The 56,820-nt window shown below is 57.8% G+C and carries 54 protein-coding genes (1 of these 54 only partly in view); 14 read left to right on the top strand and 40 right to left on the bottom strand.

Going from position 1 to position 56,820, the window contains the following annotated elements; genetic code table 11:
* Window positions 1-150: the 3' end of a division/outer membrane stress-associated lipid-binding lipoprotein gene (gene dolP / locus FS690_RS09910; protein ID WP_039380536.1), read on the top strand. It extends 423 nt beyond the left edge of the window; only the last 150 of its 573 coding nucleotides appear in the window; the start codon falls outside the window, past its left edge; its stop codon occupies window positions 148-150.
* 40 nt (window positions 151-190) lie between these two features.
* Here the strand turns inward: dolP and FS690_RS09905 are convergent, their stop codons facing one another.
* The gene (locus tag FS690_RS09905; protein ID WP_094111023.1) at window positions 191-892 is read right to left on the bottom strand and encodes a pirin family protein; all 702 of its coding nucleotides are present in this window, start codon (window positions 890-892) and stop codon (window positions 191-193) included.
* A gap of 129 nt (window positions 893-1,021) precedes the next feature.
* On the opposite strand from FS690_RS09905, the gene FS690_RS09900 reads away from it, so the two are divergent.
* Window positions 1,022-1,927: a LysR family transcriptional regulator gene (locus FS690_RS09900; RefSeq protein ID WP_039380543.1), complete on the top strand. Its 906-nt coding sequence runs from the start codon at window positions 1,022-1,024 to the stop codon at window positions 1,925-1,927.
* Here FS690_RS09900 and FS690_RS09895 read toward each other — a convergent pair whose 3' ends face one another.
* The 11 genes from FS690_RS09895 to pmbA all read right to left on the bottom strand — a co-directional run bounded on the left by FS690_RS09895 (window position 1,928) and on the right by pmbA (window position 11,645).
* Complete coding sequence (locus FS690_RS09895; protein WP_145339523.1) at window positions 1,928-3,838, bottom strand: transcription antiterminator; 1,911 nt, start codon at window positions 3,836-3,838, stop codon at window positions 1,928-1,930. It lies immediately after the preceding gene.
* Between the two features lie 21 nt (window positions 3,839-3,859).
* Complete coding sequence (locus FS690_RS09890) at window positions 3,860-4,600, bottom strand: KDGP aldolase family protein (RefSeq protein ID WP_104085390.1); 741 nt, start codon at window positions 4,598-4,600, stop codon at window positions 3,860-3,862.
* On the bottom strand, window positions 4,597-5,718 hold the full coding sequence (locus tag FS690_RS09885) for a DgaE family pyridoxal phosphate-dependent ammonia lyase (RefSeq protein ID WP_039380551.1): 1,122 nt from the start codon (window positions 5,716-5,718) through the stop codon (window positions 4,597-4,599). The genes FS690_RS09890 and FS690_RS09885 overlap by 4 nt, the downstream gene beginning before the upstream one ends.
* Window positions 5,702-6,835 (bottom strand): amidohydrolase/deacetylase family metallohydrolase, encoded by a 1,134-nt coding sequence (locus tag FS690_RS09880; protein WP_145339521.1) that lies wholly within the window; start codon window positions 6,833-6,835, stop codon window positions 5,702-5,704. The genes FS690_RS09885 and FS690_RS09880 overlap by 17 nt, the downstream gene beginning before the upstream one ends.
* A 237-nt stretch (window positions 6,836-7,072) precedes the next feature.
* Complete coding sequence (locus tag FS690_RS09875) at window positions 7,073-7,720, bottom strand: DUF4310 family protein (RefSeq protein ID WP_039380556.1); 648 nt, start codon at window positions 7,718-7,720, stop codon at window positions 7,073-7,075.
* Between the two features lie 10 nt (window positions 7,721-7,730).
* Window positions 7,731-8,507 carry a DUF4311 domain-containing protein gene (locus FS690_RS09870; protein ID WP_071669187.1) on the bottom strand — a complete coding sequence of 259 codons (777 nt, stop codon included), beginning with the start codon at window positions 8,505-8,507 and terminating at the stop codon, window positions 7,731-7,733.
* Window positions 8,508-8,584: 77 nt separating this feature from the next.
* Complete coding sequence (locus tag FS690_RS09865) at window positions 8,585-8,884, bottom strand: DUF4312 family protein (protein WP_071669186.1); 300 nt, start codon at window positions 8,882-8,884, stop codon at window positions 8,585-8,587.
* A 3-nt stretch (window positions 8,885-8,887) separates the two neighbouring features.
* The gene (locus FS690_RS09860) at window positions 8,888-9,244 is read right to left on the bottom strand and encodes an SFCGS family glycine-rich protein (RefSeq protein WP_039380562.1); all 357 of its coding nucleotides are present in this window, start codon (window positions 9,242-9,244) and stop codon (window positions 8,888-8,890) included.
* A 17-nt stretch (window positions 9,245-9,261) separates the two neighbouring features.
* A complete protein-coding gene (locus FS690_RS09855) occupies window positions 9,262-9,591 on the bottom strand; it encodes a glycine dehydrogenase (RefSeq protein ID WP_145339519.1) in 330 nt (109 codons plus the stop codon).
* A gap of 254 nt (window positions 9,592-9,845) precedes the next feature.
* Window positions 9,846-10,232, bottom strand: a complete 387-nt coding sequence (gene cybC, locus FS690_RS09850; protein ID WP_071669184.1) for a cytochrome b562 — start codon at window positions 10,230-10,232, stop codon at window positions 9,846-9,848.
* A 72-nt stretch (window positions 10,233-10,304) separates the two neighbouring features.
* Window positions 10,305-11,645, bottom strand: a complete 1,341-nt coding sequence (gene pmbA, locus FS690_RS09845) for a metalloprotease PmbA (protein WP_094111026.1) — start codon at window positions 11,643-11,645, stop codon at window positions 10,305-10,307.
* A 115-nt stretch (window positions 11,646-11,760) separates the two neighbouring features.
* Here pmbA and yjgA point away from each other — a divergent pair, with 115 nt between their 5' ends.
* Window positions 11,761-12,303 carry a ribosome biogenesis factor YjgA gene (gene yjgA, locus FS690_RS09840; protein WP_065648113.1) on the top strand — a complete coding sequence of 181 codons (543 nt, stop codon included), beginning with the start codon at window positions 11,761-11,763 and terminating at the stop codon, window positions 12,301-12,303.
* 55 nt (window positions 12,304-12,358) lie between these two features.
* Here the strand turns inward: yjgA and mpl are convergent, their stop codons facing one another.
* Window positions 12,359-13,714: a UDP-N-acetylmuramate:L-alanyl-gamma-D-glutamyl-meso-diaminopimelate ligase gene (gene mpl, locus FS690_RS09835; protein WP_039380571.1), complete on the bottom strand. Its 1,356-nt coding sequence runs from the start codon at window positions 13,712-13,714 to the stop codon at window positions 12,359-12,361.
* Between the two features lie 168 nt (window positions 13,715-13,882).
* Between mpl and fbp the strand changes: the two genes are divergently transcribed.
* Complete coding sequence (fbp, locus tag FS690_RS09830; RefSeq protein WP_039380574.1) at window positions 13,883-14,890, top strand: class 1 fructose-bisphosphatase; 1,008 nt, start codon at window positions 13,883-13,885, stop codon at window positions 14,888-14,890.
* A gap of 55 nt (window positions 14,891-14,945) precedes the next feature.
* Here the strand turns inward: fbp and FS690_RS09825 are convergent, their stop codons facing one another.
* Complete coding sequence (locus FS690_RS09825; protein WP_039385652.1) at window positions 14,946-16,505, bottom strand: methyl-accepting chemotaxis protein; 1,560 nt, start codon at window positions 16,503-16,505, stop codon at window positions 14,946-14,948.
* A gap of 260 nt (window positions 16,506-16,765) precedes the next feature.
* Here FS690_RS09825 and FS690_RS09820 point away from each other — a divergent pair, with 260 nt between their 5' ends.
* The gene (locus FS690_RS09820) at window positions 16,766-17,215 is read left to right on the top strand and encodes a DUF441 domain-containing protein (protein WP_039380575.1); all 450 of its coding nucleotides are present in this window, start codon (window positions 16,766-16,768) and stop codon (window positions 17,213-17,215) included.
* A 101-nt stretch (window positions 17,216-17,316) separates the two neighbouring features.
* Window positions 17,317-17,847: an inorganic diphosphatase gene (gene ppa / locus FS690_RS09815; protein ID WP_039380576.1), complete on the top strand. Its 531-nt coding sequence runs from the start codon at window positions 17,317-17,319 to the stop codon at window positions 17,845-17,847.
* 72 nt (window positions 17,848-17,919) lie between these two features.
* On the opposite strand, the gene FS690_RS09810 is transcribed toward ppa, so the two are convergent.
* The 3 genes from FS690_RS09810 to FS690_RS09800 are packed head-to-tail and all read right to left on the bottom strand — an operon-like array spanning window position 17,920 to window position 23,782.
* The gene (locus FS690_RS09810) at window positions 17,920-18,273 is read right to left on the bottom strand and encodes a gamma-glutamylcyclotransferase (RefSeq protein ID WP_039380578.1); all 354 of its coding nucleotides are present in this window, start codon (window positions 18,271-18,273) and stop codon (window positions 17,920-17,922) included.
* 2 nt (window positions 18,274-18,275) lie between these two features.
* Window positions 18,276-22,046, bottom strand: coding sequence for a translocation/assembly module TamB domain-containing protein (locus tag FS690_RS09805; protein ID WP_145339517.1), 3,771 nt, complete (start codon window positions 22,044-22,046; stop codon window positions 18,276-18,278).
* Window positions 22,043-23,782 (bottom strand): autotransporter assembly complex family protein, encoded by a 1,740-nt coding sequence (locus tag FS690_RS09800; protein WP_039380582.1) that lies wholly within the window; start codon window positions 23,780-23,782, stop codon window positions 22,043-22,045. Before FS690_RS09800 ends, FS690_RS09805 begins: the two co-directional genes overlap by 4 nt.
* A 451-nt stretch (window positions 23,783-24,233) precedes the next feature.
* On the opposite strand from FS690_RS09800, the gene FS690_RS09795 reads away from it, so the two are divergent.
* A complete protein-coding gene (locus tag FS690_RS09795) occupies window positions 24,234-25,571 on the top strand; it encodes a hemolysin family protein (protein ID WP_039380584.1) in 1,338 nt (445 codons plus the stop codon).
* A 98-nt stretch (window positions 25,572-25,669) separates the two neighbouring features.
* On the opposite strand, the gene FS690_RS09790 is transcribed toward FS690_RS09795, so the two are convergent.
* Window positions 25,670-25,876 carry a DUF1107 domain-containing protein gene (locus FS690_RS09790; RefSeq protein ID WP_039380586.1) on the bottom strand — a complete coding sequence of 69 codons (207 nt, stop codon included), beginning with the start codon at window positions 25,874-25,876 and terminating at the stop codon, window positions 25,670-25,672.
* 311 nt (window positions 25,877-26,187) lie between these two features.
* Between FS690_RS09790 and FS690_RS09785 the strand changes: the two genes are divergently transcribed.
* Window positions 26,188-26,745: a YtfJ family protein gene (locus FS690_RS09785; protein ID WP_039380588.1), complete on the top strand. Its 558-nt coding sequence runs from the start codon at window positions 26,188-26,190 to the stop codon at window positions 26,743-26,745.
* Window positions 26,746-26,774: 29 nt separating this feature from the next.
* Here the strand turns inward: FS690_RS09785 and cysQ are convergent, their stop codons facing one another.
* Window positions 26,775-27,521 carry a 3'(2'),5'-bisphosphate nucleotidase CysQ gene (gene cysQ / locus FS690_RS09780; protein ID WP_145339515.1) on the bottom strand — a complete coding sequence of 249 codons (747 nt, stop codon included), beginning with the start codon at window positions 27,519-27,521 and terminating at the stop codon, window positions 26,775-26,777.
* Between the two features lie 294 nt (window positions 27,522-27,815).
* On the opposite strand from cysQ, the gene FS690_RS09775 reads away from it, so the two are divergent.
* A complete protein-coding gene (locus FS690_RS09775; RefSeq protein ID WP_370512304.1) occupies window positions 27,816-29,747 on the top strand; it encodes a bifunctional 2',3'-cyclic-nucleotide 2'-phosphodiesterase/3'-nucleotidase in 1,932 nt (643 codons plus the stop codon).
* A gap of 478 nt (window positions 29,748-30,225) precedes the next feature.
* Here FS690_RS09775 and fklB read toward each other — a convergent pair whose 3' ends face one another.
* A complete protein-coding gene (fklB, locus tag FS690_RS09770) occupies window positions 30,226-30,846 on the bottom strand; it encodes an FKBP-type peptidyl-prolyl cis-trans isomerase (protein WP_104085384.1) in 621 nt (206 codons plus the stop codon).
* 185 nt (window positions 30,847-31,031) lie between these two features.
* On the opposite strand from fklB, the gene FS690_RS09765 reads away from it, so the two are divergent.
* The gene (locus tag FS690_RS09765; protein WP_158249868.1) at window positions 31,032-31,697 is read left to right on the top strand and encodes an OapA family protein; all 666 of its coding nucleotides are present in this window, start codon (window positions 31,032-31,034) and stop codon (window positions 31,695-31,697) included.
* Window positions 31,698-31,753: 56 nt separating this feature from the next.
* Here the strand turns inward: FS690_RS09765 and rplI are convergent, their stop codons facing one another.
* From rplI to rpsF, 4 genes are read right to left on the bottom strand one after another with little or no spacing between them, the layout of a single operon-like run.
* The gene (gene rplI, locus FS690_RS09760) at window positions 31,754-32,203 is read right to left on the bottom strand and encodes a 50S ribosomal protein L9 (protein WP_065648101.1); all 450 of its coding nucleotides are present in this window, start codon (window positions 32,201-32,203) and stop codon (window positions 31,754-31,756) included.
* 39 nt (window positions 32,204-32,242) lie between these two features.
* Entirely contained in the window at window positions 32,243-32,470 is a 228-nt protein-coding gene (gene rpsR, locus FS690_RS09755; RefSeq protein WP_000135199.1) for a 30S ribosomal protein S18, read from the bottom strand.
* Between the two features lie 4 nt (window positions 32,471-32,474).
* Window positions 32,475-32,792, bottom strand: a complete 318-nt coding sequence (gene priB, locus FS690_RS09750) for a primosomal replication protein N (RefSeq protein ID WP_071669179.1) — start codon at window positions 32,790-32,792, stop codon at window positions 32,475-32,477.
* 6 nt (window positions 32,793-32,798) lie between these two features.
* Window positions 32,799-33,194, bottom strand: a complete 396-nt coding sequence (rpsF, locus tag FS690_RS09745; RefSeq protein WP_039380603.1) for a 30S ribosomal protein S6 — start codon at window positions 33,192-33,194, stop codon at window positions 32,799-32,801.
* Window positions 33,195-33,576: 382 nt separating this feature from the next.
* Here rpsF and FS690_RS09740 point away from each other — a divergent pair, with 382 nt between their 5' ends.
* Window positions 33,577-33,780, top strand: coding sequence for a hypothetical protein (locus tag FS690_RS09740; RefSeq protein WP_039380605.1), 204 nt, complete (start codon window positions 33,577-33,579; stop codon window positions 33,778-33,780).
* A 19-nt stretch (window positions 33,781-33,799) separates the two neighbouring features.
* Here FS690_RS09740 and yjfP read toward each other — a convergent pair whose 3' ends face one another.
* Window positions 33,800-34,549 carry an esterase gene (gene yjfP / locus FS690_RS09735; RefSeq protein ID WP_145339512.1) on the bottom strand — a complete coding sequence of 250 codons (750 nt, stop codon included), beginning with the start codon at window positions 34,547-34,549 and terminating at the stop codon, window positions 33,800-33,802.
* A 150-nt stretch (window positions 34,550-34,699) separates the two neighbouring features.
* Here yjfP and FS690_RS09730 point away from each other — a divergent pair, with 150 nt between their 5' ends.
* Together FS690_RS09730 and bsmA are read left to right on the top strand one after the other, a co-directional pair.
* Window positions 34,700-36,631: a methyl-accepting chemotaxis protein gene (locus FS690_RS09730; protein WP_145339510.1), complete on the top strand. Its 1,932-nt coding sequence runs from the start codon at window positions 34,700-34,702 to the stop codon at window positions 36,629-36,631.
* A 57-nt stretch (window positions 36,632-36,688) separates the two neighbouring features.
* Window positions 36,689-37,012, top strand: coding sequence for a biofilm peroxide resistance protein BsmA (bsmA, locus tag FS690_RS09725; RefSeq protein ID WP_071669176.1), 324 nt, complete (start codon window positions 36,689-36,691; stop codon window positions 37,010-37,012).
* On the opposite strand, the gene FS690_RS09720 is transcribed toward bsmA, so the two are convergent.
* The 15 genes from FS690_RS09720 to nnr form a co-directional block, all read right to left on the bottom strand.
* Window positions 36,989-38,617, bottom strand: coding sequence for an isovaleryl-CoA dehydrogenase (locus FS690_RS09720; protein ID WP_145339508.1), 1,629 nt, complete (start codon window positions 38,615-38,617; stop codon window positions 36,989-36,991). The two genes, bsmA and FS690_RS09720, sit on opposite strands and share 24 nt — an antisense overlap.
* A 135-nt stretch (window positions 38,618-38,752) precedes the next feature.
* Window positions 38,753-39,487: a 23S rRNA (guanosine(2251)-2'-O)-methyltransferase RlmB gene (gene rlmB, locus FS690_RS09715; RefSeq protein ID WP_039380618.1), complete on the bottom strand. Its 735-nt coding sequence runs from the start codon at window positions 39,485-39,487 to the stop codon at window positions 38,753-38,755.
* A 125-nt stretch (window positions 39,488-39,612) separates the two neighbouring features.
* Window positions 39,613-42,048, bottom strand: a complete 2,436-nt coding sequence (rnr, locus tag FS690_RS09710) for a ribonuclease R (protein ID WP_039380621.1) — start codon at window positions 42,046-42,048, stop codon at window positions 39,613-39,615.
* 15 nt (window positions 42,049-42,063) lie between these two features.
* Window positions 42,064-42,507: a nitric oxide-sensing transcriptional repressor NsrR gene (nsrR, locus tag FS690_RS09705; RefSeq protein WP_039380624.1), complete on the bottom strand. Its 444-nt coding sequence runs from the start codon at window positions 42,505-42,507 to the stop codon at window positions 42,064-42,066.
* A gap of 194 nt (window positions 42,508-42,701) precedes the next feature.
* The gene (locus FS690_RS09700; RefSeq protein WP_071669175.1) at window positions 42,702-44,000 is read right to left on the bottom strand and encodes an adenylosuccinate synthase; all 1,299 of its coding nucleotides are present in this window, start codon (window positions 43,998-44,000) and stop codon (window positions 42,702-42,704) included.
* Between the two features lie 165 nt (window positions 44,001-44,165).
* Window positions 44,166-44,366 carry a DUF2065 family protein gene (locus FS690_RS09695; RefSeq protein WP_039380628.1) on the bottom strand — a complete coding sequence of 67 codons (201 nt, stop codon included), beginning with the start codon at window positions 44,364-44,366 and terminating at the stop codon, window positions 44,166-44,168.
* A gap of 54 nt (window positions 44,367-44,420) precedes the next feature.
* A complete protein-coding gene (gene hflC / locus FS690_RS09690) occupies window positions 44,421-45,425 on the bottom strand; it encodes a protease modulator HflC (protein WP_039380630.1) in 1,005 nt (334 codons plus the stop codon).
* 3 nt (window positions 45,426-45,428) lie between these two features.
* Window positions 45,429-46,664, bottom strand: coding sequence for an FtsH protease activity modulator HflK (gene hflK / locus FS690_RS09685; protein WP_145339506.1), 1,236 nt, complete (start codon window positions 46,662-46,664; stop codon window positions 45,429-45,431).
* Between the two features lie 218 nt (window positions 46,665-46,882).
* Window positions 46,883-48,163 (bottom strand): ribosome rescue GTPase HflX, encoded by a 1,281-nt coding sequence (gene hflX / locus FS690_RS09680; RefSeq protein WP_104085381.1) that lies wholly within the window; start codon window positions 48,161-48,163, stop codon window positions 46,883-46,885.
* A gap of 80 nt (window positions 48,164-48,243) precedes the next feature.
* A complete protein-coding gene (gene hfq / locus FS690_RS09675) occupies window positions 48,244-48,558 on the bottom strand; it encodes an RNA chaperone Hfq (protein ID WP_039380637.1) in 315 nt (104 codons plus the stop codon).
* Window positions 48,559-48,658: 100 nt separating this feature from the next.
* On the bottom strand, window positions 48,659-49,609 hold the full coding sequence (gene miaA / locus FS690_RS09670; RefSeq protein ID WP_094112182.1) for a tRNA (adenosine(37)-N6)-dimethylallyltransferase MiaA: 951 nt from the start codon (window positions 49,607-49,609) through the stop codon (window positions 48,659-48,661).
* Entirely contained in the window at window positions 49,602-51,491 is a 1,890-nt protein-coding gene (mutL, locus tag FS690_RS09665; RefSeq protein ID WP_145339504.1) for a DNA mismatch repair endonuclease MutL, read from the bottom strand. Before mutL ends, miaA begins: the two co-directional genes overlap by 8 nt.
* A 40-nt stretch (window positions 51,492-51,531) precedes the next feature.
* The gene (gene amiB / locus FS690_RS09660) at window positions 51,532-53,193 is read right to left on the bottom strand and encodes an N-acetylmuramoyl-L-alanine amidase AmiB (protein ID WP_094111854.1); all 1,662 of its coding nucleotides are present in this window, start codon (window positions 53,191-53,193) and stop codon (window positions 51,532-51,534) included.
* On the bottom strand, window positions 53,190-53,663 hold the full coding sequence (gene tsaE / locus FS690_RS09655; RefSeq protein WP_039380649.1) for a tRNA (adenosine(37)-N6)-threonylcarbamoyltransferase complex ATPase subunit type 1 TsaE: 474 nt from the start codon (window positions 53,661-53,663) through the stop codon (window positions 53,190-53,192). The genes amiB and tsaE overlap by 4 nt, the downstream gene beginning before the upstream one ends.
* Window positions 53,664-53,669: 6 nt before the next feature.
* A complete protein-coding gene (gene nnr / locus FS690_RS09650) occupies window positions 53,670-55,184 on the bottom strand; it encodes a bifunctional ADP-dependent NAD(P)H-hydrate dehydratase/NAD(P)H-hydrate epimerase (protein ID WP_145339502.1) in 1,515 nt (504 codons plus the stop codon).
* On the opposite strand from nnr, the gene queG reads away from it, so the two are divergent.
* Window positions 55,183-56,322, top strand: coding sequence for a tRNA epoxyqueuosine(34) reductase QueG (queG, locus tag FS690_RS09645; protein WP_145339500.1), 1,140 nt, complete (start codon window positions 55,183-55,185; stop codon window positions 56,320-56,322). The two genes, nnr and queG, sit on opposite strands and share 2 nt — an antisense overlap.
* Window positions 56,323-56,820: the final 498 nt, after the last annotated feature.

Genomic DNA, 56,820 nt, shown 5'->3' with positions numbered 1-56,820 from the left:
AAATCGTCTAACGTGAAAGTGACGACGGAAAACGGGGAAGTCTTCCTGCTGGGACTGGTCACGCAGGAAGAAGCCACGGCGGCGGCAGATGTTGCCAGCCGGGTCAGCGGCGTGAAGCACGTGACAACCGCCTTTACCATTCTGAAATAATCTTCATTCTTCCTGTGAGGGCGGCGCTGGCCGCCCTTTTTTATGCCGGTAAATCGATCACCAGCGCACGCAGCGGCGTCTCTGCCTGCAGAATAAGCTGCTGCTCATCACGAATAAACGCACCGTCGCCGCACTGCAGCCGCTGCTGATTCGCGCTGCTGCTGCGCACATCCAGCGTGCCGTGAATCGACTGCAGATACGCGCGCGCGCCGCGCAGCTGCACAATCTGCTCCTCTCCCGGCGCTAACGTCACCTGATACACTCTCGCATCCTGACGCAGCTGCAAACTCTGGTCTGCCCCGTCAGGCGAGGCCAGCAGCAGCGGCGATGCGCCATTGAGCGTCATCCGCTGCTGCAGCGGGTTTTCCCGCTCCGGACAGGCGCTCAGCCAGAGCTGCAGGCGCGTCAGCGGCCGATCTTTGCTGAGGTTTATCTCGCTGTAGCTTACGCCCTGCCGCGCAGACAGCAGCATCGCCTCACCTGCCCGTACGGTCAGGCGCTGTCCCTCGCTGTCGCGATACTCCGCCTCACCCTGCAGCACCAGATTCAACACATCAACCTGCGGATAGGTGCGGGGCTGAAAAGCGGCACCCGGCGCCAGCACCTCCTGGTTCAGCACGCGCAGCGCGGCGTATCCCATCAGTTTGGGATCAAAATAGTGGCCAAAAGAGAAGCTATAGCGCGCCTGCAACCAGCCAAAATCAGCCTGGCCACATGCGGACGCGCAGCGGGTTGTCATCATGCTATACCTCCGGTGCACTGCAGGAGACGCTCACTGCAGGCTTAATCGGTTTATGGTAAAAGGCTGGACGGCGGAATGTTAGCCAGTTAATCTGCCTGGCATATTCAAATTTACTGACAGAGAATCAGTATGGCTAAAGAGCGTGCATTAACGTTAGAAGCGTTACGGGTGATGGATGCGATTGACCGGCGCGGCAGCTTTGCCGCCGCGGCAGATGAGCTGGGTCGCGTTCCCTCTGCGCTGAGCTATACCATGCAGAAGCTGGAAGAGGAGCTGGATGTGGTGCTGTTCGATCGCTCCGGTCATCGCACCAAATTCACTAACGTTGGCCGGATGCTGCTGGAGCGCGGTCGCGTCCTGCTGGAGGCCGCAGACAAGCTCACCACCGACGCAGAAGCGCTGGCGCGCGGCTGGGAAACGCAGCTGACTATCGTAGCGGAGGCACTCATCCCCACCGACCTGCTGTTTCCGCTGGTCAGCAAGCTGTCAGAAAAAGCCAACACGCAGATATCTCTGATCACTGAAGTGCTGGCGGGCGCGTGGGAACGTCTGGAGCAGGGCCGGGCGGATATCGTCATCGCACCTGACCTGCACTTCCGCGCCTCCAGCGAAATCAATACCCGCAAGCTTTACACCATTATGAGCGTCTATGTCGCCAGTCCTGACCACCCTATTCATCAGGAGGCAGAGCCGCTTTCGGAAGTCACGCGTGTGAAATATCGCGGCATTGCCGTCGCTGACACGGCGCGTGAACGTCCGGTGCTGACGGTACAGCTGCTGGATAAGCAGCAGCGTCTTACGGTCAGCAGCATGGATGACAAGCGGCGGGCGCTGCTGGCGGGACTGGGCGTTGCCACCATGCCTTATCCGATGGTAGAGAAAGATATTGCCGAGGGCCGGCTGCGCGTGGTCAGCGCTGAGTATACGCGGGAAGTGGATATTATTATGGCCTGGCGTCGCGACAGCATGGGGGAAGCCAAAGCCTGGTGCCTGCGTGAAATTCCGAAGCTGCTGGCTAAGCGCAATCAGGCCTAGTCAGGGGCGGCTCAGGCACTCTATCGCCACGGTTTTAAAATGGTCAAAGTCACGGCACTCCCGCAGGCGCGGCATGGCACGTTCGCGTAAAAAGGTGACAAACAGATCGTAGAGCGCCATCGCCTCTTCATATTCACGTTTGCTGATGGCCAGCAGAAAGATCACGCTGGCGGTCTCATCACCCCAGCTGACGCCATGCGGCGCAATCACGGTATAGACCGCGGTTTTCTGCGCCAGCAGGCCGAGCGCGTGCGGCAACGCAATGCCATCCCCGAGCAGCGTGCTGACAATCGCTTCACGCTCAACCACGGATGGATAAAAGTCTACTGCAACAAAGCCCTGCTCCTGCAGGCGATCGCACAGCAGCTGAAAGAGCGCCTGCTGCGTCAGCGGCTGATCCAGCACCATAAAATGCTGCGCGGAGAAATATTTTTCCAGCATCCACGGTCGGGTGCGATCCACCAGCACCAGTTTGCCAAGCTGCTCCAGCTGAAATCCGGTCGGAAAGGGGGACATCACCACCACCGGCCGGTTCTTTTCATGCAGCCGCACCGTAGAGATAACAAAATCCTCTTCAATCCGCTCGCGCAGCGCGTAGTCGCGCTGTGTCAGCCGGGCGGTGACCACCAGCTGCGGATATTTGCGCAGCAGCAGCGCCTCAATCATCCGCAGCGTTGAGGTTCCGCTATCGCACACCAGCAGTACGCGCGGGTGGCGCTGATAGCCAACGTCATAGTGCCGCTCCAGCCCCACGCCAATATGCAGCACCAGAAAGCCAATCTCATTTTCGCTCAGCGTATAAGGGGTATATTTGCTCCAGCTGCTGACGGCGGCCAGCGTCACATCCCACGCCAGCGGATAGTGCTGTTTGATGTTGCTCAGCAGCGGATTGGGAATATGGATCTGATAGCGCACCCGGGTGATCATCGATTTGATATGGGTAAGCAGATCGGCGCGCAGCTGCTCGTCGTGCTGCAGCTGGTAGGCATAATGCGTATTGATATAACTCAGCAGCCAGCTCACCAGCGCGTCAGCGTCATCTGCATTGATGGTGCTTGGCTCCAGCGCCTGGATCTGACGCGCGGCGATATTGACGCGCAGCCAGTTCTCTTCCGCCCGCGATAAGGCTTTGCCGGTAAGCGGTCGCAGCTGATGCACCAGCGCGTGCGCCGCCTCACGCACCTCTTCGCCTACTTCTTCTGCGCCCGGATCGCTGAGCGGAAAGCCTTCGCTGATGCGGCGTACTGCTACCGCGCAGTAGATCAGCAGGTAGCGCTCGCCCTCATCGCTGAGACGAATAGCGTAACGGCTGAGGCAGTGCTGCAGCAGCGGCTGCAGCTGCATCAGCATATCACTGCGCAGTACTTCAATACTCAGCAGCGGGCTGTCGGGCGTCTCCTGGTCGATCTGCCACAGCAGATCGGTAAGGCAGGTGCGGATAGCCGTCTCGCTGCCAAACAGCTTCATGCCGTAGCGCGGTTTAGTTTCGATATGCAGATGATAGCGCCCCAGCCACTCCCGCACCTCTGCCATATCCCCCTGCAGCGTGGCGCGACTGACAAACCACTCTTCCGAGAGATCTTCCAGCCGCAGTGACCAGGCCGCAGTAAGAAAGCGGCTGAGCAGATAGCGAACCCGCTCCTGCGAGGTGCGCGGCACCCGCAGCGGCGCGCTGCTTTGCTGCTGCAGCGAATCAAAGCGTGCCGCGTCAGCCACCTGCAGCTGATAGCCGGCGCCGCGCGCCAGCACAAACTGTGCGCCGTGCTGCTCCAGCAGCGCGTTCAGCGCCGCAATGTCGGTGCGCACCGTGCGCGTAGAGACCGAGAAACGCCGTGCCAGCTCATCCTGCGGCAGCGTTTCATGCTGCAGTGCGGCAAACAGCTGCGCCAGACGCTGATTAGGAAATCTCACAAAGCCTCACCCGTAACGAAGTTATTGCAGCAGTGCCTTGCACGTTGCCAGAAGCTGGCGCACATCGTCAATGCGCGTCTCACCGCTTGCGCTGTCGATAATTGAGCTGTAAACGTGCGGGATCACTTTACTGACGCCCGCCTCCAGCGCGATCTGCACGATCTCCGCAAAATTATGCAGATCGATACCGCCGGTGGGCTCCAGCCAGAAATCGCGCCGGGCGCACGCCTCTGCGACCGCGCGATACTCCGCCACCGCGCTCAGACCGCCCATCGGAAAAAATTTTACCGAGCTGCCGCCCATGTCCTGCAGCATGGCGATGGCGCTGTCGATCGGCACAATCGCTTCCGCCGCCTGCGAGCTTAGCGGACCGGTTGAGATCTTCACTTTCCCTGGCGTCCCGCTGGGGGAGACCAGGCCATTTACCACCGTCTGCGACTGTCCCAGCAGCGCACGGCTGGTCGCGACTCCGGTAAACACCTGATTGACATGCTGCGGCTGCAGCACCGCTGCCAGTTCGCTCACCATAGCAGACTGACGCGGATCGCCGGCCCCGAGACCGATAGAGAGCGCGTTATCAATCAGCGCGGCGTAATCGCGCATGTCAGCCAGCGCCGCGTCGTGGCTGGCATAATTTTTTGACAGCACGCCAACCAGCACATGCCCTTCTGCTGCCAGCCAGATGTCGCGTGCGTTCTGCTTTGAGCCCGCCAGTACGTTGAGACAGAGACGATCCTGATAAAAATCGGGGGTCAGCTTCATGCGTTGTTCCTTTCTGCCAGCAGCGCGTCAATACGGCTGAAGATAGTCTGCAGCTGCGCGGCAGTAACGCTGCGCACGTCGGCTTCGATAATGCTTTCGTTTGCCTTATAGCCGCGAAAATAGATAGCGATGTCGCCGTTTTTCAGCGCCTGGACGAGATCGCCGGTTGCCCAGCCGGTCAGCGCTTCATCGAAATGGATCTCTGTACGCGCAATATCGCGCCCGGCGCTGTCCCATACCACCCGCGCGGTGACGCCCGGCAGCTGGTTAAGCTGGTCGATAAATGGCGTCATGTGCTGAACCATCTCGCTGCCGCTGGTTTTTGGCTGCGACAGGTAGCGCTCAATGGCCTGCGTCAGGCCCAGGATCCCCTCTTTGCCCACTTTCATCGCACGACCGATGCCGTTGCTCTGCCGTTTTACCCATTCGACACAGCGGCTGCGCCCTACCACCAGTCCGCTGGAGGGACCCTCTATCGCCTTGGCACCGCTGTAGATCACCAGGTCAGCACCCATCTGGTAGTAGCAGCGCAGGTCTTCTTCTGCCGCCGCATCCACAATCAGCGGGATGCCATGCTGCTGCGCGACTTCTGCCGCCTGCGCCACGCTGAGGTGGCTTTTTTGCACGCAATGGTGCGATTTTACGTAGAGCAGCGCTGCCGTAGCCGGCGTGATCGCCGCTGCCAGCTGCGCGGCGGAACACTCGTTGCTGTAGCCCGCTTCCACCAGCCGGCCACCGCCCAGCGCGACCATGGTGCCGACCGGCGCGCCGTAGTTCACGTTGTGCCCTTTAGGCACGACGATCTCATGCGGAACCGTGAGCGGCGCCGCGTGCAGGTTATCCAGCAGCCAGGCGTTATCTTTCACAATGACCCCGGCCACACACTGAGCGATACCCGCCGAGGCGCAGGAGACCACGACGGCGCTTTCTGCCTGCAGCAGTCCGGCAATGTAGTCACCGGTATGGTTCACCAGATCTTTCATTTCAAAGTAGTGGTTCAGGCCATAGCTGACGCTTTCCACCACCTCCGGTGCCGGCGTCGAGACGCCCAGAATAGTCATACGGCCTGACGCGTTGATCACCTGTTTCAGGTGATATTTTTCATAAACTGAAGACATGATGACGCTTTCCCTCTTCGGTCAGATGCCACTGGCCTGCCACTGTCACAGCCACCGGCAAAAAATGGTGCTCTCCCGCCACCTGTTCGCCCTCTGCATCGGTAAACGGACGGGTCTCCTGATTCACACTGAAAATAGTCAGATCGGCATCGCTGCCCGGCGTCAGATCGCCTTTGCCGCTGAGGCGCAGCGCCGCTGCTGCCTGGGTTGTCACGCAGGCGATCACCTGCGGCAGCGTCATGCCCAGCGCAAGAAACTTAGACATCACGTGCGCGAGGCTGTGTACCGGCCCGTGCAGGCGGTTGCGACAGTAGATATCGGAGCTGATGGTATCGGGCAGAATGCCGCGGGCGATCGCCTGTCGCGCCACCGCAAAGCTGAAGCTGGCGCTGCCGTGCCCGATATCGAGCGTGACGCCGCGCGCCAGCGCCTGACTGACCGCCGCTTTCAGCTCACCCTGCGCGGAGAGAATGCGGTTAGGTTTGCCGTTAAAGCAGTGGGTAATGATATCGCCGGCGGTCAGCAGCTCAGCGATCTCCTCCAGCACCGGCGGATCGTTACCGATATGTACCATGAGCGGCAGATCGCCGGCAGCGTGCTGGATCGCTTTGGCGCGGATCAGCGGTGCAATGCCGTTTTCCCCGACCACGCTGCTGCTCATGCGCGCTTTCAGACCAACAATGAAACCGGGATGGCGCGTGACCGCCTGCACCACCGCTGCTTCATCAATCTGACGCATGTCCGCCAGTTCGTTCTGGGTGACTATCCCGGTGCGGGCAACGTTGAGCAGCGCCCTGACGTCGGTGGCGGCGTGGCGCGTCAGCTGCCGGAAGTCATCAATCTGGTCGGCGCCGGTGCTGCCGGCATCCACCACGGTGGTGACGCCCTGCGCAACGCCGACAGCGTCCGCTTCATCGTGGTAGACAGGCGATTTTGCATAGCAGTGTACGTGGCTGTCTATCCAGCCTGCGCTGACGTACCAGCGCCCGGCCAGATCGCGCTCCTGCTGCGCGCTGCCCGTGACGTTGCCGACGACGGCGATTTTGCCGTCATGAAGAGCGATATCCACCAGCTGCTCATCGCACAGTCGTGCGCGGCGCAGAATCAGATCAAACATGGTTACTCCTTACTGCGTTTGCGGCCAGAGGCGCATGAATGCGCTCCCTACATCCTTACCCCAGGGTCGCCATTCATGGCGCCCGCCCTGTTACAGCGAAATCGGGAACATCGCGCCCGGCACCATGGCGCCCGGAATTGCACCGCCGGTAATCGGCTTGTTCCACAGGTAAGCTCGTTTGCGGCCAGGGGCGCATAAATGCGCCCCCTACATCCGCCATTCATGGCGCCCGCCCTGTTACAGCGAAATCGGGAACATCGCGCCCAGCACCATGGCACCCAGAATTGCGCCGCCGGTAATCGGCTTGTTCCACAGGTAAAACAGCAGAGCGCCAGCGAGCGAGCCCAGGCCAATGGGAATGGAGGCTGCCATCGCCGACAGGATAATCAGCGGGCCGAGAAAGCGTCCGGAGGCGTTGCCTGCGCCCATCATCACATCGGCGCCATAGGTGGAATCGCTCTGGTTGATGGTAAATTTGCGCGCCAGAATAATGACGTAACCAATCGCCACCCCGATCACCAGACCGGTTACCAGCGAAGCCGCAAAGTTCGCGACCGGAAACACAATGCCTGCGCCCAGCAGCAGCGCCGGCACGCCCAGCCCGACGCCGGTCTGGATCGCACCGCCGATATCCAGAATACCGACCAGCGAGCCTTCAATGATGCGGGCAAACAGAAAGCTGGCGCCAAACGCGGCGACCGCGCCATAGACGCCGGTCTCCATGCCGGCGCGCAGCATCGACACAAACGCCACTTCGTTAAAGGCGCCGATTCCGTAGAGGTAGTACATATGCGTACCGGCAAATACGCCGGATGAGAGCAGACCGACAAAAATCGGGAAGGACCAGTCGGCATACCAGAAGCCGCGATTTTCATGTTCGTTCATGGATGGCTCCTTATTTGCCGCTCAGGCTGTTGTGGATCATGTCAAGCCAGCCAGGGACGCCGAGCTGGAAAGATTGCAGCAGTTTCATATCGAACCCGCGGAAGAAGCCGCTCAGTACAAACAACAGCACAATCGCCGCCATCATGACTTTCGTCACCCGGTTCCAGCCGCTCTCCTCTACCCCTTTCCCAATCAGGATCCCCAGCACCAGCCCCGGTACGGCATTACCCATAATCAGCTGCGCCAGGCCGCCAAAGATGGTGGCCCAGAAGCCCGATTTTTTGCCGGCGTCGATGGCTGCCAGCCAGAAAATGACCGGCATGACGGTGTTTACCAGCAGGTTAGCCGCCGGCACCAGCACTTTGACTGCCGTCACCTGCAGCGCAGCCGGTACGGCTGAGGCGGTGCTGTTCAGAAAAGCCACGACGATCATGCCGATGATGCCGCACGCTATCGCCATACGCTTCGGGTTATGCAGCGTCTCTGCCACATTGCGATTTTTGACCATCAGCGCCGCAGCACCCCAGTTCGGCAGAATGCGGTGATCCACATCCTGCGTGAAGGAGCCAGCCGCCACAGAGGACGCCCAGGCGTTGAAAAAGAAGCCGAGACCAAAAGAGAAATGGGAAGCGGGGTCGCCTTCACACGAGTTAAGCTCGCCCAGGGTACGAAATGCACCCATGCCCTGTGTGACCGGTGCGTGGAACATGCGCGCTGCGCCGGCTCCCACTCCGACGCCGACCAGCCCGCCGATAATTAACGACTTAAACAAAATGATGAGAAACATAGTGTTGTACCCTTTATTGTCATTGTTGCGCCGGGTAAGCCCTCTCTCCTGGCGGGATAACGACCAGACCAGCGCGTTCAGGGTGTCGCCGTAAATGTCACGCTTTCCATATCGATAACGGTGACGCTGACGCTGATTTCCAGTTCAACGCTGTAGTGATGCCGCTCGCGCGCCAGGAAAAAAAACAGAAATTTTTCCCGCCGGGTACGCACCCTGGCGTGCAGCACCCGCACATCCAGCGGCTCAATGCGCAGCAGCAGCTTCTGGCTGTTGCGCAATACCTGCTGCTGCACGCTGCTGAGCGCATCGGCAAAGGCTTTTGCTTTGGTATCGCCTTTCCCCTGCACGATAACCTGCGTCTCATAGTGCTGTTTCATACGTCAGCTGCCGTGCTTCTTGTTCCAGGCCTGCACCAGCCGTTCGCCCAGCTCCTCTTTGTCCATAAAACCAAAGCCCAGCACGGTTGCCCCTTCGTTGATCGCCGTTACGCCCTCGTCTACCGAGCGCATGCCATGTTTCGCCCGGTAGCCATATTTGTTCTGCGCGGTGATAGCACCCGCGCCGCCGCTGCCGCAGAAAGAGATGCCGAAATCAGCGTTTTCCGCTTTCATCACATCACCCAGCTTCATATCGGCTGCCACGCCCGGCACCACCACCGCGCGTCCACCCGCTTTTTCAATGCCGGCAGCCACTTTCTGGCCTTTACCCAGACGATCGCCAATCACCACTGTCACCATGTTCACTTCCTCTCTGTTTATACGTCGTTACTTTTCGCCACTTCAATATGCACCGAGAGCAGCCAGGCCTCTTCCACCGGCAGATTGCCGAACAGATCGACGATCTGTTGCGCCAGCTGCAGGCTGTCAGGCGGAATATCATCAAACAGCTCCGCTTCTACCTCCGGCAGCGCCTCGCCGCTTAGCGAGCGGCTGGCCATCGCCTGAACGTGCGAATTCAGCATCTGCTGCTGCACCGGTGTGGGGCTAATCTGGTGCGCGGTATAGAGGATCGCGATTTGACTTAATATGCGATCCGCCAGCGCCTGAACGGCTTCTGCGTTCAGCGGGACAGCATCACTCCTCACCCTTCTACTCCTGTTTACGACAGATAATTCGCGTTAAAAAACAAACTACGCGTTCCGTCCGGCCGTGTGGAGACGCACTTTTTCCACCCTGAAACGGAAATGTGGCAACGCGCGGTGCGTCAGATCGCAGACAGCACATATCGCGCATGCCAGCGGCTGGCATGCATCAGGCGTGCGGGAAAGTTATATATTTGCAGAGGAGTGTGCAGGGGAGGATCGGTAAAGCGGGCCAGCACGCAGGCTGGCCCCGAGTATCAGCGGAATTTCTTATGGTTGGTATTGCGGATATCTTCCAGTTTTTTCGCTTCGGCTTTTGCCTCATCCAGCTTGCTGGCCTGAGCGAGCTTGTCGACCACGTCAATCTGCGCAATCAGTGCGTCAAGACCGGCGTGATAATCTTTGATCTGTGCGCTATCCGCCGGCTGCCCTTCCAGCTTGTCCGGCGTGGAATTTTTGGCATCCTGCGCGGCCTGGCGCATTTTACCGAGCGCAGTATGCATCTCCTGCGCGTCATCCGTTTTCTTCACTACGCTCAGGTTCTCTTTCAGCGTATCCATATCCTGTTCAAGATCTGCCGCCAGCACGCTGGCAGAAGAGAACAGTAACGACAGAGACAACATTGCAATTAAATGCTTACGCATGACGTGTTCCTTTTAATTATTATCGGGCAAAAAAAAAGCAGCCTTGCCGGCTGCTTTCTGGAAGCGATGTCGTTATTGTCCGGCGATTTTCATCTCCGGCAGCAGCACCGATCCGCATTGTATATTGCTGCGGGTTTCAATGTCGTTACCGACCGTAACCATATTGCGCCACATCTCTTTAAGGTTTCCTGCAATTGTGACTTCGCTCACAGGATACTGAATTTCGCCGTTTTCAACCCAGAAGCCCGCCGCGCCGCGCGAGTAGTCGCCGGTCATGGCGCTGACGCTCTGACCCATCAGTTCAGTGACAATCAGGCCGCGTCCCATCTGTTTAACGAGGTCATCAAAGCTGTGGCCCTGACCGGCAATGCGCCAGTTATGTATGCCGCCCGCGTGGCCGGTGCTCTGCAGGCCAAGCTTGCGCGCTGAATAGCTGGTCAGCAGCCAGTTCTGCAGCACACCCTCTTTGATAATATCGCGCGCTTCGGTTCGCACGCCTTCACTGTCAAACGGCGTCGAGGCGAGTCCTTTCAGCAGATGCGGCTGCTCCTGAATCGTCAGCCATGAGGGCAGGATCTGCTGGCCCAGCGAGTCGAGCAGAAACGTCGATTTGCGATAGACGCTGCTGCCGCTGATCATACCAACCAGATGACCAAACAATCCGGTGGCGACCTCAGGTGCAAACAGCACCGGTGCTTTCATGGTTGGCAGCTTGCGCGGGGCAAGGCGGGCCAGCACGCGGCGGGCACACTCGTTACCGACCCACTCTGCGCTCTGCAGATCGTCTATCGAGCGGCCGATAGTATAGGCGTAGTCACGCTCCATATCGCCATCCTGCTCGGCAATGACACAGCTCGACAACGAGTGGCGGCTGGAGCAGTAGCTCTGCAGCATGCCGTGACTGTTACCAAACACTTTGATGCCAACGTGGCTGTTGAAGCTGCCACCTTCCGTATTGGTAATGCGCTTGTCCGCCTGCAGCGACGCCTGTTCAGCACGCGCGGCCAGCTCGATGGCGCGATCGGCGTCGATCTCCCACGGATGGTAGAGATCAAGATCGGGTGCATCAAACGCCAGCAGTTCACGCTCTGCCGGTGCAGCATAAGGATCGGGTGAGGTGTAGCGCGCAATGTCGATCGCTGCCTGCACGGTGCTTTTTATGGCATCGGGACTGAGATCGGTCGATGAGGCGCTGCCTTTGCGGTTTTGATGATAGACGGTGATACCAAGCGCACCGTCGCTGTTGAATTCGACGTTTTCCACTTCACCATAGCGCGTGCTGACGCCGATGCCGGTGGTTTTTGTCACCGCAACTTCCGCACCATCGGTGTGGGCTTTAGCCAGTTCCAGCGCCTGGGCGACAGCCTGTTCCAGCGCTTTACGTTGTTCTGCAACCTGAGTAGATACGTTCATCGACCTGCCGTCTAATCTTAAGTGTGAATCTGTTGAGTCTATCAGACTCAGAGAACAATTTCGCAGTCGCCCGATAAACTGGTAGGATTAGCCTCTTTTTTTAAGGAGCCAAGAGATGACCAGGCAGCCCGAAGACTGGCTCGACGATGTACCGGATAATCAGGAAGAAGAAGATGAAGAGATTATCTGGGTCAGCAAAAGTGAAATTAAACGTGACGCCGAAGAGCTAAAACGCCTCGGTGCCGAGCTGGTTGATCTGGGGAAAAACTCCCTGGATAAGATCCCGCTCGATGAGGATCTGCGCAACGCGATTGAGCTGGCGCAGCGTATTAAGAAAGAGGGTCGCCGTCGCCAGCTGCAGCTGATTGGTAAAATGCTGCGCCAGCGCGATGAAGATCCGATCCGTCAGGCGCTGGACAAGCTGAAAAACCGTCACAACCAGCAGGTGGCGCTGTTCCACAAGCTGGAGCATCTGCGCGATCGCCTGATCGATCAGGGTGACGACGCGATGACCGAGGTGATCACGCTCTATCCGCAGGCCGATCGGCAGCAGCTGCGCAGCATGATCCGCAACGCGCAGAAAGAGAAGGCGGCGAATAAAACGCCAAAAGCAGCCCGGCAGATCTTCCAGTATCTGCGCGAGCTGGCTGAAGCGTAAGAGGCGGCCTGCCGGCCGCACGCTCTCCGGAGGCGTCCTGCAGGACGCCCCAGCCTTAGCGTCCCAGTCGCTCCAGCAGTTTTTGATGGATCCCGCCAAAACCGCCGTTGCTCATCACCAGAATTGAGTCGCCTGGCTGCGCCTCTTTCGCAATCATTTCCGTCAGCGTATCGACGTCCGCACTCCACTGCGCAGGCGGAATACAGGCGTCTGCCACGTCGGAGACCTGCCACGGAATATGGTGCGGCTGGAGCAGAAAGACCTTGTCTGCCCGGCCCAGCGACGGCGCCAGATCGTTTTTACTGACCCCCATTTTCATGGTGTTGGAGCGGGGCTCCAGTACCGCGAGGATGCGCGCCCTGCCACCTACTTTGCTGCGCAGAGCCGCCAGCGTGGCGTGTATCGCCGTCGGGTGGTGGGCAAAATCGTCATAGACCTTGATACCGTTGACCTCACCGCGCAGCTCCAGCCGGCGGCGCGCGTTGATAAAGCTGCTGAGCGCCTCGCCCGCATCTGCCGGTTTCACACCCACGTGGCGCGCGGCGGCAATCGCCATCAGGCCGTTATGCATATTGTGTTCGCCGACCAGCCCCCAGTTCACCTCGGCCACTTTTTCCCCCTCCAGCCAGACTTCCCAGCGGGCGGCGTCTGGCGTCAGCTTTTTCGCCTGCCAGTGGCCATGTTCGCCTGTGGTCTCCTGCTCGCTCCAGCAGCCCATCGCCATCACCTGCTTCAGGTTGTGATCGTGTTCCGGCAGCAGGATTTTGCCCTGGCCGGGTATGATGCGGATCAGATGATGGAACTGCTTCTGGATAGCGCGCAGGTCGTCGAAGATATCTGCATGGTCAAACTCAAGGTTATTGAGGATTAGCGTACGCGGGCAGTAGTGCACAAACTTGGAGCGCTTGTCGAAGAAGGCGCTGTCATACTCATCCGCTTCAATGACAAAGAATGGGCTTTTTCCTAATTTTGCCGAGACGTCGAAGTTGCCCGGCACGCCACCGATGATAAAGCCTGGTTCGAGGCCGCACGCCTCGAGGATCCACGCTGCCATGCCGGCAGTAGTGGTTTTACCGTGCGTTCCGGCTACGGCCAGCACCCAGCGATCGCGCAGCACAAAATCGTGCAGCCACTGCGGCCCGGAGAGGTAGGGAATGTTGCGCTCCAGCACGGCTTCAACACAGGGATTACCGCGCGTCATGGCGTTACCGATAATCACCAGGTCTGGCGCCGGATCGAGCTGCGACGCCTCGTAACCCTCAGTTAATTCAATGCCTTGCTGCTCAAGCAGCGTACTCATCGGCGGGTAAACATTTGCGTCCGAGCCGGTTACCTGATGTCCCAGCGAACGCGCCAGCATAGCCAGGCCGCCCATAAAAGTGCCACAAATGCCGAGGATGTGAATGCGCATAAATAGATCCATTAACTGAAAGTTCGGCGCACAGTGTAACCCCGAGTCTGAAGGGAAGAAACGGATTAGGACTATGGTTTTTAAAGTTCAATCGGCTAAACTGCGTACGCATACGTTGGCAGTTTGTTACAGCTGCTGCCACTCCATCGTAGATTCAGGGAATGTGTTATGAAAACGTTAGGCGAATTCATCGTCGAGAAGCAACACGACTTTCCTCACGCCACAGGTGAACTGACGGCGCTGATTTCCTCCATTAAGCTGGGCGCTAAAATCATTCACCGCGATATTAATAAAGCGGGTCTGGTGGATATTCTGGGTGCCAGCGGCGTGGAAAACGTGCAGGGCGAACAGCAGATGAAGCTGGACCTCTTCGCGAATGAAAAACTGAAAGCTGCCCTGAAAGCGCGTGGTGTGGTTGCCGGCATCGCCTCTGAAGAAGAGGATGAGTTTGTTATCTTTGAAGGCTCGGAAGATGGCAAATATGTGGTGCTGATGGATCCGCTGGATGGCTCATCCAACATTGACGTAAACGTTTCTGTCGGAACCATTTTCTCTATCTATCACCGCATCAGTGAACCCGGTACGCCGATCACGGAAGCGGACTTTATGCAGCCGGGGAATCAGCAGGTGGCCGCAGGTTATGTGGTGTATGGCTCCTCAACCATGATGGTCTATACCACCGGCGTCGGCGTGCACGCCTTTACCTATGATCCGTCGCTCGGCGTTTTCTGCCTGAGCCACGAGCGCATGACCTATCCGGCAAAGGGCTACACCTATTCCATTAACGAAGGTAACTACATTCGCTTCCCGCAGGGCGTGAAGAAATACCTGAAGTTTTGCCAGGAAGAGGATATCGACACGCATCGTCCTTATACCTCGCGCTATATCGGTTCGCTGGTGGCAGACTTCCACCGTAACCTGCTGAAAGGCGGCATCTACCTCTACCCAAGCACCGCCAGCCATCCCAACGGCAAGCTGCGCCTGCTGTATGAGTGCAACCCGATGGCGTTTCTCGCCGAGCAGGCGGGCGGTAAAGCCAGCGACGGTAAAAACCGTATTCTTGACCTGCAGCCTGAAACGCTGCACCAGCGCTGCCCGTTCTTCTGTGGTAACGAAGCGATGGTCGATGATGTTGAGCGCTTTATCCGCGAATATCCGGATAACCACGGCGCCTGAGCCGTGCCGGACAGTAAAAAAACCCGCCGCTGAGCGGGTTTTTTATGGTTTGCGCTTACGCCGCGGCGATGCGGAACTGCGCCATTGAGGCCTGCAGCTGCTGCGACTGCGCTTCCAGCAGCCGGGTGGCGGCTCCCGCCTGCTCCACCAGCGCCGCGTTCTGCTGCGCCGCTTCATCCATCTGCGTCACCGCCATATTGACCTGCTCAATACCGCGACTCTGCTCGTCAGATGCACCGGAGATCTCTTTCATCAGCGTCGTTACGCGCATCACTTCACCGGCGATCTCATCCATGGTCGCCCCCGCGCGCGTCGCCATTTCACTGCCCTCTTTAACCCGCGTCTGCGACTCGCTGATCAATGTCCGGATCTCTTTCGCCGCGCTGGCGCTGCGTCCTGCCAGCGTGCGTACTTCATTCGCCACTACGGCAAAGCCCCGGCCCTGCTCGCCAGCGCGCGCCGCTTCTACCGAGGCGTTAAGCGCCAGAATATTAGTCTGAAAGGCAATACCGTCAATCACGCTAAGGATATCCGCGATGCGGTTGGAACTCTGCGTGATCTCCTGCATCTTCTCCATGACGTAGCAGACCACTTCGGCACCGCGGCCGGCGGTGTCAGAGACGCTGCTGGCGAGCTGATTTGCCTGCTGCGCATTAACGGCGTTGAGCCGCACGGTGGCGGTGAGCTGTTCCATGCTGGCAGCAGTCTGCTCCAGTGATGCGGCAGACTCCTCGGTACGCTGTGAGAGATGCACCGTACCGGCCGCCAGCTCGCGGCTGCCGGTATCGATCTGCAGGCTGGCTTCGCGCACCTGACTCACAGAGTGGCGCAGCGCGCGCTGCATAACGGCCAGCGCCTGATTCAGACGGCCAATCTCATTGTGACCGGCAGCTGGCAGCGGCTGCGACAGATCGCCTGCCGCCACCTGCTCAAGATGCCGGACGGCGCTCTCCAGCGGACGCAGCAGCGCCTGACGCAGCAGCAGCCAGGCCAGGCCGGTCAGCAGCAGGGTGAGCGCCACCGCAATGCCGATCAGGATTTTCATCTGCCACTCATTGTGCGCCGCCTGCGCCAGCCGTGCGGCAGAGACCTCATCGGCGTAAAGGCTGAATGCGTTAACCGCACCGGCATAGCGGGCCGCAAGCTGCGATACATTGCCCTCCAGTACCTGGTAATATTCATCGGTATACTGCTTTTCCAGCGCGGCCATCATCGGCGCAACTGCACCCTGCTGATACGCTTTATAGGCGGCGGCGATCGCCTCCGCCAGCGTTTTGCCGTGAGCCGTTACGGTGCCGGCGTCGATAAACGCCTGCAGATGCCGCTGCGAGCTGGCGACGTCCGCGGCGGCCTGCTTCGTGACGGCGGTCCCCTCATCCAGCAGACCAATCTCAATTTTGCGCACCGCCAGCGCGGCGCTGGCGCGTGCGCGCATCAGGTCGGCGTTGCTCTGATAAAGGCTATTCAGTTCAATTCCCTGAATACGATTGATGGCGTTAAGCGACTGATTACCGGCATTGATGGCGTAAATGCCCATGCCGCTGACGGCCAGCAGCAGCAGCGTCATGCAGATAAGCAGCGAAAGTAAGGCAGTGCGAAGCGAGAGCTGAGCAATCATGATAATTCCCGTATGCGGTAAAAAAGGGAGAATCCAGTGACCCTAAACGAAGAAATTATCGGCTGTGACGTGCGGAAACTTTACCGGTGCCTGACGATCGGGCGAATGATGATCGCTCATGCTGTGAATTTTCTTTACTGCAGCAGAGATAATTATGCATAAGCCGGTTGCGCCATTTTTTCTGATGGTTGATAAAGGACAGCAGACAAACCGTTGCACGGCTCATTGTCAGCCTGCTGATTATTTATGGAGAAATCATGGCCCCCTACGCCTCAACGCTGATCCTTATCTGTCTCGCCATACTGAGTTATTTTGTTCATAACAGCGCTGTGACGATTTCGATTCTGATCCTGCTGGCCATCAAGCTCACGCCGCTGGCGCAGTTTTTCCCTTACGTGGAGAAACAGGGTATTCAGATGGGAATTATTATTCTGACCGTCGCCGTCATGGCACCGCTGGCGAGCGGCACCCTGCCGGTGAGCGCCCTGCTGAAATCATTTGCCAGCTGGCAGTCCATCGTGGCAATTCTGGTTGGCGTATTTGTTGCGTGGCTCGGCGGGCGCGGCGTCAGCTTTATGAGCATTCAGCCATCGGTGGTTGCCGGGCTGCTGATTGGTACCGTGATTGGCGTGGCGTTCTTTCGCGGCGTGCCGGTAGGGCCGCTGATTGCGGCGGGCATTGTCTCGCTATTTGTGACGGCGAAGTAGCGGGCTTGGAGCATTCCGAAACGCCAAAAAGGGGGCATACTTTCAGAGTCAGTTGGCTATAATAGCCGTCACTCAACATACGACTAATGAAGGAAAGCCAGATGAGTCTGAACCAGGTGCCTGCAGGTAAAGATCTGCCAGAAGATATCTATGTAATTATTGAGATCCCGGCGAATGCCGATCCGATCAAATATGAAGTGGATAAAGAGTCTGGCGCCCTGTTTGTAGACCGCTTTATGTCTACCGCCATGTTCTATCCGTGCAACTACGGCTACATCAACAACACGCTGTCACTGGATGGTGACCCGGTTGACGTGCTGGTGCCAACCCCTTATCCGCTGGTGCCGGGTTCAGTGATCCGCTGCCGTCCGGTTGGCGTTCTGAAGATGACCGATGAGTCTGGCGAAGATGCCAAACTGGTGGCGGTGCCGCATACCAAACTGAGCAAAGAGTACGATCACATCAAAGATGTGAACGACCTGCCAGAGCTGCTGAAAGCGCAGATCACCCACTTCTTTGAGCACTACAAAGATCTGGAAAAAGGCAAGTGGGTGAAGGTTGACGGCTGGGATAACGCAGAAGCGGCCAAAGCTGAAATCATCACCTCTTTCGAGCGCGCGCAGCAGAAATAATCTTTGCCGGGCAGACCGGCTGAGATGCGCGTTACCGATAAAAAAACACCGCCTTTACGGCGGTGTTTTTATTTATGCATCTGCAGCGTCATCGCGTTGCAGCCAGTCGCCGCTGGCAATGTGCGGTCGCCCCGCGACTGAGCGCTGGTAGACGTACAGCCAGGCGCTGCCGTAAGGCGTCTGAATAAGCTGACGCTTATACTCGCCGTTCTTGCAGCGCAGGGCATCCAGCTCACCAAGCGTGCTGGCATCAATGCGGTATACCTCACCCAGGACGGTTCCTTCGCCCTCCACCACACCCGGGTAAAGCCCCAGATTATAGAGGTCAAACCCCTTAATCTGGTGCTCGCCGAGCCACTGCGCATTGGTCATCCAGTGACTATTTCCCTGCTTGCGCCGTAAACTGCCGTAGACAATTATTCGCATTGCTAGAACTCAAACTGATAGAGCAAATCCAGCGCCTGATCGAGACCAGACACAGCTTCCAAATAGAGTTTTGGCATCAGGCGATAACGCAGAGTCAGCGTCGCCAGTGAGTCAAAGATACCTACGCCATATTTCACCTGCAGCCCCGGCAGCACATAGCCGCTGACCTGAACCTGCTGGCTGTCACCTACGCCTGTGGTATCAAGCGCAAGATTACTGACGCCAAACGTCTCACCGATTTTACCCACAACCTGCCCACTTTGTGCAACCCCCAGCCCCACCAGCGCGGAGGTTAATGCATTACTGTCACCGTCGCTGTTCAGTCCCTGACCGCGTAACAGGTAAGAGAGCGCTTCCTGCTGCGACATGGCCGGATCGGAGAATACTTCCACTTTCGGCTCATCCGCCAGACCGGTCACGCGCAGACCCGCCGTGACATCATCTTCAGTGGCATCCGGGTTGCGGATCGCTTCCAGATTAACATACGGCTGATCCGGCGGGCCGGCAAACTGCAGCTCACCTTTGCGGACGATCAGATCCTGCCCATAGGCGTGGAAACGGCCTGACGGAATATTGATCTGCCCGTTAAGGCCGAGTCCGGTTTTATCCTGTACCAGCTTCAGGTCGCCGCTGAGGCGCGCTTTCAGGCCAAACGCGGAGAGGCGCACATCATTGCCGACGTGGATCACCAGATTACTGTTAATCGGGATGGCAGCCGTTTTTGGCGCTATAGGTTTGAGGTTCTCATCCAGCATCACTTCATCCGATGAGACGCCGGTAGCGCTCGCCGGCACCTCCTGTACGGTGATACGCGCCCACGGCACATCCACTTTACCGTCCAGGCTGAACGCGGCAGGCGTCGCCTCAAAAACCAGATCCGGCGAGACATCCATGCGCACCATCGGCGGCACGGTAACGCGAATGCGGCTGCCCTGCGCCGTGACACGCGCACGCCAGTTATCGAGCTGGCTCCAGTCAGCATTTCCGCCCAGATTCAGGCTGCCCTGCTGCGTCTGAATCAGACCATTCAGCGTAGAGCTCATGCCGTTGAATACCATGTTCAGGTTAGCCGACGTCAGCGTCACCGGCATAAAGCTTGCCTGGGCGTTGACATCGCTCAGGCCGAGCTGGCCAAACACCTGCGGACGCTGCAGCGTCCCGCCCAGCCGCAGATTGCTGTTGAGCCTGCCCTGCACTTTCTCGCCCTGCGACAGCGCCGGATTCAGCATTGCCAGGGAGATGTTGCTGATGCCGATGTTGCCGGAGAGCTGTCGCCGGTTCTGCGGATCGTTGATCTGCACGTTGCCGTTAAGCTGGCCATTGTTAGCAATACGGATCAGCCAGTCGAGCTGCGCGCGTCCGTCACGCAGTGCCGCGTTGAGGTTCAGCGTATCGAACGCTATCGGCAGCGCATTACCCTGCACATCCTGCACGACTTTTACGCCACTGCCTTTCAGCGCCACGGTGCCGGTTGGCAGCGCGCCGTCCGCGCTCCAGTTAACGCGCACATCCCCGCTGAACAGACCGCTAAGCCGGGTGGCATCGGTCAGAAACGGCTTCACCATCGCCAGATCAAAGCGATTCAGCACAACGTGCGCCCGGCCGCTCGCGCCCGCCTCAATCGGTTCCGGTACGCAGAGCTGTGCATTGGGGTTCTGCCAGCAGTGCGGGCCAATGGTTGCGCTCTGCTTGCTGTTGAGATAGTCAATCGCCATGGCGCGCGTCAGGCGCCACTCACCGACCGGCGTATCAAAGCGGGTATTATTCAGCGACCCCTGCCAGCGGCCAGCCTGACGATCAAAGCTGCCGTTCAGCGCCAGCTGACCTGAAACCGGCTCACCCTGAACATTGAGTTTCAGCTGATGCTGCTTCTCGCTGCCGTCGGCGTTCAGCGTCAGCAGGTTGATTTTCAGCGCCTCCTGCTGCAGCTGTTCCACGCGCAGCTGCAGCTTGCCGGCCACCTGCTCACCCGACTTGATGTCGCTCTGCAGCGTGGCGCGGCGGATCAGCAGCTGCTGCCAGCGCAGGCCGGTAGCGGTAAGATCGGCCAGCAGCTGCGGCGCCTGCAGCGTGCCGCGCGCGTTAATAGCCCCTTTGACGACGCCGCCAAGGCCCGGCAGCGCGTTGTCGAGACGCGGTGCATCCACAATCGCATCCAGATTCAGCGTATCGCCCAGTTCGCCTTTTACATCCAGATAGTTACGTCCCAGCGCCACATTCAGGCCCGGAATTTTCCACTGGTTGTAGCTATTACCGCTCAGGGAACCTTGCGCGCGTACGGCATTCTGCTTCACGTTACCGTTAAGCTCCAGCTGCGGTACGCGCAGCTGCCAGCTGCCGCCGTAAAGGCTGCCGCGCGTGGTAATTTTGCCATCCAGCTTCGCAGGCCAGTCAGAATACTGCTTCGCCGTATTGATACCGGCCAGTGTCAGCTCGCTGCGCCAGCTAATCGCTTTGCGCCAGTCCACCAGCGCCGAGAGATCGATGTTGCCCTGCAGCGCGGCGACGCGCAGTTTATCCAGCGTAAACTGCTGCTCGTTGCCGTTGCCATCGAGCGTAATCGTTGCCGGTGGGATCGCCTCGCCTTTTACCGCCGTACGCAGCGACATCACATAGTCGGTGGCTTTGCCTTTGAACTGATAGTCGAAATTATCTGCCTGGTACTGCACCGGTCCGGTCAGCGGCCAGCGCAGCTGCGGGCTGGTCAGCGTCAGCGACAGCGGCAGTTCAGCGACGGCAGGCTGTGCCGTCGCCGCAAGCTGCGCGCGCACCGGTCCGGAGAGGTTCAGCCCCAGCTGCAGCTCGTCGCGCATTTCACCGCCCAGCGTCAGCTTCACTTTTTCGCCTTTTACCGGATCGATATTCAGCGCGCCGTTCAGCGTGAAGTTAACCGGCCAGTTGCCCGCCAGCTGCGCGTCACCGCGGGCGCTCACCTGGCCCTGGGGTGAATCGATATCAAACGTCTCCAGCTGCAGATGCGTATCTGCCGTTTTGGCTTTTACCAGCAGGCGCGAGAGAGTGAGATCCGTATCCCCGGTAATGCGCAGCTGCTCGCCGAGCAGCGACTGGACGGTGATATCCAGCGGCAGACGGAAGTCAGGCAGCTCCGGCAGCAGCGGTTTGGCAAACAGCGCCTGCAGCGTTTCGCCCAGCGGTTTTTCGTCCGGCTGCGGCTGCTGAACTTTCGGCTGAACAATCTCTTCATTCGCCACCTGAGCCGCTTTTGGCAGCGCAATCAGCAGGCTCTGGATACGGGTAGGATAGAGCGTTAGCGCCCGATCCTGCCACTGCAGACCGGTGCTGAAATCGAGCAGTGAAATCGCCGTATCATCAACTTTAACGTTGATATTGTGCAGCGCGACATTCCGCAGCGCGATCGGGTAAGGCGTGCTGAGATTAGTACTGCCCGACTCCTCCGGTGGTGGCGGCTCGCTGGCCGGCGTCATTTTTTTGCTGTCGACCACCACACTGACATCCTGCAGCGCGAGTGCGTTGACGCAGACCGAGGAGTGCAGCAGGCAGTTGAGATCCAGCGCGAGATGAAAGCGCCCGGCATCCACGCTGACGCCCGGCATCTCATATTTCACATTATTCAGCGTCAGATTGCGCCAGCCGCCCTCAACCTTGCCGATTGAGAGACCCGGCACCCAGCGGTCAGCCCCTTTCAGCAGCAGATGCAGACCCGGCGTCGTGCCAACCAGCAGCGCCACGCTGCCCAGCAGAACGACCAGAAAAATAATCAGGCCAATCAGGACCTTTTTCCACAGCTTCATAGTTCCGGCCCCAGTCCGACATAAAATTGCAATCCATGCTCCTTGTCATCGCCAACGGGCCGGGCGATATCAAACTTAATGGGCCCGACCGGAGAAGACCAGCGCACGCCTACGCCTGCACCCGTCTTGAAGTTGCTCTGCTTAATATCATTAACCGCTTCCCCGGAGTCGATAAATACTGCGCCCCACCACTTGCCGGAGACGTTGTACTGATACTCCAGCGATCCGGTTGCCAGTTTCGAGGCACCGGTCAGCTTGCCCTCTTCGTCGCGCGGCGAGATATTTTTATATTTATAGCCGCGGATGCTGCGATCCCCGCCGGCAAAGAAACGCAGGTCGGGCGGCACTTTTTCAAAATTATTGGTTTCAATCCAGCCCAGGTTACCGCGTGCCACAAAGCGATGTTTATCCGCCAGCGTACGGATCCAGACGTTCTGCGCCTGCAGGATCAGGAAGTCGACATCGGAACCCCAGGTGGTATCAGAAACGTCGACCGAATAGCGCTGTGAATCGCCCCACGTGGGCATCAGCCCGCCGCGCGACCGCGTGCGGTTCAGGCTCAGGCCCGGATAGAGCAGCATGGTGGTATTAGTTACGTTACCCTGGGTAAAGTGATCGAGACTCCAGCGCAGGTTAACCGCTTTCTGCCAGCCGGAGCTGCTGTCCCAGTTACGCGACATCGCCAGCGTTGTGGTATCCGATTTCGTATCGTTGAGATCGGTACGCTTCAGGCCGCCGGAAAAGGTGTAGTACTGCTCCAGCGGGCTTTTCAGCAGCGGCACTTTGTAGCTGAGATCGAGCTGCTGCTCCGGCGCGGAGACATAGGCGCTGGCCGCAAGACTGTGGCCGCGATCGTTAACCCAGGGTTTTCGCCAGGTGCCTTTCAGGCGCGGGCCGACGTCAGTGGAGTAGCCTACGCCGGTTTCGATGGTATTTTCCACGCGCGGCGAAAGTGCAGCGCTGAGCGGCAGCACTTTGGTTTTACGCCCTTTATCAAACTCCGGGGCCACCACGACAGAGTTAAACCAGCCGGTGGCGGAAAGGCGGCGATTCAGCTCAGCCAGCTCGCGTGAACTGTAGGGATCGCCTTTCTTAAACGGCACCAGATTATGGAGGTAAGCTTCATCTATCTGCGAGCCTTCAAAGCTGACGTCGCCAAAGCGGTAGCGCGGGCCGCTGTCGTAATCGATATCCCAGAAAGCCAGCCGCCGCTCTGCGGAGACGCCGAGCTGGCTCTTTTTGAAATCACCATCAAAATAGCCGTTACGCAGCGCCAGGTTAGAGAAACCGCTTTTGAATTTATCGTAGGTGCCGTGGTTCAGCTGCGAGCCCACTTTTGGTCTGCCCTGCTTTACCCACGCCCGGTAGTCCGGATCCTCTTTCGCTTCACCCTCGATCACAATGGTGCTGCCGCCGATTTTTACCGGTTCGCCGGCTGTCACATGGGCAATCAGAACCGGACGACCACCCTGTGGCGGGGGTGGACGCGATTCAAAGTCAATCTGCGGTTCATAGTAGCCGAGCGCGCGCAGTCCCTCTTTAATGGCATTTGAGACGCGCGCCTGAAAGCGCCCGTCACTGGAGACTTCATCGCTGCCAATAGTGGACAGGCGCGCCCTGACATTTTTTTCTAAATCCCCGGTAAGACCTTCTACCTGCAGTCGCACTTTCGCTGCCTCAACGGCAGGCGCAGCAAGCAGCAGGCTGGCCAAACAATAAGCATGAAATCGCGGCACGCGTACTCCTGTTATCAATGCCTGCCCCCCTTCCGCAGGGGCGTTAATCAGTCAGGCAGGGTTTCACTTCCCCCATTTACCCATCAGCATAGCCATCTTTTAGGGCAAGCGGCTACGTTAAACCCACGACTAAGCCAAATTGATCGCTATTGTCGGTAATTGATCGCGGTGATACAACCGGGATGCCGTGCTTCTGTGCGCCGCTGCGCTGCTGTCGGATAAATCTGGTGTCACCGATCGTGCCTCTGGCGGCATGACAGGCGCTGCTGCTATAATCACCGACCAGCAGGCCCTGCCTGCATTCAATTCTGCCCCGACGTTACTTTCTATTGTCGAACTGGCGCAGACATTTTTGGCACGGATAGCCCTGTCAGACTGGTGTGTACCGGACGTACCCCTCTTCGCGCTGCCCAGGCCAAAAATGACAAGTGATTAACTCAACGGATCTTTTATGCTAGATAGCCTGCTTGTCATACTTTTACTGATTGTCATCAGTTCCTTTTTTTCTCTTTCGGAGATCTCGCTGGCGGCCGCCCGCAAGATCAAACTTAAACTGCTGGCTGATGAAGGCAATATCAACGCGCAGCGCGTGCTGAAGATGCAGGAACAGCCCGGCATGTTTTTTACCGTGGTGCAGATCGGCCTGAACGCGGTCGCGATTCTGGGCGGTATCGTTGGTGACGCAGCGTTCTCCCCCGCTTTCAGCAGCCTGTTCAACCGCTTTGTGGAGCCTGAGCTGGCGGAAAAGCTCAGCTTTATCTGCTCCTTTACCATCGTAACCAGCCTGTTCATTCTGTTTGCTGACCTGACGCCCAAGCGCGTCGGCATGATCGCCCCGGAAGCCGTCGCGCTGCGTATCATCAATCCGATGCGCTTTTGCCTGCTGGTCATGCGGCCCCTGGTCTGGCTGTTCAACGGCCTCGCCAACGTCTTTTTCCGTCTCTTTAAGCTGCCGATGGTACGCAAAGATGATATTACCTCTGACGATATCTATGCGGTGGTAGAGGCGGGTGCGCTGGCCGGCGTGCTGCGCAAGCAGGAGCATGAGCTGATTGAGAATGTGTTTGAGCTGGAGTCGCGCACCGTTCCCTCTTCCATGACCTCGCGCGAGAACATCGTCTGGTTCGATCTGCGTGAAGATGAGCTGAGCCTGAAAACCAAAATCGCCCAGCACCCGCACTCAAAGTTCCTGGTGTGCGACGGCGATATCGATCATATCGTCGGCTACGTTGACTCTAAAGAGCTGCTGCTGCGCGTACTGGGTAATCAGAGCATGGCGCTTAACAGCGGCGTCCAGATCCGCTCGGCGCTGATTGTGCCGGATACGCTGACGCTGTCGGAAGCGCTGGAGAGTTTTAAAACCGCCGGCGAAGACTTTGCCGTGATCATGAATGAGTATGCGCTGGTGGTAGGTATCATCACGCTGAATGACGTAATGACCACGCTGATGGGCGACCTGGTGGGTCAGGGGCTGGAAGAACAGATTGTCGCGCGCGATGAAAACTCCTGGCTGGTCGAAGGGGGCACCCCGATTGATGATGTTATGCGCGTGCTGGATATTGATGAATTTCCGCAGTCCGGCAACTATGAGACCATCGGCGGCTTTATGATGTATATGCTGCGCAAAATCCCGAAGCGCACCGACTTCGTGAAGTTCTCCGGCTATAAGTTTGAGGTGGTGGATATCGATAGTTACCGTATCGATCAGCTGCTGGTGACGCGTATTGATGAACGCCCGCCGGCGCTCAGCGTGAAAACCAGTGATGATGAAAATCCATCGCTCTCCTGATCGATAAGCGCATGGCCGTGAAGCCACAGCGCTAAAACAGAAACAGCAGAAACATCAAGGGCGCCAGCGGCGCCCTTTTTACTGCCTGATTTTAACGCTTAGTTATACTCAGCCTGCAGTCGCAGCACCTGACGATTGATTTCTGACATTACGCTGAGGTGCTGTTTATCTTTAACGCGCGGCAAAATCACTTTGCCTTTATCAAACTCAAACGCGCCAACATCCTTGATATACAACCTTCCTTTAAATAGCGTTTTCACATATTTCGCAATTTGCAGCGGATTATATCGCTGGAAGATCTTCATGCTGTTTAACTCCTGAACAGATGTAATACGCTTCGCCGTTGCCAAATGGGTACGAACTCATGAAGCGCAAATGAGGCCTAAATATAGAACAGGATTTTTGATCCGGGTTCCGGAAACATGAATTTTTTACTGAATTGACACATCATTACAGACAACTCTGTCATTCAGCTCACAAAATCCAGTATAAACCTTTGTTGGTTACAGATTTGTGGCGCAGGTTGCAAAGCTGCCAGGTTTTCGCGACAGGCGCATCATCCGCGCTTACCATGACAAAAATATGACCAACTGGTCTGATCACTAAGGAGCACTCTATGCGTCTGGCCCTTCCCCTGCTTGCGATCGCCCTGCTATTGCCTGGCCTGGCAGCAGCACACGCTTTTAAAACCGGCGAACGCGTGCCGCCGGTGGGTGTTGCCGATCGGGGCGAGCTGATGTATCAGCAGGATAAGTTCAGCTATCAGCCGTGGAACAGCGCTCAGCTTAGCGGCAAAGTACGGGTGATCCTGCATCTCGCCGGACGCATCTCAGCTAAAGAGCAAAACGCGGCGCTGATTGAGGCGATCAAAGCAGCCCAGCTACCGCACGATCGCTATCAGACCACCACGCTGGTCGATACCGATGACGCCATTCCGGGGACCGGCATGTTTGTGCGCAATAGCATTGAAAGTAACAAAGCGCAGTTCCCCTGGTCGCAGTTCATTATCGACAGCAACGGCAGCGCGCGAAAAGCCTGGCAGCTGGGAAAAGGGGAGTCGACCGTAGTGGTGCTGGATAAAACGGCACATATCCGTTTTGCGAAAGAGGGAGCGCTGACGCAGGATGAAGTTAAAGAGGTGATGACGCTGCTTCACTCGCTGCTGCAGCCGTAAATAACGGGAGGTGTACGCCTCCCGATGCATTAAAACAGAGAAACGCGGAAACCGGGATTCAGGAAGGATTCGCGCGGCGTATAGTCAAGCGTACGCCCCTGCCAGTCATGCACATGGGCCCCCGCCGCCAGCGCAACCGCATGGCCTGCACCGGTATCCCAGATATTGGTAGGCCCGAAGCGCGGATAGAGCTGCGCTTTACCTTCGGCCACCAGGCAGAACTTCAGCGATGAACCGATAGCCGTGGTCTGGTGTTCGCCCAGCTGCGTCAGGTACTCCTTCAGCTCCGGATCGTTGTCAGCGTGCGAGCGGCTGACGACGACCAGCGGTGGCCGCGCATCCAGCACGTGAATGCGGGTAGTCTGCCCCGCCTCCTCTTTCCACGCTTTACCCTCTGCCGCTGAATAGAGCACGCCCAGCGCCGGCGCATAAACGACGCCCATCACCGGCTTACCCTGATCGATCAGGGCAATGTTGACGGTAAATTCGCCGTTACGCTTGATAAACTCTTTGGTGCCATCCAGCGGATCGACCAGCCAGTAGCGCTGCCACTGCTGGCGGATTGCCCAGGCTGGCGGATCCTCTTCAGACAGGACCGGCAGATCGGGCGCGATCGCTTTTAAGCCCTGTATGATCACATCATGGGCGGCCAGATCCGCCGCGGTAACGGGTGAATCATCCGCTTTACGGGTCACGTCCATCGGCTGTTCGCCGTCATAGACCTGCATAATTGCATCGCCTGCGTCACGCGCCAGCTGGCAAATTTTCTCTAACATGCTTCACCTCATTTTCGCAGAAATGCACGTTCCGACCCGGACTGCTGCTCTTCAGAGTCTGGCAGGTAAAGCCCCGCCTGTCTGTTGCCCGGCATCGTGTTCAATAATAGATCGTAATATCAATACCATAGATTGCAAAGGGTAACTATGGCGCATTGCTGAATCGCCTGCGGTCGCGGAAAAAAAGCAAAACCCCGATATCTATCACAAATTGAACTGATAATTTGTCATGGTTTTACATTATTTTGAGAGGCCTATTTGGTAAACAAGGAGAGAGCCGTGTTCAGAGTGAACATGTCGTTACTGGCGCTGTGTCTGGCAGCCGCTACCGCTCAGGCTGCGACTGTGGATCTGCGTATTCTGGAAACCACCGATCTGCACAGCAATATGATGGATTTTGATTATTACAAAGATAAATCCACGGAGAAGTTCGGTCTGGTGCGTACCGCCACGCTGATTCAGCAGGCGCGCGCCGGGCGCAAAAACAGCGTGCTGGTCGATAATGGCGATATCATTCAGGGCAGCCCGCTTGGCGATTATATGGCGGCAAAGGGGCTGCAGCCAGGCGAAGTGCATCCGGTTTATAAGGCGCTGAACACGCTGGATTATACGGTCGGTAATCTGGGTAACCACGAGTTCAACTACGGCCTTCCTTATCTGCAGCGCGCGCTGGCAGGTGCACGCTTTCCCTATGTGAATGCCAATATCATTGATGAAGCCAGCGGTAAGCCGCTGTTTACGCCCTATCTGATTAAAGAGACCCTGGTAACCGATCGCAGCGGCGCTCAGCACACGCTTAAGATTGGCTATATCGGCTTTGTGCCTCCGCAGATTATGGTATGGGACCGTAATAATCTGCAGGGCAAAGTACGGGTTGAGGACATTACTGAAACAGCAAAGCGTTATGTACCGGAAATGCGTGCAAAAGGGGCTGACGTTATTGTTGCGATTCCCCACTCCGGCCTGAGCAGCGAGCCCTATCATGCGATGGCGGAAAACTCGGTGTGGTATCTGAGCCAGGTGCCGGGCATTAACGCAATCATGTTCGGTCATGCGCATGCGGTATTCCCCTCAAAAGAGTTTGCTGCGATCAAAGGCGCTGATATTGCTCAGGGGACGCTGAACGGCATACCCGCGGTGATGCCGGGGATGTGGGGCGATCATCTTGGCGTGGTCGATCTGGTGCTGAGCAACGATCGCGGGCCGTGGCAGGTGACGCAGGGAACCGCCGCTGCCCGGCCGATTTATGACGCAGCGGCGAAGCGATCGCTGGTGGCAGAAGATCCCGCACTGGTTGCGGTACTGGCAGACGATCATCGCGCCACGCGCGAGTTTGTCGCTAAACCGATCGGCAAAGCAGCAGATGTGATGTACAGCTATCTGGCGCTGGTGCAGGACGATCCCACCGTGCAGATTGTGAATAACGCGCAGCGTGCCTATACCGAACGCTTTATTCAGGGCGATCCCGATCTGGGACGCCTGCCGGTGCTGTCGGCAGCAGCTCCGTTTAAGGTGGGCGGCCGCAAAAACGATCCCGCAAGCTATGTGGAGGTTGAGAAAGGAGAGCTGACGTTTCGTAACGCCGCCGATCTGTATCTCTATCCCAATACGCTGGTTGTAATGAAAGTGAGCGGCGCTCAGGTTAAGGAGTGGCTGGAGTGCTCAGCCGGGCAGTTTAATCAGATTGACCCACACAGCAGCAAGCCGCAGTCGCTGATTAACTGGGATTTTCGCACTTACAATTTTGACGTAATAGATGGCGTGAATTATCAGATTGATGTGACGCAGCCCGCCCGCTACGACAGCGAATGTGCCCTGATTAATCAAAATGCGTCACGCATCCGCCAGCTTACGTGGCAGGGTAAGCCGGTTGATCCCGCGGCAACCTTCCTTGTGGCGACCAATAATTATCGCGCCTGGGGCGGTAAGTTTGCCGGTACCGGCGAACCGTTTGTCGCCTTTGCCTCACCGGATGAGAATCGCGCCGTGGTGGCAGCCTATATCAGCAGCCAGAGTAAGCAACAGGGCGCCGTGCAGCCGCAGGCAGATCATAACTGGCGTTTAGCGCCCATAAAGAGCCAGACGCCGCTGGATATTCGCTTTGAAACGGCGCCGGGCAGTAAAGCAACGCAGTTTATAAACCAGTATGCCGACTATCCGATGAAGCCGGTGGGCACAGACGAGACGGGCTTTGCTATCTGGCAGGTCAACCTGCAGCACCCCTGACCCCGCCCGCCCGTCACCAGGGCGCCATTAATGGCGCCCCTACACCGACCCGCCTGTAGGGGGCGCATTTATGCGCCCCAGGTTTCAATCCCCGTACGCAACCAGGGCGCCATTAATGGCGCCCCTACACCGGCCTACCCGTAGGGGGCGCATTAATGCGCCCCAGGTTTCAATCCCCGTACGCAACCAGGGCGCCATTAATGGCGCTCCTACACCGACCCGACCGTAGGGGGCGTATAAATGCGCCCCTGGTTTCAGTCCCGCACGTAACCAGGGCGCCATTAATAGCGCCCCTACATTGACCCGCCTGTAGGGGGCGCATTTATGCGCCCCAGGTTTCAATCCCCGTACGCAACCAGGGCGCCATTAATGGCGCCCCTACATTCGATCCCCACACGCAACAAGGGCGCCATTAATGGCGCCCCTACATCGGCCAACCCGTAGGGGGCGCATTTATACGCCCCTGGCGGCGAAGCTATTACAGGATTTCCAGCAGCTCAACTTCAAAAATCAGGGTGCTGAATGGCGGGATTGAGGCGCCGGCACCACGCTCACCGTAGGCGAGGTTGTGCGGGATAGTCAGCTCCCATTTTGAGCCAACCGGCATCAGCGTTAATGCTTCGATCCAGCCAGCGATAACGCCGGTAACCGGAAACTCTGCTGGCTCACCGCGGGCAACGGAGCTGTCGAACACGCTGCCGTCGATAAGCTTACCGGTGTAGTGCACGCGTACGCGATCCTGACGTGACGGAATCGGACCATCGCCCTGTTTGATCACGCTAAACTGCAGACCTGTCTCCGTCGTGCTTACGCCTTCACGCTGGGCATTCTGCTCCAGGAACTGCTGACCCTGTGCGGCCATCGCTTCGGTGCGCTCGCGGCGCACGCCTTCTGCACGCTCGTGTACTTCGCGCAGCGCACGGTGTACCACATCAACCGGAACCGCCGGTGAGTTCCCTTCCAGCGCGTCGCGCAGACCTGCCAGCAGTGCTTCAGGCTGCAGACCCTGCAGTCCAGACTCCTGCAGCTGCTGACCAACCTGTAAACCGATACCGTAACTTGCTTGTGATTCGACGCTGTCAAATGAAGGGGTCGTCATCTTGATTCCTTAATCCCGGATAAAATTGAACCGGCAGCATAGCAGCGCACGCGGCTGGCGTAAAATCTCACGCGGTGCGTGATGACATTTGGCGACGAAACAGAAACAATACGCAGGTCAAATTTTTCAATGCTGGCGGGCACTTCCTGCTGTCATTGCCCATACTGTAAAACAAGAGAGATAACATGGGCCAGATTGCCCCGCGACGTCGCCGGACGCGCACCACGCGAACGCTGTTACCCTGGCTGCAACGCTGGCTGCCAGCCAGAATGCATAAAACCGCTGGCGAGGAGGATTCACCTATGGCCACAGATACCCCGTCCCGCATGCCTGCTGCCCTGCAGCGCGTCTGGCACCTGCTGGATGATGTACGCTGGATGGATCCCCTGCCGCCGCTTCATCGCCGCGGCATCGTTATTGCCCTGATAATCGTGCTGCTGGCGTTTCTCTGGCCGACCAGCAACGGCAAATATCCGGTTGAACGTTCGGTTGAGAGTCAGCCGAAAGAGGTACCAATGCAGGCGGAGCTTTCTGGTAATCAGGATAGCGCTTCTGCGCCGCAAAACGGCCAGCCGGCTATTGATGCGCAGGGCACCTGGCGCAGCTACAGCGTAGCCTCGGGCCAGACGCTGGCGCAGCTGTTCCGGGACAATAATCTGCCGGTTAATGATGTGTTTGCGATGGCGCGCGTAGAGGGAGAAGGCTCGCCGCTGAGCTCGCTGCAGAGCGGTCAGCAGGTGAAGATTCGGCAGAATGGCGATGGCGTGGTGACCGGTCTTACCGTTGACGGCAGTAACGGTCCGGTGCTGTTTACCCGTCAGCCCGACGGCACCTTTATCCGCGCTCAGTAAGCGCCGGAAACAAAAACGCCGGCACAGGGCCGGCGTTTTCGCATTACTGCATAAAATTATGCAGCAACTACATTCACAACCAGTTTAGCGAAAACTTCGCTATGAACCTGGAAGTCAACTTCATGCTCACCGGTGGTGCGCAGAACGCCGTTCGGCAGGCGAACTTCGCTCTTAGACACCTCAACACCTGCTGCAGAAACTGCATCAGCGATGTCGCGGGTACCGATAGAACCGAACAGTTTACCTTCGTCGCCTGCTTTAGACGCGATGGTAACGGTGCCCAGGCCGCTGATTTTCTCAGCACGTGCGTTGGCAGCTGCCAGAACGTCAGCCAGTTTGGCTTCCAGTTCAGCACGACGAGTTTCAAAGAACTCAACGTTTTTCTTGGTAGCAGGAACAGCTTTGCCCTGTGGTACCAGGAAGTTACGAGCGTAGCCCGCTTTAACGTTAACCTGGTCACCCAGGCTGCCCAGGTTTGCTACTTTATCAAGCAGAATAACTTGCATTACCTTATCCTCTTAAAGTCGTTAATGGACAGTTGCCGATTACTGATGACGATCAGTGTACGGCAGCAGAGACAGGTAACGCGCGCGCTTGATAGCACGAGCCAGCTGACGCTGGTATTTAGCACGAGTACCGGTGATACGGCTTGGAACAATCTTGCCGCTTTCAGTGATGTAGTTTTTCAGCGTTGCGATATCTTTATAATCGATCTCTTGAACGCCTTCCGCGGTGAAACGGCAGAACTTGCGACGACGGAAATAACGTGCCATTTGGCTAGTCTCCAGAATCTATCAATTCAATCTGCTCGGCATGTAACACAAGTTTGCTCTGGCCATTGCGTGCCTGATGGCAGCTAATAAAACCTGTGAGCGTGAGTTGCGTGCCGACCGTTATATGTTGAGTAATCGCCTGATGGGCGCTGCCGCTGATAATCACCGGCATCTGACACCAGGCTTGCCGGTGAAACCCGGCCTCCTCCTGCACAGAACGATGCTCAAGCATGAACTGGCAGTGTGGGATCCCTGACGGACTGACGTTTCGAACTGGCGTCCTGCACACAGTGCCAGACAGACGCAGCTGATTTGCCGTCATCGGGAATTACTCTTCAGAATCCCCAGCATCTGACTCTTCTGCCGATTCGTTAGCGAAATCTTCGCGGCGCTCACGACGCTCGTCTTTCGCTTTAACCATCGGAGAAGCTTCAGTTACCGCGTGCTTAACGCGCATAACCATGCTGCGGATAACGGCGTCGTTGAAGCGGAAGTTAGTTTCCAGCTCGTCGATCACTTCCTGCGGCGCTTCTACGTTCAGCAGAACATAGTGAGCTTTGTGCAGTTTGTTGATCGGGTAAGCCAGCTGACGGCGGCCCCAGTCTTCCAGACGGTGGATCGTGCCCTGTGCACCAGTGATAGCACCAGTGTAACGCTCGATCATGCCCGGAACCTGTTCGCTCTGGTCAGGATGGACCATAAATACGATTTCGTAATGACGCATCGATAGCTCCTTACGGATTATTCAGCCTCCTGTCAGGGTCAGCTGCGGCCCATGGAAGCAAGGAACGTTATAGGTTGCATATCATCGTTAAATGACACACACCTCTGAATGCAGCTGAAAAATTGACGCGTAATCATACTGGCCTCAGGGGCTAAACACAAGCGCACATTTCGCCTGTTTTGCACAGGCGTGCCAGACAGCGCGCCTTTTTGTGCTAAGCGTGCAACTTCAGCCTGTTACGCGCGTTTTTTCAAAAACATTGAAGTACGCGTTCAAAAAGCCGCTCTGGCGCTGCGCTGGTTAAAAACTAAACTCTATAAAAGCGCCCTGAACAATGCACCGCGTGCGCGATTGATGAAGTATCACAGGTGAGGAGTCGATTATGAAAGCTGTCATTGTCGCCACTTTACTGAGTCTCTTTCTCTCTTCCCCCGCCATTGCCAGCGTTACTGACTCTGCGCAGCAGATGAGAAGCAGCAGTAAAGCGGCTTCAGGCTATATCTATGTTAACAGGCTGGATGCGCCGGCTGATAACCCGTTTACCGCTGCGCAGCGCCCCGCCGATCGACTGTCCGGGCAGCGCTGAAGTCCCCGCTGGCGGCTGCTCAGAGGGAACGCGTAAAAAATGCCACCAGCGCGGTGAGCGCGGCGGGCGTGATTTTATGCCCGATCTGCGGCTCAGACAGGAACGTAAGCTGACCATCCTGCTGTGTGGCGCGCAGCGCCTCTGCAAGGCGCTGCGTCTCAGCGAAGGGCACCACCTCATCCGCTTCGCCATGCCAGAGCAGCAGCGGCCGGCTGGCAAGCCGGGCCAGATTTGTGGCGGGATCGTAAGCGCTCAGCGGCGCCAGGCGCGCGGCAAGCAGCTGCTGCTGCTCAGCGGTTTTCGGTACCAGCGGCGGGAAGAGCTGCTCGCTGAGCTGCCGGAAATAGCCCGATCCCATCAGACAGCCAACACTCCGAATGTGCGGGTAGCGCGCCATGGCTCCCAGCGCCGTCATCCCGCCCATTGAGGCCCCCGCCACCGCAAAACGTTCGCCGGCGATCCAGCGGTTGTCACGCAGCGCGCTCTTCAGCTGCGGCAGCTCATCAATATTCTGGCGCAAAATCTCCCAGAAACGCGTCATACGCAGTGCGCTGTCGCCCTGATAACGCGCCCCGTGCATCTCTGCATCGGGCATGATGACGCGAAATCCTGCCTGCGCCAGCGCCACAGCAAAGTAGCTGTAAACCTCTTTTGATGAGGTAAAGCCATGGTAAAAGAGAATGGCGGGCAGCGGAGTCTGCCGCTGACCGGCGGGTGCGGCATGAATACACTCGATTCCTGCCAGAGTCTCTGTTGTCAGTTCAATCACGGTAGCGCTCCTGAATAGCGTGCATCTGATACCGAGTGTACCTGTTCTCTGCCGGCGCGTTAGCAGATTAACGTCGCTGCTTTTTCACCCTAAACCTTTGCCGGTTTTTGCCGTTGATCGTTCTCCCCCATTCTAAATAACAGGTATTTTATGAAGCGTCTTTCTCTCAGCGCCCTGAGCCTTGGCGTCAGGCTGTCTGTATTGACGTCTTTCAGCGTCGCCGTCGTACTGTTTGTCCTGACATTTACCCTGAGCCATAACGCCGCCCGTCAGCTGGAGCAGCTGGCAACCGACGATATGACCAATCAGGTACAGGGCATCAGTGAAATGGCCACGCTGTTTAACGCTACGCTCTCCGAAGAGGTGGCAAACTACACCAGATTATTCCAGAGCTTTTTACCTAAACGTTTCAGCCGTGACGAGAGCACCCGCGTTCAGACAGGTGAACTGAGCACGCCAGTGCTGCGTGCCGGTCTGAAAACGCTTAATCTCGATCAGCTTGCCGTGGATGACTTTTTTGAGCGTACCGGCGCGGTGACGACCATCTTTGTCCGCGACGGTGATGACTACGTGCGTATCGCGACGTCACTGAAAAAAGAGGATGGCAGCCGCGCCATTGGCACCCGCCTGGATCGCAGCAGCGCCGCCTGGCGCAGCGTACAGCAAGGCACCACATGGCGCGGGCTGGCTACGCTGTTCGGGCATCGCTATATCACCCAGTATGAGCCGGTACGTGATGAAAGCGGCAGCGTCATTGCGATTTTATTTGTCGGCGTAAAAATCGATACACAGTATGCGCTGATACGCGACAAAGTGCTGGCGCGCCATCTTGGTGACAGCGGCAGTTTCTTTGTGCTGAATGGTACGCCGGGCAGTAAACAGGGCACCTACCTGTTTGACCGCCACGCTGAGGGTCAGCAGCCGCGCTGGAGTCAGGCGGTACAGCAGCGGCTGCTTACACAGCCCGCCGGGCTGCTCAGCTTTGAGGACGCCGGTGAAACCCGGCTGCTGGCGTGGCAGCAGCTGCCGGGCTGGGACTGGGTTATTGCCGGTGAGGTCAGCCGTGCCGCGTTGCTGGCGCCGGTTACGCAGAGTCGCAACCTGTTTATGGCTATCGGCCTGGCGCTGGTGCTGCTGTTTGCTGCCGGCTTTGTTTTTTACTGTCGTCATGCCCTTACACGCCCGTTGCAGCAGGTGATCCATCTGGCCGAAGAGTATGCGGCGGGTAACCTGCAGGCGCATCTTAACTCAGCGCGACGCGATGAGGTGGGCCAGCTGGTGGCTGCCATCAACGGCATTGGCGACGGGCTGGAAAAAGTGGTGCGCCAGGTGCGGGGCGCCGCTCAGGAGATCAGTGACGGCACCGATACGATTGCGGCTGGCAGCGCGACCATCAGCGAGCAGATTAGCCGTCAGGCGAGCAGCGTGGAAGAGACTTCCGCCAGCATGGAGCAGTTTGGCGCCACGGTGGCGCAGACCGCGGCTAACGTACGTCAGGCGATGGCATTGATGAGCGAAGCTGCCGGTACCGTCAGTCAGGGTGGGGCCACTGTCGCCCGCTCAGCGGAAACCATGGCGGAGATCAGGGTTGCGTCGCAGAGTATTGCCGATATTACCCATGTGATTGAGTCAATAGCATTCCAGACCAATATCCTGGCCCTGAACGCGGCCGTAGAAGCCGCGCGCGCCGGCGAACAAGGGCGCGGCTTTGCCGTGGTCGCCGCCGAAGTGCGGGCGCTGGCGCAACGCAGCGCCAGCGCAGCAAAAGAGATCGATACGCTGATCGCCCGATCCATTGAGCGGGTTGCGGCGGGCCATGCGCTCTCTGAGCAGACGCGCGATAATATGAGCCACATTGTGACGCATTTTGAGCAGGTCAAAACGCTGATGGATGAGATCAATATCGCGGCACAGGAGCAGGCGGCGGGTATCGGTCAGGTTAACCTGGCGATGAACCATATTGGTCAGGCGACACATCAGAGCAGCGATATGGTTATGCAGTCTGAGAGCACCGCCCGGCATCTGAGCGAGAAAGGGCATCATCTTACGGCGCTGGTCAGCCTGTTCAGGCTCAACAGCTGATGATTGCGGGAAGATGGCTTACACTTTAGCTATCTTCCCTGCACTTCCGGAGTCGTTATGTCCCGTCTGTTACTGCTGCTGAGTCTGGTGCTGTGTGGATGTTCAACGCTGCAGTCGACCCCGCAGGCGCCGCCGCCGCCCGCCTCACAGCCCCAGGAGATTTCGCGTGCGCAGAGCGCCGGACTGCCGAAGCTGGGCAATATCAGCGCATCGACGCGCGGTTCACCGGATGATGTCCAGCGCGCGATTGCCGCACGCGCCAGCCAGGCTGGGGCTGTCTATTATCAGATTATAATGCTGGATGATACCTCCTTTCCCGGCCTGTGGTACGCCACCGCGATCCTCTACGGCGCGCCTTCAGGCAGCGCCGGCGCGCAGTAGCAGACGCGCGGCCAGCGTCTCATCCGGGCCACGTGCGCCGCGCCCGTCGAGCGCAAGCGCACACCACGCATCGGCCAGCGGCGGTTCTGCGACTTTCAGCAGTATCGCCGCACTCGCCAGCCAGAACAGCTCCTGCGCCAGGTCACGCGCCTGCGCTTCATGCGGATGACGCAGCTGCAGACGCAGCTGACGCCAGCTGCGATCAACATGACGATTAGCGCCCCTCACCGCCTCAAACTCCTGCTGCAGCAGCGCATGGCATGCAGGATAGCGCTGCAGTACGCGCAGAATATCCAGACACATGACATTGCCCGATCCCTCCCAGATGCTGTTAACCGGCATCTCGCGATACAGCCGCGGCAGTTCGCTCTGTTCGCAGTAGCCGATACCGCCCAGCACCTCCATGCTCTCCGCGACAAACGGCATACCGGCCCGGCAGATGGCAAACTTCGCTACCGGTGTAAAGAGCCGGGCATAGAGCCGCTCCGTCTCGCTGGCTGGCGCTGACCACGCCCGGGCGAGCCGCAGCAACAGCGCAGTCTGCGCCTCAAGCTGCAGCGCCTGTCGTGCCAGCTGGAGGCGCATCAGCGGCTGCTCGCTGAGCGATTTGCCCATGACCTGTCGCTGCTGTGCATGATGCAGCGCCACCGACAGCGCACGGCGCATCAGACCGTGGCTGCCGAGCGCGCAGTCGAAGCGCGTCATGCCGCCCATGCGTAACAGCAGCCGCACGCCTTCACCCTCTTCGCCCATCAGCCAGCCAGTGGCATCCTGAAACTCCACTTCAGCGCTGGCATTGGAGCGGTTGCCCAGCTTCTCCTTGAGCTGCTCGATGCGCAGCGCATTGCGCGTGCCGTCAGGCAGCAGTCGCGGCAGAAAAAAACAGCTCAGGCCGCGTGAGGTATGGGCCAGGATCAGATGCGCATCGCTTTGCGGCACAGAGAAAAACCATTTATGACCGGTAATGCGCCACGGCTCGCCCGGCGCACGCACACCGAGTGGTTCAGCGCGCGTGGTGTTAGTCAGCACGTCAGTACCGCCCTGCTTTTCAGTCATCCCCATGCCAATCAGCAGCCCGCGCTTCTGACCGCCTGGCAGGTGATGGGCATCGTAGCGGTCGCTCAGCAGGCCTGCGCGCCAGTCAGCATAGGCTGCGGGCAGATGCGCCTGCAGCAGAGGAAGCGCGGCGTGCGTCATGGTGACCGGACAGAGGGAACCCGCTTCCGCCTGGGCATGCAGAATAAAGCGCGCCGCACGCGCTACCATGGCATGAGCCGGGGCATCAGGCTGCCAGCTGAGATTATGTAAGCGGCTGGCACAGACGCCCTGCATCAGCAGATGCCAGGCGGGATGAAACCGCACCTCGTCGATGCGCTCGCCGCGCGCGTCATAGCGCTGCAGTACCGGCGGTTCACTATTGGCCAGCCGTCCCAGCTCCAGCGATTCCGCGCTGCCAAGCTGCAGACCAACCGACGCCAGCCACGCCTGGTCCCAGGCCGCGCCTTCGCGCACCACGGCATCGCACAGAGCGCTGTCGCGGGTAAACAGATTACTGTTGCAGAGAGGATGAGGCTGATTGAATACGTGGTGAGTGGTATGAAACATAGCGCCTCCTGATGATAACGCATCATAGCGACGAGGCTGCCAGGCAGAGTAACCGTCTGGCAGCCTGCTCTGTCTGAATTATTCAGGAGAGCCGTACAGGAGGGGAAAGCGCTTGTTGATATTTTGCGGTGCCGATCACGCCTGGCGCTGGCGCACGGCCTCAAACAGGCAGACGCCGGTCGCCACCGAGACGTTCAGCGAAGAGACGCTGCCTGCCATCGGAATGCTGATCAGCTCATCGCAGTGTTCGCGCGTCAGGCGGCGCATACCTTCGCCCTCCGCCCCCATCACCAGCGCCAGCGGACCGGTCATTTTGCTCTGATAAACCGTATGATCCGCCTCACCGGCAGTGCCAACGATCCAGATGTTGTATTCCTGCAGCAGTCGCATAGTGCGCGCCAGGTTAGTGACGCGAATGAGCGGAACGTTTTCCGCAGCGCCGCTGGCGACTTTTTTTGCCGTGGCGTTAAGCGGTGCAGCACGATCTTTCGGCACGATGACCGCATGAACACCCGCCGCGTCAGCACTGCGCAGGCAGGCACCCAGGTTGTGTGGATCGGTTACGCCGTCGAGGATCAGCAGAAACGGTTTCTCCAGCGACTGCAGCAGATCGGGCAGATCGCCCTCCTGGTAATTTTTACCCGGTTTGATACGCGCCACGATGCCCTGATGCACGCCGCCCTCTACCTGTGCATCGAGCCACTGGCGGTTAGCCAGCTGGATCACAATACCCTGAGCTTCCAGTGCGGCAATCAGCGGCTGCAGGCGGCGATCGTCGCGCCCTTTGAGAATGAAAACTTCCTGAAAACGCTGGGGGTCGCGCTCCAGCAGCGCCTGCACGGCATGAATGCCAAAAACTATTTCGCTCATTATTTTGCTCAAGATTGGGTTAGAACAGCGATCGCTGAGATCCGGGTTCAGGATGCGCGCGGCGGCGCATCTGGTACAGCGCGTAAAGCATACCCGGATTGCCTGTCAGGACAATCCGGTGACCATCAGGTCGCGCTGCTTTTTTTTGATGCCCGCTTAGCCTTAGTGGCGGCGGCGATTTTACGGGTTTTCTCAGAGACTTTATTGCCTTTTTTCTCACTTTTCTGCGCAGCAGCCGGTTTCTTTTCACCACGGAAAGCCGCATCCGGTTCAAAGTTGCCTTTTTTACCCGCGTCGCGACGGCGCTTTGTGGCAGGCTTGCCGCTGCGCTTCTCGCGTTCCCGCGCGGTTTTGCCTTCGCCACGCGGCACGCGCTTGCTGGAGATCAGTGCAAAATCGATTTTACGCTCATCCATGTGCACCGCATCCACGCGCACTTCCACCGCATCGCCAAGACGATAGGTACGGCCGCCCGATTCGCCGATCAGACGCTGTCCGACGGCATCAAAGCGATAGTAGTCGTTATCCAGCGTGGAGACATGCACCAGGCCATCGATGAACAGATCGCTCAGCCGCACAAAGAAGCCAAAGCCGGTCACGCTGGAGATCACGCCGTTAAACACATTGCCCACCTGATCCTGCATGAAGTCGCACTTCAGCCAGTCAGCAACGTCGCGCGTCGCTTCATCAGCGCGGCGCTCGGTCATCGAACAGTGCTGACCCAGCTGCAGCATCTGCTGCATATCATAGTGGTAGCCGCCGTTCGGCGTAGTGATACCGTTTTCCATGCCCTGCTCTTTTGCCAGCAGATATTTAATCGCCCGGTGCAGCAGCAGATCCGGATAGCGGCGGATCGGCGAAGTAAAGTGGGCGTAAGAAGCCAGCGCCAGACCAAAGTGTCCGCGGTTTTCCGGATCGTAGACCGCCTGTTTCATGGAGCGCAGCAGCATGGTCTGCAGCATCTCAGCATCCGGACGCTCGGCGATCTGATCCAGCAGTTCGGCGTAGTCCACAGGCTGCGGTTTTGCGCCGCCCGGCAGGCTCAGACCCAGCTCGCTCAGTACGGTGCGGAAACTGGTGATGCTGTCTTCACTCGGACGATCGTGATCGCGGAACAGCGCCGGCTCCTGGTGTTTCTCCACAAAGCGGGCAGACGCAATGTTAGCGAGGATCATGCACTCTTCGATAAGTTTATGCGCGTCGTTACGTACCGTGCGCTCAACGCGCTCAATACGGCGCTCAGCGTTGAAGATAAACTTCGCTTCTTCCGTTTCAAATGAGATGCCACCGCGCTGCTCGCGTGCGGTTTCCAGCACCTCGTACATAGCGTGCAGCTCTTCGAGATGTTTTACCTGTGCCGCATACTGCTCACGCAGCTCGGGATTACCCTGCAGGATATTCCAGACTTTGTTATAGGTCAGTCGCGCGTGTGAGTTCATCACCGCTTCATAATGCTTATAGCCGGTCAGTTTACCGCTGGCAGAGATAGTCATCTCACAGACCATGCAAAGGCGGTCAACCTGCGGATTCAGCGAGCAGAGGCCGTTGGAGAGGATCTCAGGCAGCATCGGCACGACCTGCGACGGGAAGTAGACTGATGTTCCGCGCTGATGCGCTTCGTCATCCAGCGCCGTACCCGGCCGCACGTAGTAACTTACGTCAGCGATCGCTACCCACAGGCGCCAGCCACCACCGCGCTTTTTCTCGCAGTAGACGGCATCATCGAAGTCGCGGGCATCTTCGCCATCAATGGTAACCAGCGGCAGCTGACGCAGATCGATACGTCCCTGCTTCGCCGCTTCCGGCACCTCTTCTTTCAGCTTCGCAATCTCTCTTTCGACCTCTTCCGGCCAGGTGTGCGGAATTTCATGCGTACGCAGCGCCATATCAACTGCCAGACCGGTGCCCATATTGTCGCCGAGGATTTCGGTGACTTTACCGATAGCTTTGGTGCGGCGCGTGGCGCGCTGCACAATCTCGACCACGACAACAGAGCCCATCCGGGCATCAAGCGTTGCGTCCTGCGGAATAAGAATATCAAAGCTCAGACGGCTATCGTCCGGCACCACGAAGCCCGTGCCGGCATCGGTAAAGTAGCGGCCGACAATCTGGCTGTTGCGCGGTTCAAGCACCCGCACCACGCGCGCTTCACGGCGACCTTTACGATCGGCACCGCCTGGCTGCGCCAGGATCACGTCGCCATGCAGGCAGAATTTCATCTGTTCGGCGGAAAGATAGAAGTCATCTTTTTGCCCTTCAGCGCGTAAAAAGCCGTAGCCGTCACGATGGCCAATCACTTTGCCGCGCAGCAGGTCGAGGCGTTCCGGCAGCGCATAGCACTGACGACGGGTAAAGACCAGCTGACCGTCACGCTCCATTGCGCGCAGACGACGGCGCAGCGCCTCCAGCTGATCTTCACTGGTGATGTTTAACGCCCCCGCAATCTCTTCGCGGCTGGCTGGTTTTTCCCGCTGCTCCAGCAGCCCGAGAATAAATTCGCGGCTGGGGATCGGGTTATCATATTTTTCAGCTTCTCTGTCCTGAAAAGGATCTTTTGACATTAGGTTCCTCCGATGTCATTTGGAGTGGATTGCCACCGGCGGTTCGGACAATAGGATGTGGTAGAGCGAATCGTTGTTTCTTACCAGATCGGCCAGCGTATAGTTATCCAGCTCCTGCAAAAATAACTGCACGGCGTCATTAAGCGCCTTACGTAAGCGGCAGGCTGGGGTGATGGCGCAGGTGTCACAGTTAACTAACTGCAGCGGCTCCATCTTTCTGACAACGTCGCCAATAATAATTTTTTCCGGGTCCATACCTAAACGAATTCCGCCGTTTTTGCCGCGTGTAGCAGCTACAAAGCCGGCCCGGCTCAGTTGATTGATGATTTTTACCATATGGTTACGCGATACGCCGTAAGTATCGGTGACTTCAGTAATGTTAGTCTGCCTGCCCTCGGGCAGCGTAGCCATGTAAATCAGTGCGCGCAGACCATAATCGGTAAAACTTGTTAGCTGCACATATACCTCAGTAAACCATCAGATTTTTTAGTTTTAGCGCCAGCTGCGCGCTTCGATTAACAATGATGATAAACCAGTGCGGAAAAACCCGGAGCGCTTTTTTCATGCCCGTGTGGTCCTGAGCCGAAAAAAACAGAGTGAGCGGAAGCAGACAGCGGATAAACAGAGGCCGGAACATGTCCGGCCTGAGAAGATTATGCGTCGAAAGGATCGCGCAGAATCATGGTCTCACTACGGTCCGGGCCCGTTGAGATAATATCAACCGGCACACCGGTTACTTCTTCGACACGCTTGATGTAATCACGTGCGGCCTGGGGCAGACCCTCCACGGTTTTGACACCAAAGGTGGTCTCACTCCAGCCAGGCAGAGTTTCGTAAATCGGTTCGATACCTTCCCAGCCTTCAGCTGCCAGCGGCGTAGTGGTCATCTCGCGGCCATCCGGCATACGGTAGCCGACACAGATTTTAACCTCTTTCAGGCCATCCAGCACGTCCAGTTTGGTCATGCAGAAGCCGGAAAGCGAGTTAATCTGTACGGCACGGCGTACAGCAACCGCATCAAGCCAGCCGGTACGGCGACGGCGGCCGGTAGTGGCACCAAACTCATTGCCCTGCTTGCACAGAAACTCACCGGTCTCATCAAACAGCTCGGTCGGGAACGGACCCGCTCCGACGCGGGTGGAGTAGGCTTTCACGATACCCAGCACGTAGTCGACATAGCGCGGACCGATACCGGAGCCGGTTGCCACGCCGCCTGCGGTGGTGTTAGAGGAAGTCACATAGGGGTAAGTACCGTGGTCGATATCCAGCAGGGTACCCTGCGCACCTTCAAACATGATCAGATCGCCACGCTTGCGCGCGCCATCCAGCAGATCGGATACGTCCACTACCATGCTGGTCAGGATGTCCGCTACGGCCATCACGTCGCTCAGCACTTTTTCGTAGTCAACGGCATCGGTTTTGTAGTAGTTCACCAGCTGGAAGTTGTAGAAATCAACAATCTCTTTCAGCTTGGCTGCAAAGGTCTCTTTGTTGAACAGATCGCTGACCCGCAGGCCGCGACGCGCCACTTTATCTTCATAGGCAGGCCCGATACCGCGGCCCGTGGTACCGATCGCTTTGGCACCGCGCGCTTTTTCGCGTGCCAGATCCATTGCAACGTGATATTGCAGGATCAGCGGGCAGGCTTCAGAAATCAGCAGACGTTCACGTACCGGCACACCGCGCGCTTCCAGACCATTCATCTCTTTCATCAGCGCTTCAGGTGACAATACCACCCCGTTACCAATGATGCTGGTAACATTTTCACGCAGGATGCCAGAAGGAATTAAGTGGAGGACGGTTTTTTCACCGTTGATGACAAGTGTATGGCCTGCATTGTGGCCACCCTGGTAACGCACCACATAATTAGCGCGTTCAGTCAGAAGGTCTACGATTTTACCTTTACCTTCGTCACCCCATTGGGTGCCCAGTACGACGACGTTCTTACCCATTTCTAAAATCACCGATTGCTTAAAAATGGATTCTACCATCGGTTTTTCACAGTTTCAGCACTTTTAGCACACGTTTGCGCTGTTTTTTGCCTGCCTTTTGTTCAGCTCACAACATGTTGGGGAGGCTCGGCCTGACAGGCACAACTTAACCGGTAAGCGGCGCGATTATCCCTGCATATGCTGGCTGAACAGGCAGTAAATCACCACGCCCGCCACCACCAGTCCACCGCCAAAACGATGCAGCAGGCGGTCAGGCAGCTGCGTCAGAGAAAGGATCATGCGCCGCCAGAGTCGCGGCATTAACATCGGCCCTGCGCCTTCCAGTATCAGCACCAGCGCAAGCGCCATCCAGATGGTTGAATTCATACGTTATCCAAAAAAAAGGGCCGACATCAGTGTCGGCCCTGGCTTTATAAGCGCTTATCGTGAAACGTTGGTCGGTGCTTTCATATAGCGGAAGAAATCGCTATCCGGGCTCAGCACCATGACGTCCTGATTATCCGCAAAGCTGTTTTCATACGCCCGCAGGCTGCGAATGAACGCATAGAAATCAGGATCCTGACTGAAGGCATCGGCGAACAGCTTGGCGGCTTCACCATCCCCTTCACCGCGCGAGATCAGCGCCTGACGCTGCGCTTCAGCCAGCGTACGGGTTACCTGGTAATCAGCCTGTGCACGCAGTTTTTCTGCCTCTTCCTGCCCCTGTGAACGCTGGCTACGGGCAACCGCTTCACGCTCGGCGCGCATGCGGTTGTAGATAGCGTCAGAGACTTCAGTTGGCAGGTTGATCTGCTTAATACGCACATCAACAACCTGAATACCCAGCGCCGCCATACTGTTTGGATTTGGCGCAGGCTCGCTGCTATTGGTTTCGCGCTCAACGCGTGCGGCAGCGCTGGCGATGGCATCATCTGCTGCCGGCGTCTGAACTTCATCATCGTTACCCGCGCTGCCCGTGTTCAGCGCATCGCGTACGTCAGTGGTCAGACGGCCACGCGAATCGGTCACAATATCTTTCACATCGAGGCGGCCCATTTCTGAACGCAGACGGTCGCTGAACTTACGTTTCAGCAGCACCTCAGCCTGAGAGATATCGCCACCGCCCGTTGCCAGGTAGTAGCGACTGAAGTCGCTGATACGCCACTTGATATAAGAGTCGACGATCAGATCTTTCTTCTCTTTAGTGACAAAGCGATCGGCCTGGTTATCCATGGTCTGGATACGCGCATCCAGCGATTTCACGGTTTCAATGAATGGGATTTTAAAGTGCAGACCCGGCGAATAAACCTGTGGCTTATTCTCGTCGTCGCGCAGGACTTTACCAAAACGCAGCACGATACCGCGCTGGCCCTCCTGCACAACAAACAGTGACGCGTAGAGCACCACCAGCACTACGATAATTACGGCGATGATTGGCTTACGCATCGGTTACTCCCTCCCTTCGCGCTGGGTATCGTTGCGCAGCGCGTTTGCGCGACGCTGGTCCATGACGCTGTCCGGACTATAAGATGAGTTACTGTTGCGATCGGCACTGCTGCCTGGCGACGAAGGCAATTTCATCAGGTTAGTGTTGTTCTGACTGCTCTGGCTGCCTGACTGGCCGTTGCGCAGCAGCTGGTCGAGCGGCAGTACCATCAGATTGTTGCTGCGATCGTTAACCAGCACTTTACGCGTATGACTCAGCACGCGCTCCATGGTTTCGATATAGAGGCGCTCTTTGGTGATTTGTGGTGCCGCCTTGTACTCCGGCAGCAGACGCGCAAAACGGGCAACCTCACCCTGCGCTTCCAGTACGGTGCGCTCTTTGTACGCTCGCGCTTCTTCCAGAATACGCTGCGCCTGACCGTTGGCACGCGGCTGCACTTCGTTGGCATAGGCTTCTGCTTCACGCACATACTGCTCACGGTTTTCGCGTGCGGCGATCGCATCATCAAACGCGGCTTTTACCTCTTCCGGTGGGCGCGCCGCCTGGAAGTTTACGTCAAGCAGGGTGATCCCCATATTGTAGGGGCGAATCGTTTCGTCAATCTCACGCTGCGTATCGCTACGCACCACGGTACGCCCTTCGGTCAGAATGCGGTCCATGGTGGAACGACCAATCACGCCACGCAGCGCGCTGTCGGTGGCCTGACGCAGGCTGTCATCCGCGCTGGTTACTGCATAGAGATAGCGCTCCGGATCGGTCACGCGATACTGGACGTTCATCTCAACGCGTACCACGTTTTCATCGGATGTCAGCATCACGCCTGATGCAGCCAGCTCGCGCACGGCTTCAACGTTGACAGCGCGTACGTTATCAATAAATGTCGGCTTCCAGTTGAGGCCAGGCTCAACCAGATGACTGAATTTGCCAAAACGGGTTACAACACCGCGTTCCGCTTCTTTGATGGTGTAGAAGCCGCTTGCCGCCCAGATAATCACTACGGCTGCGCCTGCAATGCCAACCAGTTTGCCACCGCTACCGCCGCTGCGCTGACCGTTATCGTTCTGTTTGCCACCGCCCAGTCCGCCGAGTTTTTTACTCAGCTTACGGAAGATATCATCCAGATCGGGAGGCCCCTGCTCGCGCCCTCCTTTATTCCCCCCAGAGTTGCCGCCTTGATTATTGCTGCTTCCCCACGGGTCGCGGTCCTGTCCGTTATTTCCGGGCTGATTCCACGCCATGTTTCTACTCCATTTATTGTATTTACGTGTTTTACCTTTCACGTCGCCTGCCGCCGCGTGGTGAACTGCCTGCCCGCCGCCGGATCCGCTACAGAGGTAAGCATCCGGTCATGCGCGCAGTTGACGTTGCGCCCGCGAAACCCTGTTCCGGCGCAGACAGCCTGCAGTCATACTTACAGCACCATTCTCATGTGTCAGATAAAGGCGTTTGGGCAATATCAAACAATATAACTGGTTAGCAACGGCTCCTGTTTGCATAAGCGATGCCAGTCGATAATCGGCATACGCACCTGCAAACCCGTACTGCCATCTTCTTCATTCCACTCTTTTTCTATCGCCTGCAGCTGGTAAAAGCGGCTACGCAGACGTCCTGCTTCAGGTGGCAAACGCAGTTCATACTGCGCAATCTCACCTGCCAGCCGTTCTGAGAGCGCCTGCCACAATAGCTCCAGACCGACGCCGTTTTGCGCTGAGAGCCATACGCGCGTCGGGCGCTGCTCTTCATCGCGATCGATACGCGGTTCAAACCCATCCAGCATATCGATTTTGTTCATAACCAGCAGCGAGGGGATCTCATCCGCCTCAATTTCAGCCAGCACTTCATTCACGGCGTCAATGTTGTCGGTAACGCGTAAATCAGCGGCATCGATGACGTGCAGCAGCAGAGTTGCCTGGCGGGTCTCCTGCAGCGTTGCTTTAAACGCCGCGACCAGATCGTGCGGAAGATGGCGGATAAAACCGACGGTATCGGCCAGCACCACCTCGCCTACGTCGGCGACATTAAGACGGCGCAGGGTTGGATCGAGCGTGGCAAACAGCTGATCCGCCGCATACACATTGGCAGACGTTACCGCGTTAAACAGGGTGGATTTTCCGGCGTTGGTGTAACCCACCAGCGAAACAGTAGGCACATCAGCTTTGGCACGCGCCTGACGTCCCTGTTCACGCTGCTTTTCAACACGCTCAAGCCGCGACAGGATCTGGCTGATGCGACCGCGCAGCAAGCGCCGGTCAGTTTCCAGCTGAGTTTCACCGGGTCCACGTAGTCCGATGCCGCCTTTCTGACGTTCAAGGTGTGTCCAGCCGCGCACCAGGCGGGTGGCCAGATGGCGTAGCTGCGCCAGCTCGACCTGTAATTTCCCTTCATGGGTACGGGCGCGCTGCGCAAAGATGTCGAGAATTAAGCCGGTGCGATCGATAACACGACATTCGCACAGACGCTCGAGATTACGTTCCTGAGCAGGAGATAAGGCATGATCGAATAATACGACCGATGCTCCACTCGCTTTTACCGCATCGGCAATTTCAACTGCCTTTCCTTCACCGACAAAATATTTGGGATGTGGCGCTTTACGACTGCCGGTAATGACCTGCAGTGCATCGACGCCCGCAGAAGAGACAAGAGTTTCAAACTCCTGCAAATCTTCCAGCTCTTTGTCTTGGGAGAACCAGATGTGTACCAGTACGGCCTGCTCACCGGCATCATAACGGTCAAACAAGCTATAACCTCGCTAAAATAAAATAACCAGGACGGGAAAACCTGATTGCTCCCCGGCCCTGGCTTTACGGCTACGCAAACTTACTCTGCGCTATCACCGTCTTGTTGTGGCTGCGATTGAGCGCTCTGATTGCTTCCGCCGTGGTGGTAGTTACTGCTACCGCCGCCGCCCGCATTATTACTGTGATGCGAAACCGGACGCGAAGGAACCACGGTAGAGATGGCGTGCTTATACACCATCTGGCTCACTGTGTTTTTCAGTAAAATAACGAACTGATCGAAAGACTCAATTTGTCCCTGCAGCTTAATGCCGTTCACCAGATAAATCGAAACCGGAACACGTTCACGACGCAGTGCGTTCAGAAACGGGTCTTGTAATGATTGCCCCTTAGCCATTCTATCTTTTCCTTATATGCTTGTTGTTTGTTACTTAAGAACCGTGGTTCAGAAAAACTGCGTAAAAATTTGCGCACGCTAACCGATCAATTGTACACAATCAGCCCTGCTTAGCACTAACTACCTGAAGTACCGTGTCGCGGGCTGTTTCAGGCGCATCACTGTCTAACCAGTGCACACCTTCCCAGCCTCGTAACCAGGTCATCTGGCGCTTGGCTAACTGCCGGGTGGCGCAAATTCCCCGATAAACCATATCGTCATAGCTGATTTCGCCTGAAAGATAAGACCACATCTGGCGATAACCGACACAACGAATGGAAGGCATATCCGTATGCAAATCACCTCGCGCAAAAAGGGCACGAGCCTCCGCCTCAAAGCCTGACGCTAACATCTGGTCGTAACGCATTGCAATGCGCTGGTGCAGCATTTCACGATGCGCCGGAGCGATCGCAAACTGGTGCACATCGTAGGGTAGCGCTTCACCGGACGTTTTTGTCAGTTCCGTTAAAGTTTTACCCGAAATAAAAAAAACTTCCAGTGCTCGCGAAAGTCTCTGCGGATCATTCGGATGAATACGACTGCCGGCGACCGGATCGATTTCACACAGCTGGCGGTGCAGGGTTTCCCACCCTTGTTCAGCCGCCGTTTGCTCTATTTGCTGACGTATTTGCGGATCGGCCGGGGGCAGCGGCGACAATCCTTCAAGCAACGCCTTAAAGTAGAGCATGGTTCCACCAACAAGCAGCGGAATTTTACCTTCCCGGGTAATCTCCGCCATTTCTGCCAGCGCATCGCGACGAAATTCAGCGGCAGAATAACTCTCCGCCGGATCGCGTATGTCCAGCAGACGGTGAGGAGCCAGCGCCTGCTCTTCAGCTGAAGGTTTTGCTGTTCCTATATCCATCCCGCGATAGATCAGGGCGGAGTCAACGCTAATCAGCTCTACCGGCAGCTGCTGGCGTAATGCAATGGCCAGCGCGGTTTTGCCAGAGGCGGTTGGCCCCATCAAAAAAATAGCCTTTGGCCGGCCAGCCTGGTTTAGTTCACTCATGCTTTAACGCGTTAATCGCGCTCTCAATATCCAGGGTCTGTAACAGACCTGAAGGCGGTGACTTCAGCAGCTGCGGACAGAGCCGTTCCAGCTCCGCCAGTAGCGCAATCGCCTGCGAGTGATTCCAGTGTGGCTCCTCTGCATCCTCACGACGTGCCAGCCACTGAGCCAGCATGGACGCAGAAACCTCTTGCTGCCGGGCCAGGTAGCCTAACAGTTCTGGAATCAAGATTTGTAAATTTTGTGTTCTTAACGGTAAAGGCACCGCGCGCAGGGTGACATGCTGCCCATCCCGCTGCAAATCAATACCCATCTGCTGCAGCAGCGCAGCCCGGGTGGTAATAACCTCCTGCTCACTGGCGGCAATTTTCAGGCGTACCGGTATCAGCAGCGGCTGCGGCCGCAGCCCCTCCTCCCCCGGCTGAAGCTGCGCCTGCTTTAGCCAGCGCGAAGCGACGGACAGCGAGAGTAGCTGGAGCGCTGCGCCCCGCTCCAGCAGCGCATAGCGCTCGCGGACGACGCTGAGCACGCGGCCAAAACTCTGCGCGTGCGCGGCCAGCGGTGCACCAGCTGTGGGCTCGCGCGTTCTCTGTGGGGCTGCCGGAGCCGGTGTCGGTGCCGCGGGTGCGGCTGAGGGCGTCTTCAGCAACTGCTGATACGCGGCGCCCTCACGGGCGCGATACGCGGGTTCTTTATGCTGCCAGCCTGCGCCCGCGTTTCCGCTGCGGGCAGGCGCACGATCGCGCGGGCTGGCGGCGGCGTCGTCAGGCCGGGATGGGGCAGCGGCAGGCTGAGCAAAATGGTTACCGCCGGCAGCCTGACGGTTCTCTGGCTGCCACGGTGCAGCAGGCTCTTTTACCGCGACTTCCGGCAGCTCCGCACTGCGGCTCGCCTGCAGCACGCTCATCACGCCCTGCCAGATAAAGTCATGCACCAGTCGCGACTGGTGAAAGCGCACTTCATGCTTGGCAGGATGAACGTTGACATCAACCTGATGCGGGTCGATCTCCAGATAGAGTACATAGGCAGGCTGCTGATCGTCGCCCCCCTGGGCCTGCCAGGCCTGGCGGATGGCATGGTTGATCAGCTTGTCGCGCATCATACGACCGTTGACGTAGCAATATTGCAGGTCCGGAGTTTGCCGCGCGCCAGCCGGATCGGCTACCCAGCCGCGTAGCGCGAGATCGTCATGCTGCCAGTCGATACGCAGCGCATGCTGCATAAATGCCGTACCGCAGATCGCGCCCAGACGTCGTTCCTGTTGCGACGTCTGCGTCACGCCGCGGTACTGACGCACCAGTTTACCGTTGTGCGTGAGCGAAATCGCGACGTCAAAACGCGCCAGCGCAATGCGACGGATCACTTCATCAATATGGGTGAACTCCGTTTTTTCCGTGCGCATAAATTTGCGCCGGGCCGGCGTGTTGTAGAACAGATCCAGCACCTCCAGCGAGGTTCCCACCGGATGGGCCGCCGGCTTAACGGTGACCTGCATATCACGCCCTTCGGCGTACGCCTGCCACGCTTCCTGCTGATCGGCGGTGCGTGAGGTCAGCGTCAGACGGGAAACTGAACTGATGCTGGCCAGCGCTTCACCGCGAAAGCCGAGGCTGGCTATCGCTTCGAGATCGTCCAGCGACGCAATTTTACTGGTAGCGTGACGCGCCAGCGCCATCGCCAGCTCTGCTTTGGGAATACCGCAGCCATTATCGCGAATGCGAATCAGCCGGGCTCCGCCTTTTTCAATATCGATATCGATACGCGTTGCGCCGGCATCGAGGCTGTTCTCCACCAGCTCTTTTACAACCGATGCCGGACGCTCAACCACTTCGCCAGCGGCAATCTGGTTTGCCAGCTGCGGCGGTAAAATCTGTATAGGCATGGTGGTGATCCTTGTAGCTTGCTGGCCCGAAGGCCAGCGATCAGGATTGAGGAATTTTTAAATTCTGTCCCAGCATTACATTGTCTGACTTCATATTATTGGCCTGCATAATCGCTTTCGGACTCACGCCGTAACGCACGGCAATGGCCGTCAGCGAATCACCGCGAACCACTTTGTGGCGCGCCGGGCGTGCAGCCGTCGTGCTGACGCGGCTGCCGGCAGGTACTTTCAGGCGCTGCCCCACCCAGACCACGTCGCGCTTCAGGTTGTTGAGATCGCGCAGCGTCGCCATGCTGACCCCATACTTTGCGGCGATTCCCGACAGCGTTTCGCCGCGCGTTACCGTGTGGCGCTGCGTCACGCCCGTATACTGTACGGTTCCGCTGGCGGGATTGCTGGCGACGCTAACCGCTGGTGCGCTGTCCAGCGGCCGGTTTTCCTGCTTTGGGACGGACTGTAACGGATGTGCGAGGAAATAACTGCGCAGGCCTTTATGGATCGCCAGCGCAATTTTTTCCTGGTACGCACTGCTGCCAAGCAGCCGCTCCTCCCCGGCGTTACTGATAAAGCCGGTTTCAACCAGTAAAGATGGAATATCGGGTGAACGCAACACGCCAAGGCTGGCGTGCTCCGGCAACCGTTTATGCAGCGGCGTGATGCCGCGTAACTGCTGCAGAACTTTGACCGCTACGTCATAACCGACGCGCTGTGAGTGGCCAAACTGCAGATCCAGCACCGCCTGGCTGAGATAGGGATCGGCCTGGCTGTTCGCCAGCAGATCGCCCGCTCCGCCCAGCAGCTCAGACTGTTTCTCTTTCTGCTCCAGCCAGTTTGCCATTTCGTTATTGGCGCGCCGGTTTGACAGCACCCAGACGGAAGCGCCGGTTGCCGAGTGGTTTGGCGCCGCATCGGCGTGAATAGAGACCAGCAAATTGGCGTTCTCTTTGCGGGCAACCTCTGAACGTCCCATCACCGAGATAAAGTAATCGCCGTTGCGCGTCAGCACCGGTTTAAACATCGGATCCCGATCCAGCAGCGCTTTAAGCTTGCGTGCAATGGCGATAGTAACGTTTTTTTCCCGCAGCCCGCGCTGCCCCATAGCCCCCGGATCCTGCCCGCCATGACCGGCGTCAATGGCCACAATCACCGCATCGTTAAGGGTAACCGCGCCGCCCGGACGTATCGTGGTGTTGCTGTTGGTCACCGCGGTGACCGGATTGCCATCAAACGGATTGCCCTGGCTGCTGGCTACGCTGGCGCTCTGGCGCGCAGCGGTAACCGGCGCGGCTGCGGTGCTGCTGCGGTTTACCGGCCGGGTGCCGCGCAGGGTAAACACCACGCGATAATTATTGCCGTCACGCTGCGTCGCAGCGCGCGTTTTAGTGGACTGGTTTAAATCAAATACCAGCCGGATGCTCTGGGCATCTTTAGGCTGGCTGTTGCGAATGCGCTGCACGATGTTTTCACCGCTGAAGCTCAGCGGCAGCCCTTTGATCGTGCCGCTCTGGCGAATATCCAGCACCACCCGGTCAGGGTTATGCAGCGGAAAAAAACCGTATACCGGCTGGCCGTTGAAGCTGAGCGTCACCGTTGCCTGATTCGCCCCGTTCTCAACTTTAATATCTGAAAGCGTGGCGGCAAATGACGTAGCGGAAAACAGGCAGAGCACGACCAGCACGATGCTTTTTATCCGTGGCTTCATGCCGGATCTCCCTGCTGCATCTGCTCCAGCAGCACGGCGCCGTGTGCGGAAACCGCCGTGATTTCTGCTTCACGCCCCGTTTCTGCATAACGCAGCGTCAGTGACAGATCGGGCTCGGGCAGAAAGCCTGCGCCCTGCTGCGGCCATTCAACCAGACAGAGCGCCTCACCGCTGAAATAGTCGCGGATACCCATAAACTCCAGCTCTTCCGGATCGGCCAGGCGATAGAGGTCGAAATGATAGAGGGTACGATCGCCAATCTCATAGGGCTCAACCAGCGTATAGGTCGGGCTTTTAACATTGCCCTGATGACCGAGCGCCTGCAGAAAGCCGCGGCTGAACGTCGTTTTACCGGCGCCCAGATCGCCATACAGATAAATAACGGCCGCGCTGCTGCAAACGCGAGCCAGTTGCGCACCCATTTTCAGGGTTGCCGCCTCATCGGGCAAAGAAATTACACAGGTTTTCATGCGTTATTATTGCATCATCTCTGGATTAACAAACTGCCACAGTTGCTCAAACAAATCAGTGGCTAACATACCGCGCGTTCCGTGCTGACGGGCAACTGCATCGGCCGCTGCGCCGTGTACCACGCAGCCCGCACAGGCGGCTTCAAACAGCGAAAGCTGCTGGCCCAGCAGGGCCGCAATGATACCGCTCAGCGTATCGCCCATGCCGCCCGACGCCATACCGGCGTTACCGACATCAGCAATGGCAATATCGCCCGCGGCGCTGGCAATGACCGTACCGGCGCCTTTCAGAACCACGACTCCGCCATAACGCCGGGCCAGGTTCTGCGCGGCCTGCAGGCGATCGTGCTCGATCTCACTGGTTTTTACTCCGAGCAGCCGGGCCGCTTCGCCGGGATGCGGCGTAATGATGCGATTCTGACGGTTATCCGGATTGATTGCCAGCAGGTTAAGCGCATCTGCATCCCAAAGCATGGGCTTTTCACAGGCCGCGACCTGCTGCAGCGCCTGCTGTGCCCAGTCGCGTTGTCCCATACCCGGCCCAATCGCCACGACGTCCGCCCACGCCAGCGCGTTATGCAGTTTTTCGCGCGTAAATGCATCAACCATCAGCTCAGGACGTGCGGTAATAAGCGGACCGATATTATCAGCCTGCGTCAGCACGCGCACCAGTCCGGCACCGCTGCGTAGTGCCGCCTCGCCGGTCATACGGATGGCGCCGGCAGTACCGCTGTCGCCGCCAATAATCAGCAGCTGTCCGTGATCGCCTTTATGCGAGGTCGCCTGGCGCGGTTTAAGCCAGCGCGTCAGGTGCTCCGCTGCATAGCGCCGGACAGGCGCCTGTTGCCCGCTGAGCCAGGCATCAAGGCCCAGCGTATCGCAGTGCAGCTCACCGACATGATCGCGTGCTTTTCCCGTCAGCAGACCCGGCTTCAGCGCAATCATGCTCAGCGTGCGACTGGCGACAACCGCCGCGCCTGGCGTGGCACCGGTCGTCGCCAGTAAGCCGGACGGCACATCGATAGCCAGTACCGGCGCGGTGTGCTGATTGATCGCTTCAATCAGGGGTGCATAAGGTGCCGCGGGCGCGCGGCTGAGGCCGGTGCCCAGCAGCGCGTCCACAATCAAATCGATCTGCTCCGGCCACGGGCTGTCTGCGGCATGGATCTCGCCGCCTGCGTCCAGCCAGGCTTCACGCGCCTGCCGTGCTTCATCAGGCAGCGGCCTGCTGCCCTCACACGCCAGCAGCGTGACCGCCATACCGGCTGCCTGAGCCAGCCGCGCAATGACGTAGCCATCACCGCCGTTGTTGCCGTGGCCGCACAGGATCAGCCAGTGCCCGGCCTCTGGCCAGCTCTGACGCGCCAGGGTAAAGCTCGCCTGACCGGCGCGCTGCATCAGTTCATAAAGCGTCAGCCCCAGGCTGTCTGCTGCATCCTGCTCCAGCTGCGCCATGGCCTGCGCAGGCCAGACAGAGTGTGGTAAACTGCGCGCGTTTGCATCAACTGCCTGGTTTCTCATGTCATACCCTCTCGATCTTCAACAGCTTGCTCAACAGATTAAACAGTGGGGGCGCGACCTCGGCTTTCAGCAGGTCGGCATCTGCGACACCGATTTACGTGCTGAAGAGCCAAAGCTACAGGCGTGGCTGGACAAGCAGTATCACGGGGAGATGGCATGGATGGCGCGCCACGGCATGATGCGTGCGCGTCCGCATGAACTGTTGCCCGGCACGCTGCGGGTGATCAGCGTCCGCATGAACTATCTGCCCGCAAAAGCGGCTTTTGCCCAAACCCTGAAAAATCCTCAGCTTGGCTACGTCAGCCGCTATGCGCTGGGTCGCGACTATCACAAAGTATTGCGCAATCGTCTGAAAAAGCTCGGAGAAATGATCCAGGCGCACTGCAGTGAACTCAATTTTCGCCCGTTTGTGGATTCCGCTCCCGTAATGGAGCGGCAGCTGGCGGCGAAAGCGGGCCTCGGCTGGACCGGAAAACATTCACTGATTCTGAATCGTGAAGCGGGCTCATGGTTTTTCCTTGGTGAACTGCTGATCGATCTGCCGCTGCCGGTGGATGCTCCCCAGGAGGAGCAGTGTGGCCGCTGCGTCGCCTGCATGACGATCTGCCCGACCGGGGCCATTGTTGAGCCCTATGTTGTGGATGCGCGGCGCTGTATCTCCTACCTCACCATTGAGCTGGAAGGCGCCATCCCTGAAGCGTTGCGTTCGCTCATCGGCAACCGTATTTATGGCTGTGATGACTGCCAGCTGATCTGTCCCTGGAACCGCTACAGCCAGCTGACGGATGAAGCGGACTTTTCACCGCGTGCGGTACTGCATGCGCCAGAGCTGACCGCGCTGTTTGGCTGGGACGAAGCGCGTTTTCTGCGCGTGACGGAAGGCTCGGCAATCCGGCGAATCGGTCATCTGCGCTGGCTGCGCAACATTGCCGTGGCGCTGGGCAATGCCCCCTGGTCAGCTGAATGCGTGGCGGCGCTGCAGCAGCGACGCGGTGAAGATCCGCTGCTGGATGAGCATATTGACTGGGCGCTGGATCAGCAGCAGCAGAAGCGCGCAGCTGAGGCTATTGAGGTGCAGCCTGCGAAAACGCTGCGTTTAGTCCGCGCCGTGGAAAAGGGTCTGACACGTGATGCATGATTGAGCGCATCTGCTGCACACAGGCTTGTCCACACGCTGTGCATAAGATTTTTTCATAAAAATAGTGACGCACAGGCATGCGTGGTCTATAGAGACCATTAACATAATGAAATAGTGATTTATATAATAAAAACAATTACTTGAATGTAAATTGTAAACTTGTATTTGCTGAATAACGCGCAGGCGTCGAGCCAGAGCTTGTGGATAACTCTGTTTAAAAGGGTTTTGCATGATGGGTATAACGCCGCCTTTCAGGCGCGGACAAATTGTGGATAACTTGCAGCAGTATGCAGCAAACCATCGGCAATATCGACGCTGACACAGCGTGTGTAATGTTCAGAACAACGCAGACTGCAGAAAGAGCAAAAGCAGTGCTTAATGTCTGATGACGCCCGCAGGCAGGAAACAATCGTGAATAAGAAAACTGGAGCGGGAAACGAGACTCGAACTCGCGACCCCGACCTTGGCAAGGTCGTGCTCTACCAACTGAGCTATTCC

It is taken from the genome of Pantoea sp. PSNIH1, assembly GCF_007680655.1.
Classification (GTDB): Bacteria; Pseudomonadota; Gammaproteobacteria; order Enterobacterales; family Enterobacteriaceae; genus Pantoea; species Pantoea eucrina.
Note: the sequence above shows the minus strand (reverse complement) of the source record. Positions and strands in the feature narration are given on the sequence as shown.

Bases quoted from the DNA above. Each gene is read 5' to 3' on its own strand.
- FS690_RS09875 (WP_039380556.1), bottom strand. From the start codon at position 7,720: ATGAACGAACATGAAAATCGCGGCTTCTGGTATGCCGACTGGTCCTTC.
- FS690_RS09795 (WP_039380584.1), top strand. From the start codon at position 24,234: ATGCTAGATAGCCTGCTTGTCATACTTTTACTGATTGTCATCAGTTCC.
- fklB (WP_104085384.1), bottom strand. From the start codon at position 30,846: ATGACGACCCCTTCATTTGACAGCGTCGAATCACAAGCAAGTTACGGT.
- rpsR (WP_000135199.1), bottom strand. From the start codon at position 32,470: ATGGCACGTTATTTCCGTCGTCGCAAGTTCTGCCGTTTCACCGCGGAA.
- FS690_RS09870 (WP_071669187.1), bottom strand. From the start codon at position 8,507: ATGTTTCTCATCATTTTGTTTAAGTCGTTAATTATCGGCGGGCTGGTC.
- mutL (WP_145339504.1), bottom strand. From the start codon at position 51,491: ATGCCTATACAGATTTTACCGCCGCAGCTGGCAAACCAGATTGCCGCT.
- FS690_RS09810 (WP_039380578.1), bottom strand. From the start codon at position 18,273: ATGCGAATAATTGTCTACGGCAGTTTACGGCGCAAGCAGGGAAATAGT.
- cysQ (WP_145339515.1), bottom strand. From the start codon at position 27,521: ATGTTAGAGAAAATTTGCCAGCTGGCGCGTGACGCAGGCGATGCAATT.
- FS690_RS09865 (WP_071669186.1), bottom strand. From the start codon at position 8,884: ATGAAACAGCACTATGAGACGCAGGTTATCGTGCAGGGGAAAGGCGAT.
- rplI (WP_065648101.1), bottom strand. From the start codon at position 32,203: ATGCAAGTTATTCTGCTTGATAAAGTAGCAAACCTGGGCAGCCTGGGT.
- FS690_RS09885 (WP_039380551.1), bottom strand. From the start codon at position 5,718: ATGTCTTCAGTTTATGAAAAATATCACCTGAAACAGGTGATCAACGCG.
- pmbA (WP_094111026.1), bottom strand. From the start codon at position 11,645: ATGAACGTATCTACTCAGGTTGCAGAACAACGTAAAGCGCTGGAACAG.
- FS690_RS09765 (WP_158249868.1), top strand. From the start codon at position 31,032: ATGGGCCAGATTGCCCCGCGACGTCGCCGGACGCGCACCACGCGAACG.
- FS690_RS09720 (WP_145339508.1), bottom strand. From the start codon at position 38,617: ATGTTTCATACCACTCACCACGTATTCAATCAGCCTCATCCTCTCTGC.
- FS690_RS09740 (WP_039380605.1), top strand. From the start codon at position 33,577: ATGAAAGCTGTCATTGTCGCCACTTTACTGAGTCTCTTTCTCTCTTCC.
- yjgA (WP_065648113.1), top strand. From the start codon at position 11,761: ATGACCAGGCAGCCCGAAGACTGGCTCGACGATGTACCGGATAATCAG.
- mpl (WP_039380571.1), bottom strand. From the start codon at position 13,714: ATGCGCATTCACATCCTCGGCATTTGTGGCACTTTTATGGGCGGCCTG.
- FS690_RS09860 (WP_039380562.1), bottom strand. From the start codon at position 9,244: ATGGTGACAGTGGTGATTGGCGATCGTCTGGGTAAAGGCCAGAAAGTG.
- rlmB (WP_039380618.1), bottom strand. From the start codon at position 39,487: ATGAGCGAAATAGTTTTTGGCATTCATGCCGTGCAGGCGCTGCTGGAG.
- hflC (WP_039380630.1), bottom strand. From the start codon at position 45,425: ATGCGTAAGCCAATCATCGCCGTAATTATCGTAGTGCTGGTGGTGCTC.
- nnr (WP_145339502.1), bottom strand. From the start codon at position 55,184: ATGAGAAACCAGGCAGTTGATGCAAACGCGCGCAGTTTACCACACTCT.
- FS690_RS09700 (WP_071669175.1), bottom strand. From the start codon at position 44,000: ATGGGTAAGAACGTCGTCGTACTGGGCACCCAATGGGGTGACGAAGGT.
- FS690_RS09785 (WP_039380588.1), top strand. From the start codon at position 26,188: ATGCGTCTGGCCCTTCCCCTGCTTGCGATCGCCCTGCTATTGCCTGGC.
- FS690_RS09880 (WP_145339521.1), bottom strand. From the start codon at position 6,835: ATGTTTGATCTGATTCTGCGCCGCGCACGACTGTGCGATGAGCAGCTG.
- cybC (WP_071669184.1), bottom strand. From the start codon at position 10,232: ATGCGTAAGCATTTAATTGCAATGTTGTCTCTGTCGTTACTGTTCTCT.
- FS690_RS09695 (WP_039380628.1), bottom strand. From the start codon at position 44,366: ATGAATTCAACCATCTGGATGGCGCTTGCGCTGGTGCTGATACTGGAA.
- FS690_RS09790 (WP_039380586.1), bottom strand. From the start codon at position 25,876: ATGAAGATCTTCCAGCGATATAATCCGCTGCAAATTGCGAAATATGTG.
- hfq (WP_039380637.1), bottom strand. From the start codon at position 48,558: ATGGCTAAGGGGCAATCATTACAAGACCCGTTTCTGAACGCACTGCGT.
- ppa (WP_039380576.1), top strand. From the start codon at position 17,317: ATGAGTCTGAACCAGGTGCCTGCAGGTAAAGATCTGCCAGAAGATATC.
- FS690_RS09805 (WP_145339517.1), bottom strand. From the start codon at position 22,046: ATGAAGCTGTGGAAAAAGGTCCTGATTGGCCTGATTATTTTTCTGGTC.
- priB (WP_071669179.1), bottom strand. From the start codon at position 32,792: ATGACGGCAAATCAGCTGCGTCTGTCTGGCACTGTGTGCAGGACGCCA.
- FS690_RS09890 (WP_104085390.1), bottom strand. From the start codon at position 4,600: ATGAAGCTGACCCCCGATTTTTATCAGGATCGTCTCTGTCTCAACGTA.
- FS690_RS09900 (WP_039380543.1), top strand. From the start codon at position 1,022: ATGGCTAAAGAGCGTGCATTAACGTTAGAAGCGTTACGGGTGATGGAT.
- hflK (WP_145339506.1), bottom strand. From the start codon at position 46,664: ATGGCGTGGAATCAGCCCGGAAATAACGGACAGGACCGCGACCCGTGG.
- fbp (WP_039380574.1), top strand. From the start codon at position 13,883: ATGAAAACGTTAGGCGAATTCATCGTCGAGAAGCAACACGACTTTCCT.
- FS690_RS09905 (WP_094111023.1), bottom strand. From the start codon at position 892: ATGATGACAACCCGCTGCGCGTCCGCATGTGGCCAGGCTGATTTTGGC.
- FS690_RS09775 (WP_370512304.1), top strand. From the start codon at position 27,816: ATGTCGTTACTGGCGCTGTGTCTGGCAGCCGCTACCGCTCAGGCTGCG.
- bsmA (WP_071669176.1), top strand. From the start codon at position 36,689: ATGTCCCGTCTGTTACTGCTGCTGAGTCTGGTGCTGTGTGGATGTTCA.
- tsaE (WP_039380649.1), bottom strand. From the start codon at position 53,663: ATGAAAACCTGTGTAATTTCTTTGCCCGATGAGGCGGCAACCCTGAAA.
- amiB (WP_094111854.1), bottom strand. From the start codon at position 53,193: ATGAAGCCACGGATAAAAAGCATCGTGCTGGTCGTGCTCTGCCTGTTT.
- rnr (WP_039380621.1), bottom strand. From the start codon at position 42,048: ATGTCAAAAGATCCTTTTCAGGACAGAGAAGCTGAAAAATATGATAAC.
- rpsF (WP_039380603.1), bottom strand. From the start codon at position 33,194: ATGCGTCATTACGAAATCGTATTTATGGTCCATCCTGACCAGAGCGAA.
- FS690_RS09730 (WP_145339510.1), top strand. From the start codon at position 34,700: ATGAAGCGTCTTTCTCTCAGCGCCCTGAGCCTTGGCGTCAGGCTGTCT.
- FS690_RS09820 (WP_039380575.1), top strand. From the start codon at position 16,766: ATGGCCCCCTACGCCTCAACGCTGATCCTTATCTGTCTCGCCATACTG.
- miaA (WP_094112182.1), bottom strand. From the start codon at position 49,609: ATGAGTGAACTAAACCAGGCTGGCCGGCCAAAGGCTATTTTTTTGATG.
- queG (WP_145339500.1), top strand. From the start codon at position 55,183: ATGTCATACCCTCTCGATCTTCAACAGCTTGCTCAACAGATTAAACAG.